We start from the raw sequence: 47,739 nt of genomic DNA, 5'->3' as shown, positions 1-47,739 counted from the left end.
TATCTATGCCTACATCATCTCTTTTCACCATTCCCAATTCTTGGGAGGCAGACAAAACAGGCAAATCTGGATGATTTTTATCAGATACCGATTGAAAAATCTTATCTGACTTCCGCTGTTCCCAAGCAGGGGCATTTTTGAATTCTGGGAAGCGTAATTGTGGGATTCGCTCCTTGTTTTTCTCTTTTTCCACGTTCTTTCCTCTTTTTTTCTTAATTTGACTTTGTTAAAATTTTCATCACATCTGTAAAAAGACACCGGTTGTTTATATAAAATTTTTTAGTTGTCGAATCTTAGCCTTCCAACTAACTCTTGCAACAAAAACGGCTCAGCACTGGTACGCTTGGAATTTTCCAGAGGCGGAGCTAAGCCGTAATCCTAGCTCTATTCTACGTTTATTTCGATTATTTGTCAATTTCATCTCTCTGTCAAATCGTCCGCCAGCTGGTAAATGGCTTGACGCAGGCTATTCCGGTATTTGATTTTTGAGAGAGTTTGAACAGCGTCATCACTAGCCATGACTTTATAATTGCTGCTGGCTTGGGTCACAATATCTTGTATCTGCCCTGTATCATCCAGATCTTGCTGCCCAAAGCGGTGACGGCTAAACAACTGACGCATTTGACTGCTAGTGATAACATCCGTAATTCCCCACTTCAAACGAAAATCAAGCAGCGTCCGGTCGAGACTAATAGTACTCGCCTCCTGAATAATACTCTTGCTATCATCTTCATTCAATTTAGCGGGATAGTGGAACTCACTGCCAGCCGGAGGGAAGTGTCCTTTGATAATCATATCTGCTGCATCCATAATCTGTTGAGCATAGCTCCGATCGTCCAAACCATTGGCAAACTGATTGATTTTTTCCTGTGTTGCTTCTGCCTCTTCGATCCGACCTTCGTGTACCTGATTCAAGAGGGCTTCTACCAATTCTGTCAGATAGTCGTAGTCAACCTTCACATCCTTGATATGCGTCATCCTCAGCTCAATCTGATAGAAAGGAATTTTCTTTGCTTTAGAAAGGTGCGTCTTGAGCTCATTTGTCAAAACAGTTGTCAGCATTACTTCCTGCGTGCTTGTCATGCCCAAAGCTTCAATGAGAGCATCCGGGTTATCATAGTCGAAACCTTCTACTACATCACTATCTGGATTATAATCATATTGCTTCAATTTAGCAATGCCAGCATTATAATTCTGAAGCAACTCCAACATTTTTTCCTTTTTCTTTTCAGAAGGTGGAAGTTGGGTGAAAGATTCCGTCATCTCTGACAGAGTTTGAACGATTTGCTTCACTTTGTTAAACAGTTCTCTAAACTCTGGCGCAGTAATGCCATCTTCCTTATTTTGCTCGTGGAGTTCTTTGTCTGATAATTTGGCAGAATCCTTGTTGGCGTAGATAGCCAATGCCTTATTCATCAGCTTTTCATTCTGAGCAGGCCAGCGATAATTCACCACGCGCCCCCATGGTTTTTCCTGCATGTCTGAGACACGATTCGTTCGTGAATATGCCTGTATTAGCCCAGCGCCTTTCAATGTGCGATCGACATATAGTGTATTGAGCTCTGGAGCATCAAATCCCGTCAGAAGCTGATCAATCACGATAACAAGATCTAGAAACTGTCCATCTGCGGCCGTTTTATTCAATCGTGAAGTGACATCTTCTGTGTAGCCTGAGACGTTGTCTAAACCAAATTTAGTGTCAAAAGTAGCATTATAAACCTGCATAGCTTCATGTAGCCCTTTATTGGTAGCTACCATGCTATCATTGTTAGAAGCATTAAGGCTGAATGTGACTGCCACTTTCAAAGTTTGACTCTCTTTTCCAGCTTCAATCAACTTTTGATTAACCCGCTGAAACTCTCTAAAATACATCATCGCCATTGGCGTGCTGGCCTTGTTGCCACCGACATGAGTAGTCAAGAGAGCATTGTATTTCCCGTCATTGGAGCGATTACGCCAGTTAGCAAAAATATCCTTTACAACTTCTTTCACATGGTCTTCATTTTCGTCATAAAAGCTGGGTTCCACGGCATCATCCATATCTTCTTGCGAAAGATTGGCGATTTTTTCCTGAATCTGCTCCTCGGACCACTTTGGATAGCGTTCCCGATAGAAGGCTGGTAGGTAATTTTCCTTCATTTCTTCTTCGCTAATGGTGGTCTCAAAGTCGACTTTAAATCCTAATACATTGCGATCCGCAATCGCCTCACGGATGGTGTAGGCATGCAGTAGTCTGCCAAAAACATCCTCTGTCCGCACTTCTTTTCCCATATCGTCAAACATCGGTGTCCCCGTGTAGCCAACCCAGGCTGCTCGCTTAAAGGCCTTTTGAATATCTGAGAAAGAGCTGCCACCGGTTGACCGGTGTGCTTCATCTACTATAAAAACTATATTTTTCTCAGGTGATTTAAAGGACTTACGATTGATGAGTGTGTTCAGTTTTTGAATCGATGTGATAACGATACCATTCTCTTTTGATTTTAACTTTCGGCTTAAATCAGTTGTATTTTTTGTATCAAAGATTTTACCATCGTCTTTTTCACCCGCTCCATCTGGATCATAGGCTTGATAATTTTCGGTTGTCTGATTGGTAAGAGCAATCCGGTCTACGACAAAGACAACCTTATCAATCTTGGGCATACGGCTAGCTAGCCACGCTGTTTTAAAGCTGGTAATGGTCTTCCCAGATCCCGTCGTATGCCAGATATAGCCCACTTTATTGGTACCCATTTCAAAATCAACTTTTTTTAGTCCTTCGATGACTTCTTGAGTAGCATAGACCTGATAGGGGCGCATGACTTTTAGCATCTGTTTGTTTTTGGTTCCATCCAAAATCATATAATTGGTCGCCATCTGGTGCGCCATCGGTATAGAGAGCATGGAGTCTGCAAACTCTTTCCAATTCCGAACAATACTATTGTCACTTTTACGCTGCCAGTTAAAAGCAAAATCCTTGTTAAACTTATCTGCAGTTGTGTTCGCCATGTACTTGACATTATTTGGTGTAATGGCAACTAAAATTTGTACAGTTGAAAAAATATCGCGATATTGATTTTCTTCAATATACTGGTGCATTTGGTTGAGTGCTTCATTGACATCATGAGTATCCTTTTTTTCTTCGATCTGGATAATTGGCAAGCCGTTGATCAGAAGCGTTGTATCAAAACGACGATCCTGCTTTCCAGCAATAACTGCAGGCCGCTCAATCTGACTGACTATCTGATAAATGGTGTCACCTGCCCCAATCTGTCTTTGGTCAAAGACAGTCAAAAATATATGCTGTCCGTCATCTGAGTCAATCCCAATCTCTGAAATGCCATTCAGCCCATACAAAAACTGACCTGCCATATATGGCGTGTGGAGATCTGAGATAATCGCTTTTACTTGAGCAAACTCAGTCGGGCTAAGTGGACGTTGCAATCTTTGATAATTGTGCTGCTCCAGTATCTTCTTGAAATTCTCCCAGAGCGCTTCCGTCGTTTTAATGGACGGTTCATAAGTCCATAATTTGGTTTTCGTCACATAATCTGCTAGACGATCATGAACTGTCGAATCACTTGTATCTTGAACGATCGTACCTGTCGACAAATATTCAATAAGTTCTTTCTCAAATTGCGCTTCTTTCATGGCTGCTTGCCTCCTTCAGTTGAAATAGCAATCGTTTCGTTTTGAGTTCTATTAGGTGTTTTTGAAGTGCTTCTAAATGAAGTTGTTTTAAATAGAGTTTTCCTATTAAAGATTGACGCTCAATAGTCGGTAATGCTGGCAATCGTAACTCTCTTACTTGTTTTACTGTGTATTTTAATGTTGAAGAACCTTGTAAACTCAACTGAAATTGATGTTTAATGTTCAAATCTTCATTTAAAAGATAGACGATATAACTTGGTATGACAGGAGTATCTACAACTAATCTAAGATAGTTCTGAGTAATTAGAAAACCTGCGTGATTCTTCCCGACAATTGTCGCTTTCCCGGATATTAAACTAAACACAATATCTCCTTCTGCAACTGTCAAAACAGGATCAAAGGTCCGAATGCTCTTTGTTTCACTCTGATTCATTTCTATTTGGGATAAATCACTTTCCAGCTCATTTTGTCCGTAGAAAAAATAGAGGGGAGCAGCCTTATCTACAGTTTCTTTAATTCTAAATTGAGGAGATCCACTTTCAAATGTGATGAATTCTGTCACTCTTACCATAAAATCGTGCCTTTCTGAAATTACTATATCCATCGTTACAAAATTATTCTACCACTAATCAAAAATTTGTCAAGTGTTTTTTGTAATTTTAAAAAACTACAAAATAAACAAATTGAAATAGGGCATATCTACTCCGAGATTAGCCATTAGCGATATAAGGATTTGAGAAATGAAAAAGCCCAACTCAATCAAAATAAAAAGTTAGGCTTTTTCTTGGTACTATTGTATTGTAAAATAAGATGATTAGTTAAAATACTTGCCCTTTATATACAGACCTATCACCAAAATATTTTCTAATAGAAATATCAAATATGATTAATTTAACATATTTGTTTGGAAATAACAATGCAATAATTGGTAAGATAAAATAGCTAGCAAGAACAAATAGAGTAAATTTTGGAGTTAACATTAGATAACCTTTCAAAAATTATAATAAAGCATTCTTTACATCAGATTACTTACATATATAATAATCTTCCTCAAGCGAAAATCAAGCAATTATACCCAATTGTTATTAAAATGTTATCTGAATGAAAACCAACATAGTTATTTTCTGAAATCAAACGAAAATCCTGTTTTCATTTTCTCCCCAGAAATCCTAAAAAGAGATCTACTGTGCTGGCTTCTTGATGATTAAAGAAAAGGCTGGTTTGGGTATCCATACTTGCAATCTTTGCCATATCTTCTGCACTGAGTTCAAAGTCAAAAACATCAATATTTTCCTTCATTCGCTCAAAACGTGAAGACTTAGTCAAGCAAACAATTCCCCGTTGAACTTGCTAGCGAACCATGACTTGTGCAGTGGATTTACCATGTTTATCAGCAATACTTTTGAGAATTGGATTGTTGAAAATGTCACCACGACCTTCTGCAAAAGTAGCCCAAGATTCAATTTGCACCTTATTTTTTATCATATTTTCTTGTGCGAATATCTGTTGATTCAGTGGGTGAGTTTCCACTTGATTGACTTGTGGTGTAATCTCATTGAAAGCTACAATGTCGCTGAGACGATCTGGATAGAAATTAGACACACCAATCGCTCGAAGTTTTCCTTCTTTGTAAAGTTTTTCCAAAGCACGGTAGGCACCATAATAGTCACCAAAAGGTTGGTGGAGCAACATAAGATCCAGATAATCTAACTCCATTCTGTCAAGAGATTCTAAAACCGAGGCATAAGCCTTGTCGTATCCATAGTTGGATAGCCAGACTTTACTAGTGATGAAAAACTCTTTGCGGTCAATCCCAGACTCTCGAATCGCCTCACCTACTTCCTGTTCATTGGCATAGGCTTGAGCAGTATCAAAATGACGATAACCTGCCTTGATAGCATTTAGTACAGCTCTTTTGGTATCTTTGGGAGCAATTTGGTACACTCCAAAACCTAAAATTGGAATTTCTACACCGTTGTTTAAGGTTATATTTTGCATGTAATTTCCTCTTTTCACAATTTTTATTATAAGTATAACGCTCTTTTCAGAAAAAGTACAATAGCAAAATTGCAGAGTGGTATGCAAAAAATGAATAGCAAATTATCGTCCGATTCATAATTTATAACAACAAAAAGAGGAGATTAGGATAGATGACCATGATTGTGTCAGCAGCCCTAGGCGTCTGTCCTACTCCTTCTCAATTTCTTTGATTTCGCTGGTTTTGTCTATCTACAAGGCGCTCTTGAACTAAGAAGACAACCTCATCATTGGTTGGCAAGTCCGAGTGCTGGGCATCCGCACCTGTGACTGTGGTTTCAGTATAGTGCGCCGCTTGTCCTTGATAAATATATTTCCCTGCACTCACGCTCGTATCTGGTACCAATTCGTCTGAATCATAAGTAATGGTTCCTGTAACAGAATACATAGCTAAAGTGGTCGGAATATTTTCACGATTTTTAATAAAATCAGCTAACATCTCAGTTTTATTGTTGATATTGGTTTCAGTAAAGTTATAAGGCGTCCCGATTGTCATCAACTTCTTCAATTCCACATCATAGCTGCCGAGGTAATTTTCAATAAAAGCTGTGTAAATTAAACCACCGTTTGAGTGACCCAAGCCCTTAAAATTATTGAAATTGTATTTTCCTTGGAGATTTTCAAAGGCAGCGTCAACCATTTTGGCCTGTTTTTTGATGTTACTATAGCCATCTTTATTATTTTCAAAACCAATTACAATGATTGGCTCGTTATCATTCGCTGCGATAGATCCGCTATATGTAATTCGTCCGTCATTCCAGACCTTAACTTTGAGCAAGCTATGCTTCACGCCACGACGTCTTTGATTGAGCTTTTGAACCAAGCCGTCAAAGCGGTTCTCCGTAGCAGAACTACCTGGTATCATAATGATTGGCGACATCCGAGCATTATAAAATTTAGCAATTTGATCAATGTTTTTTCTCGTCCAACTATAAGAGGGAACTGCTAGTCCTATCAAAAAAATTAGAACAATTAGTAACACTATTTTTACCTTTTTAGTCATGTTCGCCTCCTTTCTAATCCATTTGTCTGAGTTTCTCATGAATCCGGTCATTAAATCTCACAAAAGGGATATAAATGAGAATATCGATAATAAAAATGAAAATTCCTACTGCTAATGCTCGCAAACTTCCGCCTGTCCCAATAAAAGCATAAAGTACACTTGGCGCTCCGCTAGGAACTGGATAGACAGCCGGAGGCATTATTCTAAAGTATAGAAAAATACTAGCTACAAAGACATTCAGCATTGGTACGAGGATAAAAGGGATTAAAAATAGAAAGTTGAAAAATATAGGAATCCCAACCATAAAGGCTACACCATGGTTAAAAAGGGAAGGGAAAATACTTTTCAAACTCACATCTCGGTCTTTGTCGCTCCGAGATTTCCAGAGAATAGCTACGAGAAGAGCTAAAACTCCGCCCAGTCCTGAAAACGTTCCATAAGCATCATACAGATTGGTCGTTGAAAAGAGATAAGGTACCCCTGTTGTAGTATGATGTTTCAAAGCATAATTGAGATTATCCAAGACAAAGGAGTCATTGATAAATGGCAGGTTATTAAATGGATTACTATTTCCAATCCAAGCACTAAAAGTCCGTAAGGCGGTATTCATTTCAATGACAAAGATATTGTTTCTATTGACAATTAAGCCTGACAAAAAATTTGCAATTGTTGAAAAAACATTGTGTCGATTGCCCAGATTAATGAGAAAACTAACCAAGACAGCCAGAGCAAACGAGCAAAAGATAGGGCGCAACGTTTTAGGGTAATAAATAAAATGCTCATCTACAATGTGGTCATCATTCGGACTTGAAAATCGAAAAATTTGTCCCACCACATAACCAATCAATATCGCAACAATTAGATTGATATTGACAGGAAGATTGATTTTCGTCAAAGCGCCGTCATTTAAAACCACCGAAAATAATTCGCGCGAATTAACTAATAAGCTAAAAATAAAGGCTGTAATCCCAGCTGTCCCCGTACTACGACCATAATAACCAGCTGTGTATTTTGCACTAAAATAAGTCGCTAATGGTCCTGCCAATCCCCCTATCAGATAGGTGAAATTTGTCGTAACTAAGCTAATAGTTGAAAAATGAGGAAACCAAGAGCGAACGCTGAATAGGTTGTTAATATAACCATTTACTGAAAAAACCGACTCTGACAAAACCATTGTTGTCGTTGTTAGCAAGAAAAAAGGAAAGAGCGATACCAATGTTTCTTGTGTAATTTTAATGAAACTCATTTGCCGAAAGGCAATCATTTTTTTTATTAAGTATTGATCTATACGACTTTTTCTGGTTAATTTATTGAACATCATAGCTTGATTGTAGCATAGTTGAGACGACAATTCAATTAGACTAAGTAAAAATAACATGCTAAATATTTTGATGAATAACCATAGCAAATATTCAATAGTTTGTAAGTTAAATCTAAAAAAGCTCAGATGAAAATCCAAGCCTTAAAATATTTAAACTTACCCTAATTTTCTTGTAAGATATTTCTGTGATTGTGCGGAAAGAGCACTGATAATCGTTCCCACAGCCCCAGCACCTGTGAACAATAATAGCAAACCAAGATTTGTCCAATAAGAAATATGTACTTCATTGCCATTTAAGATATAATTTGTCAGATAAGTAAAAGCGGTAAAAACATCTGCTCTTTCTGCTTTTGCAAGCTGAATTGCATAGTCAAATTGGTGCGCAACCAACATCATGATAAGCATAAAAACAACACTAATCGCGATACCAACTTTAGACAACTTTTTACCTAACAATTCGTACCCTTTTACTGTACAAACTCCCATGACAATTCCTGAGACAACAGCTACATAACCAAGTTGAGCAATCACTAAGGTAACAATTCCCCCTATCAAGCTTCCCAGAAATGCCCCTACTGTACCTGCTAAGATACTTTCTTTTTGATGATCATAAGCTTGATTGGCGATAGACAAATCCGAACTTAATTCCTGAAAGGCTTCTGGTGAAAGAAGCAACAAATTTCCTCCTACCTGATAAACATCCACTTGCCCTGCTTTTCCGGTCTGCTCGCAAACATTCGTCAGATTTCTTTCTTTCAAGAACGCGATAATGTCTTGTAATCCCTGACGAATATGTTCACGTGTTTTTCCTTTAGTCATACCAGTTTTAATATAAAAAGTTGCTTTATATAAATTAACCTGATAAGTTTTCAAAGCCTTAGAAGATTTCGTCAATTCTTTGAATTCTTCCAAAGATGGTAATGCTTCACCATTTTTTACCGAACAACAAATACAGTATTGATTTTTTTGATTCGTTTGTTCAATATAGAAAGTATAACCATCTTTTTGACCAAAAATAACAGATGAAGTCTCATCAAATTGCAACCCTAACTCATCCGCAAGCGCCTGCAAATCAAGTTTATTCATAACCGTGCTCCTTTATATATTCTTTATTTATTATAGCATACATTTGAATAAATAGACAAGAGGAGATTTTTTGTAAAAATATTAAAAGAGGTTAGGACAAAAATTCCCAACCTAAAAAGTACACTATGTAATAAATCAACGACGCAGCGACTGATTGCTCAAAGTACTGCCTTGAGGTGGCAGATAGAGCTTTCCAAGCGGGTTCACTTTTCAAGCTCGGAAGAGCCACTTTTGGCGAAAACTTCGTTTTCCTTATCTGCCATCTCAATAGTTGCTCAGACTATTGAGCAACCTTACGAAGGTAGGATTACGAACTAAATTTTCGTTTCATTAGTTCTGTTCCACCCTCTTCACTCTCTTCTCATTTTTCTACTCGAACGCCTCGGCAATCAACCTGAAGCTCAAAAACTTGTCCTTTAAATTGTTGATCTTCTATTTTCTCTTTTATCATATTCGACTGGTCTTTTGGTGCTAGAACCATCACAGTAGGTCCTGCTCCTGATAGATAAGTCGCATACGCACCGTTTTTCTTTGCTAGCATCTTGATTTTTGGAAATTCCTTAATCAAACCTTGGCGAAAATGCTCATGAAAACGGTCGGACTCAATAGCACGTCCCGCTGTTACCATATCGCCCTTCATTAAAGCGGCAATAGCCACATTCGCTACAGAGCTTGCAGTGACAGCTTCACGATAAGATAAACCTTTTGGAAGAACGCCACGGCTGTCTTTAGTACGCAATTCATAATTTGGAACATAGGCAATAAAGCTTACTTCTGGAAATTCCGTCACTACAGTTGAAACTTTCTCGTTTAAATAACTAGAAATCGTCAAATTACCATAAATAGCAGGTGCTACATTATCTGGATGTCCTTCAATTTTCGTCGCAAGATTCAATTTTTCAGCATTTGACAACTGCAAATTTGCCAATTGATTTGCAAGTTCAATTCCTGCAACAATAACGGAACTAGAAGAACCCAGACCACGCGCTAAAGGAATATCACTTGTCATTTTTAAATGATGAGGTTGAATAGCTGGAGCAATTCTGCGCGCCACTTTAATCAATAAATTGCGTTCATTTGAAGGAATACACCGCTCCAAATCATGCTCAATCAGCCAACGGTCGCTTTCTCCCAAAACTTCAATGGTTAGATATTTACTGACAGCTACACCAACCGAGTCAAATCCCGGACCAATATTCGCGCTCGTTGCAGGTACAATAATTTTCATTTTATTCTCCTAATACTTTGAAGGTGTTCAATAATTTAAAATCAGAAGTTGCCTGCAATTTTCGAGTGACATTTTCTAGCTGCGTTTTGTTGACAGCATGGGTAATAATCACAACACGCGCAGTATTTCCGTCTGTTCCTTGTTGCAGAATTTGCTTAAAGGAGACATTTTCAGCATTAAAAATTTCTGCTAAGCGTAAAACTTGTCCTTTCGCATCAGGTGCTAATATCGAAAAGTAATACGGGCTCTTACGATCTTCTGGTTTAGCCAGAACTAATTCACGCTGAAACTCATTAAAGGCTTTTCCAACAGTTCCTTCGTTAATCCGTCGAACAATCCGAATAATATCTGCGACAACACTTGTTGCAGTGGGTTTTTGTCCCGCACCTGGACCGTAATACATCGACTCACCAATACCGATAGAGTCTACAAAGATTGCATTCATCACGCCATTCACACTAGCAAGAGGATGAGTTTTTGGTAAAAAGGTCGGTGTGACTTCTGCAGCGAGACCTGATTCCGTTTCTTCAATGGAACCAACTAATTTGACAACATAGCCTAATTGCTGCGCAACTGCTACATCTTCTGGTGTAATATTGCGAATGCCTTGGTGGGCGACATCTTCAAATTTAACCGTCATTCCAAAGGCGAATTGACTCAAAATAACCATTTTATATGCAGCATCAATCCCATCCACATCATTGGTTGGGTCACTTTCTGCAAATCCAAGTCGTTGTGCTTCAGCAAGTGCCGCCTCATAAGACCAGCCCTCTTCTACCATTTTGGTCATCATGAAGTTGGATGTCCCATTGACCACACCAAGAATACGTGTAATTTTATCAGAAGCTAGGGAATTAACAAGCGTGCGTAAAATCGGAATTCCTCCCGCTACTGCCGCTTCATAGTAAAGAGCCACCTTGTGTTTTGCAGCAATCTCAAGCAACTCAGCGCCATGAACTGCCAGCAAGTCTTTATTTGCAGTGACAACATGTTTACCTGCTTCTAACGCTTGAGTGATGAAAGTTTTTGCAGGTTCAATACGCCCCATCAATTCAACGACAATCGTTACTTCATTATCATTTACAATTTCATCAATCGTCGTGACAAAATTAAAATGATTTCCTGCTGCTAACAAGCGTTCTTTTTCAGCATCACCTTTTACCAATACTTTCGCAATTTCAATTTCTGAATGAGCTGCTTGCACAATCTTTTCACTATTTTCTTTCAATAAAAATGGAACACCACTAGCAACTGTCCCAAAACCAAGTAAAGCAATTTTAATAGACATGACTACTCCTTGAGATTTTATGCTTTTTATTATAGCAAATAAACTTGTTTTTTTCTAGTAAGCAAACTTCAGGATTTTTATAAAAATAATAGAAATCTATTTTAAAAAATTGTGAACGGTTAGTCAGAAATATGGTAAAATATACATAGTGATTTAAAAGTAAAAGGAGTTCCACATAATGGGAAAACATTCTGGTAATCGTTCTGTACGAAATCGTATTCGTAAGAGGAGACAACGGCGTGCTATTATAAGCTTCATCTTATTGGTTGTTCTAGTGATTGCAGGAACATTTATGTGGAAACGCTCTGGAACAAATCTGGCTAATAACCATACAAGAACTGCCACTTCACAAGTGAGCAAATCTTCTACTTCTCAAGCAACTACTAAAGAAACATCTGGATCTAGTGAAAAAGTAAGCAAAGTGAAATGGATAAGGCAAGATCAGCCTGTTAAATTCCCTATTTTGATGTACCATGCGATTCACAATATGGATCCTTCTGAAGCAGCAAATGCTGGTTTGATTGTCTCGCCTGAAACGTTTGAAAGTCATTTGAAAGCTCTAAAAGACGCTGGCTATTATACTCTCACGCCAAAGGAAGCCTATAAAGTTTTGACTGAAAATGTCCTTCCGAAAAATAAAAAAGTCGTTTGGTTGACCTTTGATGATAGTTTGAGAGATTTTTACACCAATGCTTTCCCACTTCTTCAAAAATACCAAATGCGGGCAACCAATAATGTCATTACTGGTTTTGTCGAAAATGGACGCGAGGATATGCTGACGCTTGAGCAAATCAAGGAAATGAAGCAAAAGGGAATGTCTTTTGAAGATCATACCGTTAATCATCCAGATTTATCCCTTGCAAATGCTGAAACACAAACGACAGAATTGCAAGTTTCTAAGCAATATCTAGACAGCAACCTGTCACAAAACACAACGACGGTTGCTTATCCTTCTGGACGTTATAGTGAAACAACGACACAGATTGCTGAAAGCCTCGGCTATAAAATGGGGTTAACAACCAACAATGGACTAGCTTCTCTTAATGACGGACTTCTAACCCTCAACCGTGTCCGTGTCAATCCAACCACAACTGCCCAAGACTTATTAAATGAAATTGCGACAAATTAAAGAATAGGACTTAGCTCAAAAATGAGCAAGTCCTATTCTTTTTTCTTTTGTGCTAATTTTTCACGTTCCAAGCGAAGCTTTCGGTTCGGATTGAGTTTGTTAAAAAGTTTTTCAAGCTTTTTTTCATTCCAAACGTCAGCTGCAGAAACGAAATTGCCATTTTCATCGCGAAAGGATATTGGTTTATCACCCATGATATCACTCCTTTTTAGTCTACAAATTCAAATTCAAACTTGCCGATGCGAACTAAGTCACCATCCTTAGCACCACGCGCCCGCAATGCTTCGTCTACCCCCATACCACGTAGTTGCCGTGCAAATTTCATGACAGCTTCCTCACGGTCAAAGTTCGTCATGGTAAAGAGTTTTTCCAACTTATCACCAGATAAAACCCAGGCAGCGTCATCATCGCGTGAAATTTCAAAGGCTGGAGCATCTTCATCAAAGCCATAATAGGCTTCCTCTTCCATTTCAGACTCATCATAAAGCAGAAATTCAGGTGTTTTATCAAGCAATTCTGCAGTTGCATCCAAAAGCGTTGACAAGCCTTGTTTCGTCAAACTTGAAATTGGAAAAATCTGTGGCAGTTCATCAAATTCATCATAATTTGCTACTAATTTTTCTTTAAAGACTTTTAGATTCTCTGCACTTTCAGGCATATCCATTTTATTAGCGACAATAATCTGTGGACGCTCCATTAAGCGAAGATTGTAGGATTCCAATTCCTTATTGATAGCAAGATAATCTTCGTAAGGATCACGTCCTTCACTAGCTGACATATCAATGACATGCAAGATGACACGAGTTCGCTCAATATGGCGAAGGAATTGTGTTCCAAGTCCTACACCTTGGCTGGCTCCTTCAATCAAGCCAGGCAGGTCTGCCACAGCAAAGGATTCACCGGACTGCGTCCGAACCATTCCAAGATTAGGTACAATAGTTGTGAAATGATAAGCGCCAATTTTCGGCTTAGCAGAAGTAATCACACTCAAAAGAGTTGATTTCCCAACAGACGGAAATCCGACTAAACCGACATCTGCTAAAATTTTCAATTCCAACTGGAGTTCACGTTCTTGACCTGGTTCACCATTTTCAGAAATTTCTGGTGCTGGATTTTTAGGCGTCGCAAAGCGAATATTGCCACGACCGCCACGACCACCGTGAGCTACGACGAACTTTTGCCCATTTTCAATCAAATCTGTTAGGACTTTTCCAGTTTCAGCATCACGAACCGTTGTCCCTTGCGGTACGTGAACAATCAAATCTTCTGCTCCACGACCGTGCATTCCCTTGGTCATTCCCTTTTCACCAGACTGAGCCTTAAAATGACGATTGTAACGAAAATCCATCAAAGTGCGAAGCCCTTCATCTACGACAAAAACAACATTGCCACCACGACCACCGTCACCGCCCCAAGGTCCACCATTTGGGACATACTTTTCACGGCGGAAAGCTACCATGCCATCACCGCCATTGCCAGCCTTGACTTTTATCTTAGCTGTATCCAAAAACATACTCATATTTTTCTCTTTTCTCGTTTTTCACTCTAAAAAAACGCTCTTTCAAGCGTTTGAGGATTAGAAATTGCTCAAAGCACCAAGTGCACTTGCAAAGATTGCTCCAACCGTTACCAATAACATGATAACAACTACAATCAAAGTCAATTTTTCAAATCCTGTTTTTTTCCGTTGTCCATTATCACCAAAAGCCACGATATTACCTCTATGTATTTAATTTACTCTTCTAATTGTAACATGAAGAAGATAGTTTTTCAAATGATAGCTGAAATAAAAAGATTACAACTGAAAATCCCCACAAAGTAAAAATCCAACAGGCTTCCTGCTGGATTTCAATGTCAATCAGCGTAACCGTTTGGATGTGTCGAATGCCATTTCCAAGCTGTCTCGATAATCATCTCAATATTGTCAAATTTCGGTTGCCAACCCAAGACCTGACGTGCCTTGTCAGACGATGCAACAAGTGTATCCGGATCCCCTGGACGACGACCTGCGATTTCAAGTGGAATGGGGTGTCCTGTCACCTTTCGTGCTGCTTCAACGATTGCCAGATTAGAAAACCCATTCGACGAGCCTAGATTAAAAGCTGAAGACTCATTGCCCTTTCGGAGGTAATCAACTGCCAAACTATGAGCATCTGCTAAATCGAACGGATGTACATAATCTCGAACATTTGTACCGTCTGGTGTATTGTAATCATCTCCGAAAATAGCAATCTTTTCTCGTTTTCCTTGAGCAACTTGAAGAACAATTGGTAAAAGATGTGTTTCCGGTCCGTGGTCCTCACCAATAGAACCGTCTGGTTTGGCACCAGCTACATTAAAGTAACGCAAAGCCACAAACTTGATACCATAAGCCTGATCTGCCCACTTCATAATCGTTTCCATCATCAGTTTGCTTTCACCATAAGGATTGATTGGTTTTTGCGGTGTCGTTTCCAAAATAGGGATTTCTTCAGGGATACCATATGTTGCAGCAGTTGATGAAAAGACAATTTTCTTAACACCAACTTCATTCATGACTTCCAGAAGCGCAATCATACCAGCCGTATTGTTATCAAAATATTTAAGCGGATCTGTCATAGACTCTGCTACCAGCGAGAAAGCTGCAAAATGAATCACTGCATCAATATCAGGATGTTTTGAAAAGACACTTCTCATGAAATCCTTATCTGCCAAATCCCCTTTATAAAAAACAGCAGCTGGGTGAACCGCAGCTCGGTGCCCTGTGACCAAACTATCTACAACGACGACTTCTTCCTGTCCTGCTTCAACCAATCGATCAACCATGTGGGAGCCGATATAACCAGCTCCTCCTAATACTAAAATTGCCATAACCATTCCTTCCTATTTTTTATATTATATCATAAAAAGGGCGCTATTTCTTAAGACCAACTGATTCAACGAAACGCATAAAGGCGATTTGACCTTCTTTTGTGTACTTGTAAACACCTGCATCTTCCAAGACACGTTTGAAAATCTGACCAACCGAAGTACGCACGATTGTCTGGACTGATTCTGCTGTTATATCTGAATGGCTATCTTTTAACTGCTCAGCCCACGCTTGATGATAAGGAACCACTTCTTTTCTTTGTCCCAAAAGAAATTCTTCAACTTCTTTTAGCTCATTTTTCAAACGAGGTGGGAGAATTGCCAAGCCCATGACCTCAATCAAGCCGATATTTTCTTTCTTGATATGCTGAACATCTTTATGAGGATGGTAAATGCCATCTGGATGCTCTTTTGACGTTTGATTGTCCCGAAGAACCAAATCTAACTCAAACTTACCATTTTTTTGACGTGCTATTGGAGTAATCGTATGATGTAGTTCACCATTTGACTCAGCTACAATCTGAACAGTCGGATCGGAATAACTGCGCCATTTCTGTAAAATTCTATCCGCCAAATCTACCAATGCGGATTTATCAGTTGATTGCAATCTTAAAACCGACATAGGCCAGTTGACAATACCAGCTTCTACATTTTCAAAACCTGCAAAGGTGAAAGTGTTGTCCAGCTCTGCCTTTTCCATAGGAAAAGTATGTCGTCCACCTTGATAATGGTCATGAGTGATAATGGAGCCTCCTACGATAGGAAGGTCAGCATTGGAGCCCGCAAAATAACCCGGAAAAGTCCCTACAATATCCAAAAGACGCGCAAAAGTAGCACGACTGATAGCCATAGGAGTATGTTTGCTATCTAAAAAGATACAATGCTCATTAAAATAAGCATAAGGAGAATACTGAAAGCCCCATTCTCGTCCGGCTAAATCAAAGCGGATAATTCGATGATTCGCTCGCGCTGGATGATCTAGTCGCCCTTGATACCCCTCATTTTCAAAACAAAGCTGGCAGGCTGGATAGTGTCTCGTCTTGGCTTTCTTAGCTGCTGCAATTTCCTTGGGATCTTTTTCTGGTTTAGAAAGGTTGATCGTAATCTCCAAATCACCATATTCAGTCGGTGTTTGATAGGCAATATTCTTAGCAATGGCTTTGACCTTGATATAATCATTGCGCTTACTAAGCTCATAAAAATCAGCAATAGCTCGTTCAGGATCTTGTTCATAGGTTTGCCAAAATTGCTGATTGAGCTGACTAGGTGCTGGCGTGACTAAATTCATCAACTCTGCCCCAAGAATATCCTGTTCTGCAAGAGTTGAGCCGATTTTTCCAACTGCTAAAGCAACTTCTAGTAAATCATCTTTGAGATCAATTAAGCTGGTTGCTGCTGTCTCTTGCTTTGCAGCTTCTTCTCCAACCAGACTCATGACGCGATTTGCTAGATAAATCCGGTCTATTTCTGTAAAAGAGCTATTTGCTATGACCTCCGTTACAAAGGCATTCAGTAAATTTCGTGCCATTGATTTTCCTTTCTTTTATAGAAAGGGCTGAAATCCTCGTCAGCCCTTATTACTATTATGTAAAACGCTCGTTTAATCCAATACGCGACTGCCACCAGCGATTTCAGCAATATAGAAGCTCGGTGCATAACCTACGACTTCTTCATATTTTTGACCAACATTTTTTTGAAAAGCTTCCACCGCGTCTTTGCGAACCAAAGCAATGGCACAACCGCCAAATCCTGCTCCTGTCATACGAGCGCCCAGTACTCCTTCTTGCTCCCATGCAGTATGAGCCAAGGTATCCAATTCTAATCCTGTGACTTCATAATCATGTTCAAGTGAGACATGAGATGCATTCATTAAGCGACCGAATTTTTCCAGATTGCCAGCTTGCAAAGCAGCTTGAGCTTGAAGTGTTCGTTGATTTTCCAATACAGCGTGACGAGCACGTTTGAGTCGATTTTCATCTTGAATTAAGTAGCTGTATTCATCAAAATCCCACTCATTTAATTCACCCAAGGTTGCAATAGAGAGTTTTTGCTTTAATTCCTCTACTGCCTTTTCACACTCTGCACGGCGTTCATTGTATTTGGAGTCTGCTAGTTCACGACGCTTGTTTGTATTCATGATGACAACCACATTGTCTTTGAGATCAAGCGGTACCAAGTCGTATTCGAGCGTGTTCGTGTCTAAGTAAATTGCCCGTTGATCCGCTCCCATACCAATGGCAAACTGATCCATGATACCAGAATTAACACCGATAAATTCATTCTCTGTTTGTTTACCAATTTTTACTAAATCTAAACGCTCTAATTTTAAATCAAATAGTCTCTCTGCAATTATTCCTGTTAGTAGCTCTAAAGAAGCCGATGAAGAGAGACCTGAACCATTTGGGATATTTCCAAAAACATAGACATCCATCCCTTTATCAATGACATGTCCTGCTTTTTGCAAGAAATGAAGCACCCCTTTTGGATAATTCGTCCAATTATGCCCTTTTTCAAAATGAAGATCTTCTAGCGGCACCTCAATAATCCCTTTGTCTTCAAAATTTGCTGAGTAAAAACGAAGTAAATTATCGTCACGCTTGCGCGCCGCTCCGTAAGTTCCGAGCGAAATAGCCGCAGGAAAAACGTGACCACCATTGTAGTCTGTATGCTCACCAATCAGGTTAATGCGTCCCGGTGAAAAGAATGTATGATCTGCTTCTGTTCCAAAAACTGTTGCAAAATCTGAACGTAATTGTTGAATAGAAAGAGTCGTTGACATAAAAAGTCTCCTTTTTATTTGGTATTGTAACCGTTTTATTATCTTTATTATAAAACATCATTAGTAAAGTTTCAAGTATTTTAGTAAAATTTTACCAAAATTTTATCAATCAAGTTGTAAAAAATAATACTCGTCAATCTTTCATACTAAACTTTAGAAAATTTACTAAATATTTTTGTATTTTACTAATTTTTAAGATATAATAGACATATTCTTTAAAGAAATTAGGAAACAATCATGGCAACGATTAAAGATATTGCAAAAAGTGCTGGTGTCTCTCCGGCAACTGTATCACGCGTTTTAAATCATGACCAATCCATGTCTGTGAGTGATGAGACACGCCAAAAGATATTTGACATTGCAGAAGAATTAGAATATAAAAAAACAAAAAGAGGAAGCAAGCGAAATTCCCAAAACCGCAGAATTGCGATTGTAGAATGGTACATAGAAGAGGAGGAACTAGACGACCTCTACTACTATGCCATTCGTCTTGGGGTAGAGAAAAAAGCTCAAGAATTGGCCTATGATGTTATGCGCTTTTTCAATAATGAAGAATTAAATCATCTCGATCAAGTTGACGGCATCATCGCGATTGGAAAATTTAGCACTCAAAAAATTAAAGAACTAGAACTCTATACAAAACACCTTGTTTTTATTGATAGCAATACACTTGCCTATGGACATAGCTGTGTGATGGCTGACTTTGAAAATTCTGTTATAGCTGTTCTTAATCACTTTTTAGAAAAGCAACACCAACAAATTGGACTGCTGATTGGGCAAGAACAGACTTCTGACAAAACCACTATCCTATCTGATCCACGCTTAGTAACCTTTAAAAATTTTCTAACTGAAAAACAACTCTATCAAGAAAAATATGTCAAAATAGGAAACTTTTCATCTGAATCAGGTTATTCTATGATGAAAGAATTGATTGAAAATTTAGGCAAACAACTTCCGACTGCATTTTTCATAGCAAGTGATGCTTTAGCTGTGGGTGCACTTCGAGCACTGCAAGAAGCAGATATTCCTGTGCCAGATCGTGTTAATGTAATTGCTTTTAACGATACGTCTATTGCCAAGTACGTCTATCCGCCACTCAGCACGGTTACTGTCTTTACAGAGGAAATGGGCAGACAAGGCTTTCAACTGCTGCACGAGGAATTTCAACATCCTGGCTCGACCATTCCACGTATGGTAACACTTGCCACCAAACTAACCCTAAGAAAGAGCAGTTTATAGACATGAAAACATACGAAATTTTATTCGACATTTTAAGTCGAGAATCTGACTATATCAGCGGTGAAAAATTAGCACAGGAGTTAGGAATTTCACGCACTTCTATCTGGAAAGCTATTCAGCGTTTGGAAAAAGAAGGCGTTCACATTGAATCCGTTAAAAATAAAGGCTATAAGCTCCTTTCAGGTGATTTATTGATTGCTGAGAAAATAGAAGAAGCTGCTCCCATCCACGTTTCCTTCAATCCAAACTGCCAATCCACTCAGTTAGATGCCAAAGCTGGTATTGAAGCTGGTAAGCCTGCCAATACGCTCTATCTTGCTTCCTATCAATCAGCTGGTCGTGGACGCTTTGGCAGAAATTATTTTGCTCCAGATCAAGGCGGGATTTATATGTCCCTTCATCTGAAACCCAATCTCCCTTTTCAACAAATTCCCGCCTATACTATCCTGACTGCTGGAGCCATTTATAAGGCTATTAAAGACCTCACTTTAATGGAAATGGACATTAAATGGGTCAATGACATTTACTACAAGGGCAAGAAAATAGCCGGCATTTTGACCGAAGCTATTACTTCTGTCGAGACGGGCTTAGTCACTGATGTGATTATTGGAGTGGGCATCAATTTCGCAATCTCTGATTTTCCGAAAGAGTTAAAAAATAGGGCTGCCTCTCTCTTCCACGAAAAGCAACCTATCACACGCAATGAACTCATTGCTGAAATTTGGAAAGATTTTTATGAATGTGATCCAGACGAGCTGATTTACCTTTACAAACAACACTCCCTTGTCTTAGGTCGGACGGTCACTTTTTGCCAAAATGACAAAGACTACAAAGGAGTTGCCAAGGAAATATCAGATACCGGGCAGCTATTGATCCAATTAGATACCGGACAAGAAATGTGGCTAAACAGCGGTGAAGTTTCTTTAACAAGTTGGTAAATAAAAGAAGGAGATAAATTGAATAAACATCAACTTGTCTCCTTCTTTTTTCGGCACAAAATCAATGACCTTTGTGCTTTTCTTTGCGTTTTTGCTGTTTTAATTGGAATTTTCTATTTTGCATATATTCTTTTTGAGCTTTCAATCTGGAACGTTTAGCTTGTTTATCTAACTCTTGTTGCAGTTTTAGTGCATCTTGTGATTTCGTTGAGCGTTTTTCACGCTTCATTTCTTTTTTTGCTAATCGCTGCAAACGTTTAGGATTTGCACAATGTCTTTTTTTCTTTAGTGCAACAGCCGGGCTAAATTGTAGTTGTGAAAACTTCTGATTAACAAATTCCAAAACCTCGTTCATTTGGGGATCAACTCCAAATGTCACCCGACAAACGGACAAACCTTGAGCATTTTCTTGCTCAAATAGGCCATAATAAAAGCCATTTTCAAAGTATATGGTCAATTCTAATGAAACATGTTCCATACAGCATCCTCCTTAAATACATTACAAAGAAGGGACAACCAAGGAGGAGGGTTACTGATAGTCGTGACCTACTTCAATTGTCATTAGAAAAACAAATCTAGCCTGTCACGAATATGTTCGGACTACCAACCGAAACTGTGTTTTTATCTTTGCACTTTTATTTTACAGCAAGCAGAGCATTTTTTCAAATTGAAAAGACAAGAAAAGGTTGAGGATTTTTGCCCCAACCTTTCTTTTTATTTTTTACGTTTGATATGTTTATCAATTTCGTCCACTATTTTACCCATGACATAGCTCACCTGTAAATTGCGAATCACTAGAAGCGCCCAGAAAACGGCAAATAAATAGTGTCCTGACATCATTGCTTCGTTAAAAAAATACGTTTCAATTGCTGTGAAAAAAGCTGTTGTAAGAAATTGTTGTCTTGTCATGATTCTATTATAGCACGAAACAGCAGAAAAATCTAAATTCAGTCCTCCTGAACGGTAATTTTTTCCGCTAAGAAATCAAATCCTTCTGGAATGACCGTATTCTCTTTTTCTTCAGCTTGTGGTGCATTTTCTCCACGCGCTTTAGCCGAAAATTCAGCCCGAATCTCTGTCCAATCTGTCATAGAAACCGCCAAGATGTCTGGTGAAAATCCAGCAGCATTGCTTAAGAGATTGCCAAACATGGTGTTGAGATTTTCCCGTTTCATGGTCTGTTCTGCATTAAAGCTTGACTCAAATGCAAGAATAGCGTGGTTTTCGTTAGCTGCGACGGGTTGTGAGCCGACTAAAAGCGCCTTATCTGCTCCGGCTAAACTTTCAATAATTTCTCCCCAAGCATTCTGCAACTTGGTTAAATTACTGCGAGCCAGGCTAGGATTTTCAACTGCTTCTTGCAGAATGGCATTCACTTTATGGCGGTCTACTCGATAACCCTTACTTGTTTTGGCTGAGCGTGTTGCCTGTACTGGCTTACTAGGTGCGGAACTTGACTGCAAACTTGCCAATTGATTTTTAAGCTGGCTGATTTCTTCTTTGAGCGTTTCTATCTCGCCTGCTATATTGGAGGGTAATTCTGCTTTATCTTGCCCTTCTGCCAGTCGAATGGTCATCATTTCTGTATAAATCTTGGGTTGCAAGCTGTTCTTGATTTCCGCAAGGCTCTTCGTTGCAATCTCAATCAACTCAAACAATCTTTCCTGCGGAGTCTTGAGGTTTTCTAAAAGGCTTTCACTCGTATGCGTATTTTCTCCACCCATTTTAACGATGAGCAAATCTCTGAAATATTGCAGCAGGTCTGTGACAAAGCGAGCCATATTTTTGCCGCTGTCGAATATGACATCAAGATTTTTTAATGCCACTGACGTATCATGCGCTAATACAGCTGCTACATACGCGTCTAATGCTCCTAAACTGATAGAACCCGTGATTTCTTCAGAAATAGCCGTTGTCAGCTGATTGTCTTGAGTCAAGCTGAGGGCTTGGTCCAAGATAGATAGAGCGTCTCGCATACCGCCTTCTGCTCGTCTTGCGATAATCTGCACCGCTTCATTTTCAAAGTCAATATTTTCTTGCTGCAAAATCCACTCAATGTGCTCTACAATATCTTTGGTTTTAATCGACTTGAACTCAAAGCGCTGAACACGCGAAAGAATGGTTGCTGGTATTTTATGCAGCTCTGTCGTTGCTAAAATAAAGACAACATTCTCTGTCGGCTCTTCCAAAGTCTTAAGAAGCGCATTAAAAGCGCCCGTTGAGAGCATGTGAACCTCATCAATGATATAAACCTTATGCTTCGCTAGACTGGGAGCGTAAGTTGATTTGTCACGAATATCTCGGATTTCATCCACACCATTGTTGGAAGCCGCGTCAATCTCAATGACATCTTCTAAGCTTCCTTCGGTAATGGCTTGGCAAATATAACAATCATTGCAAGGCTCTCCATCCTTTTGGTTGGGGCAATTCATTGCCTTAGCAAAAATCTTAGCTACGCTGGTCTTTCCTGTCCCTCTGGGACCTGAAAAGAGATAGGCATGACTGATTTTATCCTGTTCAACTGCCTGCCGCAAGGTTGTCGCCACAACCTCCTGCCCAACTAGCTGACCGAAGGTTTGGCTTCTGTATTTTCGATATAAAGCTTGATACATTAGGCTTTGTCTCCAAACATTTCAAAATTCCAACTTGTTTTCTCTAGTAAGAGAGCCACAAAATTTTCCAGATATTCTCGGTCAATCTCATCATAATCTGCCACCAGATGAGAATCCAAATCCAACACCCCTACTAGGCTGTCGTTTTTGACCATTGGTACTACAATCTCGCTGCGAGCTCTGCTATCACAGGAAATGTAATTGCCATGTTGGGTCACATCTTCTACAATCATCGTCTGCCGTTTGGCTGCTGCTTCACCGCAGACCCCTTTTCCTAAAGCAATGTGCACGCAGGAAACGCCCCCTTGAAAAGGACCTAACACCAACTCGTTTCCGTCATAAAGATAAAAGCCAGTAAAGACAGAATGAGGCAAGGCTTGGTTTAGCAGAGCAGAGCTGTTAGAGAGATTCGCCAACGCATTGCTTTCGCCCTCAAGTAATGCTTCAAGCTGCGCTAAAAGTAATTGATAATTTGAAATTTTTTCTGATTGATTCATACTTTCTATTATATCAAAAAAACAGCCTCGTGACTGTTTTTTCGCAAGTGGGCAAGTCATTCCTCAAAAATGGTAGATTTGTCAGTTTATAAAGGGGCGTCCGAGGGTCGGGCGAAGTGAATTAGTTTTAATTGAGACAATCCGACCCTCGGATGGAGTGAATCTCTTTTGGTTGAAGTAATCTGACCCTCGGACGGAGTGAATCTCTTTTGGTTGAAGCAATCCGACCCTCGGACAGGATAAATTAGTTTTGGTTTGTTCTATCCGCTCGGCGGACAGAATGAATTCCTTTTGGTTTGTCTTGTCCGCTCGGCGGACGGTGTGAATCTCTTTTAGTTTATCTTATCCGCCCGGCGGACGAAGTGAAATCATTTTGGTTTGTCTTATCCGCCCGGCGGACGGTGTGAATCTCTTTTAATTTATCTTGTCCGCCAGGCGGACAAGATAAAATCTCCCTCTATAAACATAGAATAACAAAAGAGCTGGAAAGTCAATTTCCAACTCTTGAGGGGTGCATTATTAAGAAACCAATTCTCCTGTGAGTACATTGATAGACTTGACAGTTCCTGTCAAATCAGTATAGCTGACCGTCTTGTTTGCAGGATGATAGGTAAACTTTTCTAAGCTCAAACCATATTTAAAAGCAATTTTAATCATTTTTGCTCGGAAATCTTGCAGAGACAATCCATAGCTTGCTGCGCGTGCCTTTTCAGCTTCTTCTTCAGCATTAACTGTTGGTTTTTCAGTCCCTTCTGAATTTTCCTTTTCATCATCTACCTCTTTACTTGCAGAGTCGTCTTTCTTATCCTCTGGCTCTTCATTTGGTGCATAATTCTTGCCATCATCTGATTGGTTTTGCTTACCATGATTGCTGTCATTACCAAAGCCATCATCAGAGTGAGGACGATCGTTTGGATTTTGCACATAATATTTCACCGTAGCAAGGAAATCTTCCAAGCTATAACCCTCTGGCGCGTTGTAAAGGCCTTCGTCAAACCAAGAGAGAGAAATATTGTGATAGTGATCATGGTGCGGAATAATCAATTGCCCATTCTTGTAATCCACAACATAAGCTGTATGATATGGCATTGCCTCAACCGGCACTTTTTTAGCTGGTGTCACGCGTTCATAGATTAATTGCGCACTTTCTTTTTGAGGTTGCTTTGGATCAGTTTTAGGCTTGTCTTCTTTCTTTTCATTCGGCGCTTTGGTTTTCAGATATTCTTCTGTCGCCTTACGCTCAGATTCTGACAAATCTTTCTTAGGAATATAATGGCTGTGTGTCATGTGTGGCGCAGTGTAGCCATCTCCCTGCTCCTCTGTCACATCATGCGAATCAAAGATATAACCGTCTGATGTCGCATAACGACCTGCAGCTTTAGCTAGCGCAACTTCATCAGCCGTATAAGCAATTTGCGAATTTGCTTTGCCTGCGCGGTCAGGGTGCACTTCGGCGGAGAGTTTCAAGACTTGATCTAGCAAAGCCAATTTATCCGCATTCTTGTCTGCCACTTTTTGGAGCAAATCATTCACTTGAGCCAGTTTATCGCTTGCATTTCCTTTTGTTTCCAATGCTTTTCGGATAGACATCAACACAATTTTCGCTTTCTTTGCAAATTCTGTGTTTTGACTAGCAGAATCATTATCTGAACCAGTTGCTTTCACTATTTCGGATAACAAGGCTTTTGCTTTCGCAAGCAGGCTCTCTTTCTCCTCTATACCTAATAACAGATTTGAGTTGAGGCCGTTTATTTGCTCTTCAAAGTTTGCTTTTTGACGCGCATCTGAAACCTTCTCTAACAAAGCTTCTGCTTTAGCAAGGAAAGTTTTGATTTGCTCATCGCTAATTTCTGGTTCAGCAGGCTCTTCTTTTTTCTGATTTTTATCCTTTTCAGAAGTTTTTCCAGCTTCCTGCTTGCTCTTATCTGGATTTATTTGATTGCCTTTCTGTGCCTGTTCTGGCTGTTTTGCTTCCGAGTAATCATCGCCCGGCGTTATCATCTGCGCAATCTTTCGTTCCAAATCAGACATTTCATTGTAATAGATAAAATGATAATGATTGCCGTGCGGAACAGCCACTCCATTAGAAGTCCGCTTTGTAATCTGTGCTGGGTCAAATACCAGACCGTCTGATTCTACATGCCGTTGACTCAAAGGAGTCGCATACAATTGCCGCAGCAATTTAATGATTTCAGCTTTATTTCTGCGCTTCGGTTCAGTTTGTTTTGGAGCTGGTTGAGAAGGCTGAGTTTGCTGATTTCCTGTATGATTAGACGTTCCCGAATTAGCAGGACGATAGTCCAACGATGGATGGTTCATTCCTCCGTTTGACTGAGGAATTTGACCTGAATTGGACGGATATTGTGGACGACTTTTGCCTGTTTTATTGTCCCAATAGTTTTGAGCAGCTGCTAACTCGCTAGGAGACAAATCGCTCTTTGGAATGTAGTGGAAATGATTGCCATGCGGAACGATAAAAGCATCACCTGTATCCTCAATGACATCAGTTGGATTGAAGACATAGCCATCGTCTGTCGTATAACGACCTTGCGCACGAGCTTCTTTGACAGCTGTTGTTACAGTACTACTTTTCGATCCTTTATGCCCTTTGCCGCTATATTCTGCCCTTTGACGAGCGATTTCTTCTTTTGTCCGAACATTGCTTGTATGATTCGGATCTTTCAGATAAAGATAATACTTGCCATTCACCTTGATAATGTAGCCGTCTTTTACTTCGTTGACAATATCAGACTGCTGCAAAGTGTAGTTTGGATCGCGCATGATTAGCTCTTCACTGATAATGGCATCATAAGGAACTTTTCCATTATAATAGTGATAATGATCACCGTGAGAAGTTACGTAACCTTGGTCTGTAATTTTGACAACAATCTGTTCCGCATTGATTCCTTCTTTTGCACTCACTTCATCAGGCGACAAATTCTCTGCTTGCTTACCCTTGTTTGCTTTAGATTTTCCATTTACATAAGCAACACGGTTATTTTCCTTGCTAGATACTGTCTGATGACGCCCCAGCTCATAGCTACACAAACTTAAGACAACAACTGCAACAGAACCGATAAGATATTTTTTCTTCATGATTCTCCTCATTTTTTCAATTCTTTTGCCAATGTCGCTAGATTGGCTTCTAGATTTTCAAGATAAGTATGATTATTTTGCGGATCAGCTTCCAAAGGGTTTAATTGTTTTAGTTTAACGCCTGTAGACTTGACCAAAGTTTTCGCAACTTTTGATGAAGCATTACTTTCCACAAAAATGGTTTTAACTTTATAAGTTTTGACAAATTCTTCAATTTCTGTCAATTGGCGCGGACTTGGTTCCTGCTCTGGAGAAATCCCGGCAATCCCCAACTGCTTCAATCCAAATCGCTTCGCCAAATAAGAAAAGGCAGTATGCTGCGTCACAAATGTTTTTTGCCTTGCAGCTTTGAAAATCGGTTGATATTTTTTAGTCAATTCTTTTGCCTTACCTGCCAGCTCTTTCGCGTTTTTTTGATAGGTTTCTTTATTTTTACTATCAATCTTCGAAAGTTTATCAGCGATGATTTGCGCTTCTTCTGCCACTTTTTCTGGGTCTAACCACGTATGTGGATCGTAAAGAGTCTTTTCATCCACTCCCTCACCAGCAGCTACATCTTCTAATCCCGGCACACGCTCCAGCTTCATCCCTTCTGAAGCTTCAAGCACCTTCACTTTAGATTTTTTCAAACTCGGATCTAAACTTCCAGCCCAAGATTCTAACGTATGAGAATGATAAACAAAGACATCTGCATCATAGATAGCTGCTACATCGTTGGCTGATGGTTCAAAGGAATGAATACCGCTACTTGATTGAATCATCCGAACATCATTTAAATCGCCTGATACTTCTTTGACCATAGCATAAATCGGATAAAAACTTGTTACAATTTTCATTCCCTTGCTCTGCTTTTTGCTACCTGCACCGCACGCCGTCAAAATCAAAACCAGTCCTGCCACAAAAATAGAAAATAAATATTTCCTTAATTTCATATATCACTCCTTAACTAGTGTTTAACCAGTTTATTAACTGGTTAATATGATACCATGATAGAAATTAGCTGTCAAGAATTTTTTATCTGTTTTTTAACAATAATAAAAAAGCTTTCTAAATAGCATTAGAAAACTTTTACTCTTACCAATCGCTTTTTTCTTTACGAATCTCTTCCAGCATTTCAGCTTCTTCTGCTGTGAACTCATATTTTTCTAGCAAATCTGGACGACGCTCGTAAGTCTTTTTCAAACTCTCATACAGACGCCATTTTCGGATATTTTCATGATGACCACTCATCAAAATATCTGGCACAACCATTCCACGAAAATCATACGGGCGAGTATATTGAGGATATTCTAAAAGCCCTGATGAAAAACTATCATCAGTATGACTGGCTTCCTTACCAAGAACTTCAGGAATCAGCCGTACCGTCGCATCGATCATCGTCATGGCAGCCAATTCTCCACCGGTCAAAACATAGTCTCCAAGCGAGATTTCGTCTGTCACCAAACTTTTAATCCGCTCATCATAACCTTCATAATGTCCACAAATAAAAATCAATTCTTCTTCTTGGGAAAGCTCTTCCGCATAGGCTTGATCAAACATTCGACCAGCGGGATCTAACAAAATAACCCGTGGCTGTTTTTTCTCAATCACATCATAAGCATCAAAAATCGGTTGCGCTCTGAGCAACATTCCTTGACCGCCTCCATAAGGCTCATCATCAACATGTCGTGATTTCTCTGCATTTTCCCGAAAGTTATGATAGTGAATCTCCAGCAACCCTTTTTCACGCGCCTTGCCAACTATTGAATGTTCCAGCGGGGCAAACATCTCCGGAAATAATGTTAAAATATCAATCTTCATCATCCAGTCCTTCCGGAATTTCCACATCTACTCGACTATTTTCAAGATCAATATTCAATACAACAGGCGGAATATAAGGCAACAGTAAATCACGCTTGCCTTTGCGCTTTACCACCCAGACATCATTGGCACCGGGCTGCAAAATTTCTTTAATTGTTCCAATCAAAATACCCCGTTCATAAACATTCAAGCCGATGATTTCATGATAGTAAAATTCGCCCTCATCTAAATCCGATAAGTCTTCTTCAGCCACTTTCAAAGTAAAATCACGATATTTCTCAATGTCATTGATATGGTACATTCCTTTGAATTTGATAATATCAAAATTTTTCATCTTACGATGACTAGCAATTTCCACATTCATGACAAAATTATCTTTCTTATCAAAAAGGCCCAACATACTTCCTTTTTTAAAACGATCCTCTGCAAAATCCGTCACGGACATAACACGCATTTCACCTTGCAAACCTTGCGTATTTACAATTTTTCCAACATTATAATAGTTCATTTTCTCTCCAAATACTAGCATTATCCTATTTATTCTATCATGAATAAAAGGAATTCTCAAGAAAACAAAAATTCACTAAAACTATAAGGTGAGTTTTCCTATACTTTCTATAAACTAGGTCAAGCATACCAGATATAGCTTGGAGCTTCTATCACAAAAAAAGAGTTATCAAAAATAGCTCAATATTTTCCTAAGTCTAAAATTTGATTATATCTACTTTCATCCTCAATATGGTGAGCAATTTCTAGCATCATAACAGGTAGATAAAACAGTAGATCACGCACCATCTTGCTGTTTTCCTCGTCCAAGGCAGCAGTTACCTCATCTACTAGTAAAACATCCTTTTTACGCAGAAGAAATCTTGCCAGTTCAATCCGAACCCTCTGACCACCCGAAATATTGTCACCATTGTTACTGACAACAAAGTCCAACCCTTCTGTTAATTCATTGTCGAGCTTGACTTGTTTTAAAACAAACCACAAATCTTCATCAGAAAAGACTTGTCCCAAAGTCAAATTATATCGAACCGTGTCATTAAAAAGGAATGGATGCTGGCTAATGATACCAACACTAGATACAAAATGAGATGTATATTTATTAGTTGTTGTCACACCAGTAATCTGACCTTCATCAGCCTGCTCCTCACCAATAATTATCCGAAACAAGGTCGATTTCCCACAGCCACTCGGTCCCTTGATTAAAATTTTCTGACCAGTTTGGATGTCCAAGTTCAGATGGGAAAAAAGCTGTCTGTTACCATAGGACTTATTTAGATTTTGGATGTGCAGGGCACGAAGTTCTTGCATATCATCTTTCGCCAGTTGTTTATCATCTTTACTGTCTAATACTCCATAAATCTTGTCCGCAGTCGTTTTTGCCCCTTGGATATCTACTGTATCATACATGATTGTCTGGATAGGACTCACCAACTGACCAGCTGCGATATACATGGCGACAAGATTAGCGACAGATACCCTATGACCATTCATGGCAAAGAAGAAACCTAACACAAGCGGTAAAACCTGACTCAGAAATACCATAAAGCCATTACAAAAGAAGACGATATTATGGGTGAAGCAAAAGTTTTGGATAGCTCATTGATATTTCCAATTCACATTCCATAATTTTTGTCTATTTTCCAGAATCGCTTGATTCATGAGCAGAGTCTGCGCCCCTCGGATACTGTCAGATACCTGATTATGAACCTCCACTCTGCCTTGAGCCATATCGTCACCAGTATGTTTGAGCCTTTTGTTCATTAAATATTGAGGAATAGGGCGTAAGATAGTAAAGAAGACAAAAATACTCCCCAGTAACAGATTTTGCGTAATAATATAAATTGCTGTTAGTAAAGCAACAAATCCCCAGCAAATTATGTTAATGTACTTTTCTAAATAATTATCCCCCAAATACTCCATATCCTATGTGAGCATGGTGATTTTTTCATCTTCACTTATAATCCTTATTTGTCATTAACTTACCAAATAAATCTGCTCTCATATTCATCTGAATCTCACGTCGAAATACGTTATGCGTGTGATTGCAAAAGAGCATCAAGCTATACAAGACAAAGTAGACTGTAAAACCAAAAAGAGCAAATTGCACTATCTTAAAATAGGTTAGTTCTCCTTGGTTTAAGGACAAAGCTCGAGATACTACTAAAGGTTGAGCAAGAGCCAATCCTCCATTTGCCAGTGCCCCGATGACAGTATAAAATTTCGTTTTCTTATCCAGATAGTGAAAAATTTTATTCATAATGTCCTCCTGGAAAAATAGAGAGGCTAGCACTCCTCTCCATATTACCGTTTCTAATCTACTAACTGCAAATATTACAGGTATTGGTTACAGTTTCTGATCTCTTAGGAAGTTCTTTGTTTTTCTTTAAATGCATTATACATCTATTAAAATAATGATTCAAGTAAAACTCAGAAATCCATTTTGTGTCAGGTCTGCTGTATAAAGTTCAGGTTCTGTAAAGAGAAGATAGAATCCATAAACCTCTGTAAAAAGAATAGCACAAGCCAGTCCTATAAAAAACACACCACTGTCTAGGATTAGGAGTCACCAAAGAATCAAGACAATCACTCTCACAGCCATGAGAATGAGAGGAAGAATCAGATAAATCATTTTCAAGCCATCTTTCAAAATACTGATTTATTTCAACGAATTTAAACGAACGGTTCATTCATTTCATCCATCAATTGCTCTACCAGTATCGCTATTGAATCTTGTTGTTCTTTTGTCGAATTTGGTATTGGGAATTTCTTAATTTGAGTTAATCGCATTTTAAGGAAAGTATTTCGTTGCAAAAAATCAAATTCATTAATAGCATAGTAAGAAAGCACCTTAGAATTTAAAACTCCAATTAAAAATCTTGGGTTTACGGTAATTTCATTTATTGCTTCAATACTTTGTTCATGTATAAAATTCTCTTCTACTAATGTCGCTCTGATAATATAGTTTGACTTTACTGGAATTCTTGCAATTAAGATCCTAACTCCTTAAATTTTAATTAAGAAAATAAAATCTATAAATTCTTAAATAGATTAGTAAATAACACAATATAATTATACATCAATTTTATAAAAAATAACCCCCCACAAAAATTATGGGGATGTTTGTAGAGAAGTTCTAAAAGAAAACTTCACTTTTTATATCACTTTTACTATTAACAAAAAGCTATAAAACTCGGATTACAGCCTTAAAAAATTAATAATTAATTATTTAGGAATAGTTCTAACAATTACTAAAATACTAACTAGATAACAATTATACCATCTCTTCCAAGGGAAATTGAATCTTCTTTATTTAGTAAAAAAGTTTCCTCATAACTGTTCATTGAAATTTTGGATATTGAATTATAAAGGTCACAATCATCTGGTAATTCATAATTATAATTTGAGTATTCTTCTAACAGATAGAATATTTCTTTATTAATTCCAATCTGATAACCTTCAAATTCTACTAAAGTATATTCTATTCCATTTAAATTTTTGATTTCTATTTTTTTATTATTAGACGACAATAATTCGATAATATTTTTATAATAGCGTAAAATTGCAACATTAGCGTCTAAAGAGTATTCTAATTCCCCATCATATTCAGGATCAACATCACAAAATTTTAATTCATCATCTTGGAAATATGAACCTGTTATATGTCTCTCAAAGCGAGTTATATAATGGTAATTACCAGAAGACTCCTTAAATGTCAATTGACCAATTGAGTTAACCTGTTTTTTTGCTTTGGTAATAGTACGCTTATCTATACTATTCTTCACACTACCTTTAGCTTCAATTAAATAAGCATTATTTATACTACCATATCCTAAACCAAAGAAATCAGGAAAATATTTAGTGGTGTTTACTACCCTGGAGATAGCAGGATCCTTTAGATGATATAAATAAGGAATTTTATATTCTTTTTCTGCAATTGCATATGCTGATAGTATGCCAATAAAATAGGAGATAGCTGATTTAATAGATGTTTCCGAATTAGAATAATCACCTGTTATATAAAACTTCTGATTACTCTCTGTTAAAGCCATATTAACTAAATGAAAATAAAATCTTTGTCCACTAAAGGATACACCTTTATTCCTAAAACCACCAGCATTTATAAGATATCTTATAAAATCCTTTTTTGAAAGAGGAATTGTTTTTTTTTATATTAACTTTCTTATTAATATAATTATTAACAGTATTATAAAATAATACATCAATCATAAGTTTAAATCCTTAATAAAATTTAGAAAACACCCCCACAAAAAATTGTGGGGGTGTTTGTGGGGAAGTTTCTAAAGAAACATTTCCTATTCTATCGCCTTTACTATTAACTAAAGGCTTTTAAACTCGGCTTTCCCCCTTAAACAATCAATGAACGATTATTTAAGAGTAACTGAAGCTCCAGCTTCTTCCAATTTAGTTTTGATTTCTTCAGCTTCTGCAGTTGCAACACCTTCTTTAACAACAGTTGGTGCTCCGTCAACAAGTTCTTTAGCTTCTTTAAGACCAAGACCTGTGATTTCACGAACAGCTTTGATAACGCCGACTTTCTTGTCGCCTGCTGCAGTCAATTCAACGTCAAATGAATCTTTTGCAGCGGCAGCTTCACCAGCACCAGCAGCAGCTACAGCTACAGGAGCAGCTGCAGTTACACCAAATTCTTCTTCGATAGCTTTTACAAGGTCGTTCAATTCAAGGATTGAAGCTTCTTTAATTTCAGCAATAATATTTTCAATGTTCAATGCCATTGTTATTTCCTCCAAATATGTTTTCGTTATTTATTATTAGTTTGTAGCATAGGCTACGCGCAACTTAAAATTAAGCTGCTTCTTCTTTGTTGTCTGCAACCGCTTTGACTGCAAGAGCAACATTGCGAACTGGTGCTTGAAGCACAGATAGTAGCATAGATAGAAGTCCTTCGCGATTTGGAAGAGTTGCAAGAGCAACGATTTCTTCTTTAGATGCAACAGCACCTTCAATAGCTCCACCTTTAATTTCAAGTGCATCAGCTTCTTTAGTAAAATCATTGATGATTTTTGCTGGTGCTACAACATCTTCATTTGAAAATGCAACAGCAGATGGTCCAACAAATGCATCAGCAAGACCTTCAAGTCCAGCTTTTTCAGATGCACGACGTAAAATTGAGTTTTTAATAACTTTATACTCAACTTCGCTTCCACGAAGATTACGACGAAGAACTGTGTCTTGTTCAACTGTAAGACCACGAGCATCCACAACAACGATACTTGCAGCTGCTTTCATTTTTTCAGCAACTACATCAACTAGTTCCGCTTTTTTAGCAATACTTGCTTCACTCATTTAGTGTTTCACCTCCGTAATTATTTTGCTTGGGAAATTTTTCCAAAAGAAAAACGCGCCCAAACCTAGACACGAAAGTACAATACGTTTCTTTTACATGATCCGTTTTGTCCTCGGTAGGATCTTTATGAGTCGAGCTCCCCTACTGTCTTAGGCAGTTTTTTCAAACCAATGATTATTGTAACATAAGAAAAAAAAGATTGCAAGAGTTTTTAATAATTTTTATAATTAGAACGAAAATCTATTCTTTTTAGTTAGCAGATTTATTAAATTATTGGAAAGATAAAAAAGCAGACCATAAAGATCTGCTCTAACTATCTTATATTTATTATGCTTTTACAATTGGAATCCAAAGTTCCATTTTGTAGTCTTTGCTATCCATATCCCCTTCATAATAATATTCAAAGTCAGGTTTTCCTGAATGAACATAACCATGTTCTGGAAAAAATACTTCCATTGCATATTTCCAACCATTATGAATACATTCCGGAACACTTCCTGTTAACTCTACAATGGCATATTCTGCTTCTTCAACTTTCAAAACATCTAAGCCCATACTTTTTGCTTTATCTACATCTGTAACGATATACCCTGCTATGTAATTAATAGTACTTGGTTGTTCTACATTGTAACAAACACCGACACTTTGACCTTCTCCCAATCTTGCTAATTCATCATGACGATATTCTCCATATAGTTTATTCCAAACACTCGGACATAATGATGAATTGATATTTTGTTCATTCCTACCTGCAACTGTAAATGAATTTTTCTTTTGAATTGTGATGTTCATACTTCTTCCTCCTCTTACACTTAGTGCTAGCTGCACTCGTGAAACTATTTTGAATGGTTTTCCATTTCTTACCTCTGAAGGTGTAAATCCATGAAATTTTTTGAATGCAGTCCCAAATGAATCAGATGATTCATATCCATACTTCATCGCTATATCAATAACTTTAATATTGGTATCTCTCAGTAAAACAGCCGCTTCTGTCAACCTTCGACTTCTAATATACTCTGACAATGTTGTATCTGTTAATATAGAAAAGAGTCTGCTAAACATAGGATAAGAATAAGTGGATAAATGGGTAATTTTATCTTCATCTATTTCGCTATCCAGCACACTTTCAATGTAGTTAATTGTTTCATTAAAAAATTGAATTATCTGCATATTTTACCTCTATTCATTTTTCTATCCTATGTAAAGATACCAAAATCTCTAACTTCTTTACCTTTAGTACAATAATCTTTCAGAGTTTTATCCCTTGATACATTGAAGGCACAAATCCCTAAACTGTACATCCAATTGGGCAATCTCCATCAGGGTATCTGCTAAAGAATTATAGGCTTCCTGCCTGCTGTCCAGATAGGCTTGGCTAAAAAGCATAGCAATTTTTTCCTTCAAGTCTGCTTTTACAGGATCATAATCTTTCAAAAATTGACTCAAGTAAAGACTTCTAACGGCTGCCAAACGAAATGAAAAAAATTGATGGAGTTGTTTTTGTTCCGCATTTAAGCCGTTTGCTCGAATAGTTTTAGCATAGTCCTCAATTATACCAACCTCACCATTTTCATATCGTTGTTTCATGATAATAGAGACACTGTGATAAATCTCCTGACTTGTTGGAAGCTTATTTCTTTGCAAATTTCCCCACATGGAATAAGCTCCTCTTTTATAGTCAATCGCTTCTGCTTTCCACGCTTTACAAAAATCACGAAAATCCATTTTCACACAAGGATAGCCTGCCGGATCATGGAAATAAATCCAATGCTCATCCATGTCATAAACTGAAACAAAATGATCCACACCTCGTAGATGGCTATGATTGAGATTATAAGTCAGATATCCCATATCCAAAGGACCTACAATAACAGATCCATGGTCTAGATATGTCTTGAGTTTTTCTTTTAGTTCTATCACATTGACTGGCTCTGAAGAATCACAGAAAAACTCCTCATAGTCAAATCCAAGAATTTGTAAACAATGACTAATGGACTCATCTGGCATGCCATTATCAAAGAAAACCAAAGGATGTCTGTCGTCTTTTTTCACAAGGGTAGCTCCATTACCCATGACCATGATCGCTTCTAGGTAGTCCGAGCGAAAATCATAGCCCGCAGCCTGTAAGGCCATAGCCGTCGAATGAGAATAACAAATCGGAATATCACCAAAGTATAAATTCATCTTCCTACCTCCTTGCCTATAGTATAAACGATAGGAAAATTTATCCCCCATCAAATTTGTACGGAATTTATAGGTTTGCGCAGAAGAAAGAAATTTCACATGTTTTATTGTAAATCAAAAAAGCTATTAAAAAATGAAACTATTGTCTAAAAACATCAAAGGCTAAGCTTTTACTGCACTAATTTTACAATTTTTTCTAACTATTAACAATCGTAACATAAGAAAAAAATTACAAGACTTTTTGATCATTTTTTATAATTGGAGTGAAAAGCTATCCCTTTTGATTCGTAGATTTATTAAATTGTCGGAAAAAGAGAAAATGGTAAGAACTAATACGAAAAGACGATAGAATGTTTCATTCTACCGTCTAATGTGTTTTTATTCCTTGTTCAGTTCGACACTGGTTTTTTAATCTTCCCAAAATCAACGGTAATCTATTAAAGTCTTTTCTTTTAGAATGACAGGTATGTTAAAAGCTATGATTTCCGCTAGTACAGTAGCAAGCGCATCGTATACGTCAAATACTACACTAGTATTACCCAATGGTAATAACTCATTAATAAAAGACATCAGTACAACCACTATACATATATACATAAGTGTCTTTTTAGAAAATTCAATAGTTGAGACTTTATTTACACTGAATGTTGGACTAAAAGGTTGTTTTAGCATAGCTGTTCCAATCCATGCTCCTCCAAAACTAGGGTGTGACATAAAATATAGGAACAACTGAATTAATTGAATAATATTTTCTTAAAAATATTGTGAGTAGCCAAATTAATAATCCTAAAATCGCCATAATTTCAATGGAACTGATTCTCAATTTTCTTTTCTTCATATGCTCCAACTTCTCATCAACTTTCAATTTATCCATTTCTATTATACTAAATATCCCACTCTTATCTTATCATAACAGAAAATATGACAATCTAGTAATATCAGTCTTTCCATTCAGCTTAGTTTTGTCTTTTCAAACATTTCTTCTTGCAGATTTAAATGCTAAAGTCCTACGTAATAAAAAATTCACTAGTTCATCGTAAATGTTCCCAACATTTTACAAACCTAAAATGCTTCCTTCAATCTTCAAAAAATGAAAGAATAACGGCTTTTTCTTGCTCTGTACAAGCAACCAATGGGAGGCGGAGTGGTCCGACTTCAAACCCTTGAGAATTTAGCACAGCTTTAAGTGGTGCTGGGCTTGTCACAGAAAAGAGAGCTTCTATTTTTGGTAACAGCTGACGTTGAATCTGAGCAGCTTTTTTCAGCTTACCCTCATCTAAAGCAGCAAACATTTCATAAAAGTCATCTCCATTAGTATGAGCCGCAACAGATATAACCCCCTGTGCTCCGATTGCCTTTGCATGAAAAGCTTGTCCGTCTTCCCCAGTATAAATTAGAAAGTCCTGTGGAGCGTTTTCAACCAAATGGGTAAGAGCATCTATGCCTGTACAATCTTTGATTGCAATAATATTTGGCAATTGTGCTAAGCGCAAGGAAGTTTCTACTGTCAAACCAGCAACCGTTCGGCTAGGAACATTATAAACGATGACTGGCAGATTTGAAGCTTCCGCAATCGCTTTATAATGCTGATATAGACCTTCTTGAGTCGGTTTATTGTAATAAGGAGTCACTGCAAGTCCGGCAGCAAAACCACCAAATTTGTCAACTTCACGCGCGAATTCAATTGAATCTCGAGTATCATTCGTACCAATTCCGGCTATCAACGGAACTCGCCCTTTTACAATCTTTTGAACCTCTGCAAATAATTCTAGCTCCTCTTCATGCGTCAGAGTTGGGCTTTCACCTGTCGTTCCTGCGATAATCAGTCCTTCTGTATGATGCGCTAGAAGGTGCTCAATCAGCTTAGGAAGAGCTTCAAAGTTAATGCTACCGTCCTCTTTAAACGGTGTTACAAGTGCTGTTATAATTCTTGCTTTTTTTAAATCTTCTATAGACATAAATCTCGTCCTCCTAGCTTGCAAAATACAACTATACAAATATTATCTCACATTTTACTTCAATTCGAAAATGACCTCTGCTGTTGGATGCACCAAGCCACGTTCATGCAAGGTCTCAGCGATTTGAACAGAATTCCAAGCTGCACCTTTAAGCAGGTTGTCTGAAACCACCCACATATGAATCCCTTTTTCAGCATCCAAATCTTTGCGGATACGACCAACAAATGTTTCTTTTTTGCCGACAGCATTGACAGCTTGAGGGTAGATTTGATGAGCAACATCATCCTCTAATACTGCTCCAGGAAAATTGGCAATAGCTGCCTTGACTTCTGCGATAGGCGCTACTTCTTTTGTCTCGATGTAGACAGACTCTGAGTGCGCTGAAAGAACAGGGATACGAACACAAGTAGCAGAAACCGCAATCGTGTCATCTTCCATAATCTTCTTGGTTTCATTGGTCATCTTCATCTCTTCGTAGGTGTAGTCATTGTCCGTGAAAACATCAATTTGAGGAAGAGCGTTGAAAGCAATCGGATAGTGCTTCTTGTCACCACCAGAAGGCAAAATCTCTGCCTTGATATCACGCGGATTGACACCGTTATTTAAGACCTCTCGCAGTTCACGCTGAGTCTCAAGAATAGCCCCCATACCAGCACCCGAAACGGCCTGATAGGTCGATACGATGATACGCTCTAGGCCCCATTTCTGACGAACAGGTTCCAGCGCCACCATCATCTGGATAGTGGAGCAGTTTGGGCAGGCGATAATTCCATTATGAGCATCAAGTGCATGTGCATTGACCTCTGGTACAACCAAAGGAACATCAGGATTCTGACGGAAATAAGAGGTGTTATCCACCACAACAGCTCCTGCCTTGACAGCGTACGGAGCATACTTGGCAGAAGTTGAACCGCCTGCTGAAAAGAGAGCGATATCTACACCTTCAAAGGCAGTCTTCGTTGTTTCTTCAATTGTGATGTCTTGGTCTTTAAATTTCAAAACTTTCCCCGCTGAACGAGCTGAAGCCAAGTAGCGTACTTTCTCAATCGGAAGAGTTGATTCTTCCAGCATTTTGATCATTTGAGCTCCAACGGCACCTGTAGCACCTACCACAGCAACTGTGTATCCCATAACATACCTCTCTGAATTTTCAAAAAATTTGTGTATTGCTGGTATTATACTACTTTTATAAAGAATTGAAAAGACTTATAAGAAAAAAATCCCCACTAAAAAGTAGGGATTGAGGGCACTTACGTGTGATGAGCAGGTTCACACAACTCATCAAGGTCCGCTCCTGCGTATATGACCTCCCATGCTCAATATGTGGCTTGCGCCACCTATCGACTCATCGCATATCTAGCATTCTACTATAGAGAATCCTAAAAGTCAAACTATTTTTTATGAGAGATTTTCTAGCTTATCCATATTTGAAATTGGTGCCTTAAAAGAGTAAAATAGTTTTTAGGAGGATAAAGTTATGGATACTACGAAACAGCCTGTCCCCATGCCTCAAGATAGGCGAACAATGGCTATCTTGCTAGGAGCTGTGGGTGGTTGCCTAGACGTTTTTTCGCATATACAATTTAGTACACTAATCGCCACTCAGACAGGGAATATTATTTTAATCGTAGCCGACTGGGATGGTCCAACCGTAAAGACGGCTTACCGTATCCTTTCGCTTGTCTTCTTTACCTGTGGCTTTATCCTTGGTATTCTACTTAAGGAACGGGCGCAAAGCTCACATTGGCGTACTTGGGGAGTCTTACCATTGACTCTCACGACTTTCCTCTTTCCTTTTTTTCATTCTCATTATTTTATCTGGGTGATATTGCTTGCAACCTCTACAGGCATGGTCATGCTAACTTATACAGGCTCAAAAATCGAGTCTTATCCCTACATGATTATGATGACTTCAGGAAACTATCGGAGAATGGTCACTGCTTGGTATGAATATATTCGTTTTAAAGATCGTAGACATATTATTAGAAGGCAAGCGGCTAATTACTCTATGATTGTCGCTAGTTTCATCGGCGGTGCTATTTTTACTGGATTTCTCACACGTTTCATTCATCAATACGCTATCTGGACAGTCACTACTATTTTGACGATTATTATCATTCATTATACCAGGTACAACCATATACATCACTTAGAGCAAAAAAATATCTAACATCAATAAACGCCCTGACAGAAGCAATCAGGGCGTTTTGCTATTATTTTCAAGAATGGTTTATCCAAGTAGTGTCACAACAACTGGAACAACGACTACAAATAAGACCGTGCTTAGTGTCACAACATTTGTGGTAAATTCCACATCGCCGTCTCCTTGGCTTGCAAGGATTGGAAGAACTGCAAGGGCTGGTGCAGCAGATTGAACGACGAAGGTTTTGTATTCCATTGCAGGCAATCCGCTTGCTACTAAATTCAAAAGAACAACCATTGTTAATGGCGCTAAAATAAATTTACCGACCAAGGTCACAACAGAGTCCTTATCGAACCGAATAGTGCTCAGACCTGCTTTAGCTAAAATGATACCAATGTAAATAAGAGACAGAGGAGTTACCAAGTTCCCGATATAGATAAGGGTGCTGCTGGCAAAACTAGGCACCTCCCAACCTAAAATAAGAAAGACTAAGGCAACGAGAAAACCAATCAAAGGAGCAGGCAGGAGTTTCTTCCAGTCAAATTTTCCTGCTTTCTTCTCGCCAGACTTGCTATCGGTTGTCATGAGATAGACCCCGATTGTCCATGTCGAAATGGTATTCGCAATATAGTAAACCAAGAAATATGGAAGTGCCTCGTCTCCAAAGAGAGCAACATTCAAAGGAAGCCCTATAAAGATTGTATTGGCATTGACAAAGGTATTAATCATGGTTGCCCGACGACCTGGCCGTACTTTAAAAACCTTAACGGCAACAAAAGCAAAAATGTATCCAATGACAAAAGCTACCAAAACCCAGACAAGAGAACTTGATAATGAAATCAACTTGCTCAAAGTCAGGTACTTCAAGACAGAGACAAAGATTGAAACCGGCAACGCTACATTCATGATGAGGCGGGACAGATTGGGACCGAAGTCTTCTCCGAACCAGCCCCTTACTTGCAAGATATAGCCAAGTACAATGATTGCAATAATCGGGATGATACTTTGAATAGAGGTTAAAAAGATATTCATAAAAACCTTCTATCTAGTATTTTGGATACCATTTCAAATCACGTACTGCTTTAGCCATGTCTTTTTCGTCTGCTTGAGCAAGACCTTGCTTTTGGGCTTTTTTAGCAACAGCTTCTGCTACCTTGATAGACACTTCTGTCACATATTTGAAAGGTGGAAGAACGGGAGCTCCGGGCTGGGTAATGTCCACAATACCGCTCAAGGAGTGAGCCGCAGCGCCAATCATTTCATCTGTCAATAGTTTAGCCTCAGCTCCCATGACCCCAAGTCCCAAGCCAGGATAAATAAGGGCATTGTTTGCTTGGCCGATTTGATAAGTAACACCTTTATACTCTACATCATCTGCTGGGATTCCTGTTGCGACAAATGCTTTCCCGTCTGACCATTTAATCAAATCTTCCGCAGTTGCTTCTGCTAGCTTTGTAGGATTGCTAAGTGGGAAAATAATCGGACAGGCCGTGTTTTCACACATCGCTTCTACGATTTCCTTTGTGAAGGTATTTGGCTGTGTAGAAGTTCCAACTAAAATCGTCGGTTTGACGGTTTTCACAACTTCAAGCAAATCAGTCAGCTTATCTGCATTTGGGTAATCAGAGCGCTTCTTCGCAAACGGTTTTTGCTCAGGAGTTAAGTCATCCATATCATCAAAGAGGAGACCTTGCTTATCCACCATGAAAAAGCGTTTATAGGCTTCCTCTTCAGATAAACCATCTACAACCATTTCTCTATAGACACGTGCTGCAATTCCTGCACCTGCTGTGCCCCCGCCATAGCAGAGATAGACTTGATCCGTTAGTTTTTCTCCGGTGATGTCAAGTGAAGCAAAAATTCCGCCTAAGGTCACAATCCCTGTTCCCTGAATATCATCATTAAATGTTGGGATTCTATCCTTGTATTCGTTTAAAATCGTTGCAGCATTTAAGCGGCCAAAATCTTCCCAGTGCAGATAGAGCTTAGGGAAAAGACGTTCAGCTGTTTGGACAAATTGATCAACAAAATCATAATAACGCTCTCCGCGAACTCTTTCATGCCGATTTCCAAGATAATTTGGATTGTCTAATAATTCCTTGCGATTGGTTCCTGCGTCAATAACCAGAGGTAAAACAGATTTTGGATCAATTCCTGCTGCTGCAGTATAGACCATAAGCTTGCCGACTGAGATATCTACTCCGTTGGTTCCCCAGTCACCAATTCCTAGGATTCCTTCTGCATCCGTCACCACAATCAAGCGAATCTCACGGTCTCCTGCTGCATTTTTCAAAGTTGCTTCAATATTTTCAGGGTGGTTAATATCAAGATAACCAGCATATTGAGGGTCTACAAAAAGATCGCTGTATCCTTCAATCGTATCTGCAATTGTCGGATCGTACACGATAGGATTGAACTCTTTAATATGTTGGCTGAACAGATAGTAAAATAAAGTCCGATTGGTATTAAAAATTTCCATTAAAAACAAACGCTTTTCAAGGTTGCTTGGCTTTTGCTGATAGTGGTGATAGGTTTGAGCAGCCTGCTCTTCCAAAGTTTGGACATACGGAGGCAAAAGTCCTACCAATCCCAATTCTTGACGTTCTTCATTTGTAAAGGCCGTTCCTTTATTCAAAAAAGGGTTATTTAAAATGTCATGTGCTTTCATGAGCTTTCTCCTTGCATTTTAAGAATATAGTCGTTTAGTTTGCTTTTAGTACAAGGCAACGAGCTGCAGGCATAACTGAAGTTAGACAAAGCGAGTTAACACAGTAATAAAAGATAAACTAAATGACTATAATGACAATTGATTTTTAAAATCAACATAGCCAACTATAAAAAATTCGCCTCCTTTTATATTTATTATAGCACAAATTGTGCCATAAATCATACAAAGTTTTATACATAAGGTTAAAAAGATGATGTGAAACTTGTATGATAGGTATATGAACAAAACAACTTTTTTACAGCGTTTTATTGCTAATAAGGTCCGCTTTCATAGAAAAGCAAAGGATTTAAGTCAAGAAGAATTATCTGAAAAAGCTGGTTTAGGCTTGAAATATATCAATCAACTAGAAAACCTAAGCAGCAATCTCAGCATTCAAACTCTGGAAAAAGTCATCTTAGCTTTAGATATGACACCGGAAGAATTTTTTGACTTTAGAAGTTTGGAAGGAAAGAGAGATTCAAACCATCCTTTCTCCCTTAAACGCTTAAATATGAAAATAAAACAACTACCAAAGGAAAAACAAGAAGTATTCGTTGGCATTTTTGAAGACATTCTTGATAACCTTGACCGGTAGTCGCTTCAGTATTTCATTTTAATCTTTTGCTTTGCGTATAGTCAAAAGCGACAGTACGGATAAAATTTACTTATATCAATTTTCTTTTGCCCTTATTTCACCTCTTTGTGTTACACTTGAAGCATGAACATAAAAGATTTTGAGTATTTTTATTCTCTCACGCAGCTCCAGTCTTATACTGCTGTTGCCAATAAATTTGATATTAGTCAGCCGTCTGTTTCTTACGCTGTCAAGCGCTTAGAGGAGGAATTTAATTGTAAGCTCATTGCAGCAGATCCTTCTCATCGTACTTTTTCTTTGACCGAGCAAGGAGAGATTCTCCTAAGCCATCTCAAGCGGATCCTGCCAGAGCTTTCTTCTGCCCATAAAGAAATCAATCGTTCCTTAGCGCATTATTCGACTGTTGGCTTTCCGCCGATGATTATGAATTATTTACTGTCATTTATTCCTGAAAATGATGACAAGGCTGCCCTTTTCCAAAAAATCCGCCCTATTCGCGGAGGCTCTGTCGAACTGCTTCGCCTTTTGGAAAATGGAGATTTAGATGCCAGCTTTGTTGCAACGCTTGGCCCTCTCTCACACAATGGCTTAAACTTGCAGAGGTTGTTTTCAAGTGAAGTATTTGTCGTCATGTCTAAATCCCATCCGTTAGCTGATAAAGAAATTCTCTCTTTTTCAGAATTGATTGATGAATCTTTTATCGTCTTGGACCAGCACTTCATTCACCTGAAAGCTTTTCGTGAGTTAAACCAAAAGCATCATAATAAAGCTGAAATCTTTTTTCAGACGGATGATGTTGATTTGCTGAAGCAAATGTTGAGAAAAAATATCGGCATCAGTCTCTTGGCTGATTTTGCTTTTCCAAATGATGAGGAAAAATTGGTTAAAATTCCTCTGTCTAAGGGGGATAAGATCATATTTTACGTCTATCTTGCCAGCCTAAAATCAACGATTTTAAATGAGGACGTTCTCAACTTCTTTGACTATACCACCAATCTTCTTGATGAAAAATAAAAAAACTGAATCAATTCCCCTTAGGAGAGTTATCCTAGAGGATTGGTTCAGTTTTTTTGTTTATTGATTGATATTTGTCTGATATGTTTTATCTTTTGATTCAAAATGATTTCAATTGTTAATGGATGCGGAGGGAAAAGATAAACGAGAAGACCCAATCGTCTATCGTTCTAACAAGTACTTGCTTCCTTCTTTAATACTGAGTTTGCTCAGTTTATCCTTGTATTTTTCGATAAACTCCAGCACCCAGTCGGGATTGGTCTTGGAGTAGTCCCGAAGTGCCCAACCAATGGCCTTATTGATGAAAAAATCGGTCTGATTAAGATTATTAATCAGGATTTGCTCCAGCAGCTGGACATCCGTTTCTTCTTTTTGAAGCAATTGATGTTCAATGGCAAGGCGCCGCAGCCAAAAATCTTCATCCCTGCTCCACTCCAACACAAATTTCTTTGTCTCAGGATAGTGCAGGCAAATAAAGCCTACTGAGCGGCACAAAAAGTCAATGGTGTCCCACCATGGCTTTGTTTGTGCTAATTTCTTTATCTTTAGCAAATCGCTTGGTTTCAAAGCTTTTTGTTTCAATTGCAAATAATCCAGCACCGCATATTGCATTTCACGATAGGGGTTCTCCCAAGCCTGATTGACAAATTCCCAATCTATCGTAGACTTGTGATTTTTCTTAAAAAATATCTTAGAAACTTGGCGTCTAACAGGTGTTTTAACTCCTAAAAACTCAAATTGGTCTTTCATATATGCTTTCATGTGAATAGCATCTTCAGGATTTGCTACTTCTTTTAATTCTTGGAAAATATCTTCTACTTTCATATTACCATTCACTTTCAACATTCATATCTTTGAATAATTTAATTGGTCTTGCTGGTTTATCTAAACTCTTCTGCAACCAAACTGTGTCATGCCAGCAGTCAAATTTATATCCGATTTTTGGGAAATACGCTACTTGCTGATAACCACATTTTTTATGGAAAGAAATACTGGCATCATTCGGCAGAGCAATACAAGCTAGAAAATGAACAAAACCTTGCTGTTCAAGAATTTCTTCCAATTTGTCATAAAGCTGCCTCCCAATCCCTCTGCCGCGATTCTCATCAGCTACATAGACCGACAGTTCAACAGCCCAGTCATAAGCGCTGCGCCCGTAGTAGGTCGAACCATAGGCATAGCCCAGAATGACTCCCTCTTCTTCGGCCACCAAATAAGGATGCCTTTCCAAGGTCTTCTCAATCCGACCAGAAAATTCCTCCACCGACGGAACATCATACTCAAAAGTAATGGCTGTTTTCTCCACATAGGGTGCGTAAATAGCAATGAGAGCAGCAGCATCGTTTTTATGAGCTAATCTGATGTTCATCCTAACCATTCCTTTCGTTCAACTTTTCTATGTAAAGTATATACACCTACGCACATTTTACCAAATTCAAAAAGAAAAGGCTCTCTCGAACCTTTTTCGTTTTAAAATAGCCCAATAGCTGTACCATCTGGTGCAACATCCATATTGAGGGCTGCCGGGCGTTTTGGCAGACCAGGCATGGTCATAACATCACCGGTTAAGGCGACAATAAAGCCTGCACCTAGTTTTGGAACGACTTCACGAATCGTGATTTCAAAATCTTCTGGCGCTCCCAGAAGCGTTGGATTATCTGAAAAACTGTATTGGGTCTTGGCCATACAAATTGGCAACTTATCCCAGCCATTCTTGACAATTTGAGAAATTTGAGTTTTTGCTTTCTTTTCAAAATTGACTTTTGTTCCGCGATAGATTTCCTTGACAATTTTCTCAATTTTTTCTTCAACTGTCAGATTATTATCGTAAAGTCGAGTGTAGTTAGCAGGTCTAGTTTCAATTGTTTTAACCACAGTTTCGGCAAGAGCTAGACCACCGTCAGCTCCGTCTGCCCAAACACTAGCCAATTCCACAGGAACATCAATCTCTGCGCAAAGTTCCTTGAAAACGGCAATTTCAGCTTGGGTGTCCGTCACAAATTCATTGATAGCCACCACGACCGGAACACCAAATTTACGGATATTTTCCACGTGGCGCTTGAGGTTGGCAAAACCTGCTTTAACCGCTTCAACATTCTCAGTTGTCAGCTCTTCTTTAGCAACACCACCGTTCATTTTCAGTGCTCTAAGAGTTGCAACAATAACCACTACATCTGGAGCAGTCGTCAGATTTGGCGTTTTGATATCTAGGAATTTCTCAGCCCCTAGATCCGCACCAAAACCAGCTTCAGTCACTGTGTAGTCCGCCAAATGCAGAGCTGTTGTTGTCGCCAGAACAGAATTACAGCCATGGGCGATATTTGCAAACGGTCCACCGTGAACAAAGGCAGGGGTTCCATAAATAGTCTGTACTAGATTGGGCTTTATAGCGTCTTTCAAGATGAGAGCAAGAGCCCCTTCTACTTCCAAATCTCGAACATAAACAGGCGTCCGATCATAACGATAACCAATAACGATATTAGCTAGACGTTCTTTCAAGTCTTCAATACTTGTCGCTAAACAGAGAATAGCCATGATTTCAGATGCAACCGTAATATCAAAACCATCTTCCCGCGGAATTCCATTAACCGGACTGCCCAGACCGACGGTCACATGCCGCAAAGCACGGTCATTCAGATCTACCACGCGCTTCCAGATAATGCGACGTTGGTCAATTCCTAGAGCATTTCCTTGATGTAAATGATTATCAATCAAAGCAGAAAGGGCATTGTTGGCAGTGGTAATCGCATGCATATCTCCTGTGAAATGCAAATTGATGTCTTCCATTGGTAGAACCTGTGCATAACCACCTCCAGCGGCTCCGCCTTTGATTCCCATAACTGGTCCAAGAGACGGTTCACGAATCGCAATCATGGTTTTCTTTCCAATTTTGCTGAGAGCATCTGCCAAGCCAATAGTAATAGTTGATTTTCCTTCGCCGGCCGGTGTTGGGTTGATGGCTGTTACCAGAATCAACTTACCAACTGGCTTCTTTTGTAATTCCTGAATCTTATTAAAAGACAATTTAGCCTTGTATTTACCGTAAAGCTCCAAATCGTCATAATCAATTCCAACTTTCTTCACTACATCAGCAATCGGCTGCAAGTCAACACTCTGAGCAATTTCTATATCCGTTTTCATTTGGAATCCTCCAGTTTTGATAGGATTATTATACCAAAAAATAAAGAAAACAAACACTTTCAAAGCTAAAATTCTCAAAAACGTTCGGAAAAGTCTTTTCTATTTACGAATTAACTTTTTTTGTGTAAAATTTAGTTA

General features: G+C 38.6%; 42 protein-coding genes, 3 pseudogenes and 1 other annotated feature (1 of these 46 cut by a window edge). Of the genes and pseudogenes, 7 read left to right on the top strand and 38 right to left on the bottom strand.

The annotated features are described in order from the left end of the window. The 9 genes and pseudogenes from IYQ91_RS04600 to IYQ91_RS04560 all read right to left on the bottom strand — a co-directional run. Positions 1-193, bottom strand: a pseudogene (locus tag IYQ91_RS04600) (restriction endonuclease subunit S); the annotation flags it as partial. A 224-nt stretch (positions 194-417) separates the two neighbouring features. Further along, positions 418-3,627 (bottom strand): type I restriction endonuclease subunit R, encoded by a 3,210-nt coding sequence (locus IYQ91_RS04595; RefSeq protein ID WP_195673208.1) that lies wholly within the window; start codon positions 3,625-3,627, stop codon positions 418-420. Continuing rightward, complete coding sequence (locus tag IYQ91_RS04590) at positions 3,608-4,231, bottom strand: restriction endonuclease subunit M (RefSeq protein ID WP_229311665.1); 624 nt, start codon at positions 4,229-4,231, stop codon at positions 3,608-3,610. Before IYQ91_RS04590 ends, IYQ91_RS04595 begins: the two co-directional genes overlap by 20 nt. Before the next feature lie 545 nt (positions 4,232-4,776). Continuing rightward, positions 4,777-5,625: pseudogene (locus IYQ91_RS04585) on the bottom strand (aldo/keto reductase). Between the two features lie 199 nt (positions 5,626-5,824). Then, positions 5,825-6,667 (bottom strand): alpha/beta hydrolase, encoded by an 843-nt coding sequence (locus tag IYQ91_RS04580; protein ID WP_195673207.1) that lies wholly within the window; start codon positions 6,665-6,667, stop codon positions 5,825-5,827. 13 nt (positions 6,668-6,680) lie between these two features. Continuing rightward, entirely contained in the window at positions 6,681-7,988 is a 1,308-nt protein-coding gene (locus tag IYQ91_RS04575; protein ID WP_195673214.1) for a PTS sugar transporter subunit IIC, read from the bottom strand. Positions 7,989-8,144: 156 nt separating this feature from the next. Continuing rightward, complete coding sequence (locus IYQ91_RS04570; RefSeq protein ID WP_021001753.1) at positions 8,145-9,074, bottom strand: hypothetical protein; 930 nt, start codon at positions 9,072-9,074, stop codon at positions 8,145-8,147. A 361-nt stretch (positions 9,075-9,435) separates the two neighbouring features. Further along, positions 9,436-10,302 carry a homoserine kinase gene (gene thrB, locus IYQ91_RS04565; RefSeq protein WP_195673206.1) on the bottom strand — a complete coding sequence of 289 codons (867 nt, stop codon included), beginning with the start codon at positions 10,300-10,302 and terminating at the stop codon, positions 9,436-9,438. A 1-nt stretch (position 10,303) separates the two neighbouring features. Further along, positions 10,304-11,590, bottom strand: a complete 1,287-nt coding sequence (locus tag IYQ91_RS04560; protein WP_003042394.1) for a homoserine dehydrogenase — start codon at positions 11,588-11,590, stop codon at positions 10,304-10,306. A gap of 178 nt (positions 11,591-11,768) precedes the next feature. On the opposite strand from IYQ91_RS04560, the gene IYQ91_RS04555 reads away from it, so the two are divergent. Beyond that, positions 11,769-12,719 carry a polysaccharide deacetylase family protein gene (locus IYQ91_RS04555; protein ID WP_195673205.1) on the top strand — a complete coding sequence of 317 codons (951 nt, stop codon included), beginning with the start codon at positions 11,769-11,771 and terminating at the stop codon, positions 12,717-12,719. 32 nt (positions 12,720-12,751) lie between these two features. On the opposite strand, the gene IYQ91_RS04550 is transcribed toward IYQ91_RS04555, so the two are convergent. From IYQ91_RS04550 to IYQ91_RS04525, 6 genes are all read right to left on the bottom strand, one after another. Then, on the bottom strand, positions 12,752-12,913 hold the full coding sequence (locus tag IYQ91_RS04550; protein WP_003024275.1) for a hypothetical protein: 162 nt from the start codon (positions 12,911-12,913) through the stop codon (positions 12,752-12,754). A gap of 14 nt (positions 12,914-12,927) precedes the next feature. Next, a complete protein-coding gene (gene obgE, locus IYQ91_RS04545; protein WP_195673204.1) occupies positions 12,928-14,238 on the bottom strand; it encodes a GTPase ObgE in 1,311 nt (436 codons plus the stop codon). Between the two features lie 57 nt (positions 14,239-14,295). After that, positions 14,296-14,430 carry a DUF4044 domain-containing protein gene (locus tag IYQ91_RS04540; RefSeq protein ID WP_003024272.1) on the bottom strand — a complete coding sequence of 45 codons (135 nt, stop codon included), beginning with the start codon at positions 14,428-14,430 and terminating at the stop codon, positions 14,296-14,298. 143 nt (positions 14,431-14,573) lie between these two features. Continuing rightward, positions 14,574-15,569, bottom strand: coding sequence for a UDP-glucose 4-epimerase GalE (gene galE / locus IYQ91_RS04535; protein ID WP_195673203.1), 996 nt, complete (start codon positions 15,567-15,569; stop codon positions 14,574-14,576). A gap of 43 nt (positions 15,570-15,612) precedes the next feature. After that, the gene (galT, locus tag IYQ91_RS04530) at positions 15,613-17,094 is read right to left on the bottom strand and encodes a UDP-glucose--hexose-1-phosphate uridylyltransferase (protein ID WP_195673202.1); all 1,482 of its coding nucleotides are present in this window, start codon (positions 17,092-17,094) and stop codon (positions 15,613-15,615) included. A gap of 72 nt (positions 17,095-17,166) precedes the next feature. Further along, a complete protein-coding gene (locus IYQ91_RS04525) occupies positions 17,167-18,345 on the bottom strand; it encodes a galactokinase (RefSeq protein ID WP_195673201.1) in 1,179 nt (392 codons plus the stop codon). Positions 18,346-18,582: 237 nt separating this feature from the next. On the opposite strand from IYQ91_RS04525, the gene IYQ91_RS04520 reads away from it, so the two are divergent. Then, positions 18,583-19,584 (top strand): LacI family DNA-binding transcriptional regulator, encoded by a 1,002-nt coding sequence (locus IYQ91_RS04520; protein WP_195673200.1) that lies wholly within the window; start codon positions 18,583-18,585, stop codon positions 19,582-19,584. A gap of 2 nt (positions 19,585-19,586) precedes the next feature. Beyond that, a complete protein-coding gene (birA, locus tag IYQ91_RS04515; protein ID WP_195673199.1) occupies positions 19,587-20,522 on the top strand; it encodes a bifunctional biotin--[acetyl-CoA-carboxylase] ligase/biotin operon repressor BirA in 936 nt (311 codons plus the stop codon). Between the two features lie 61 nt (positions 20,523-20,583). Here the strand turns inward: birA and IYQ91_RS04510 are convergent, their stop codons facing one another. The 18 genes and pseudogenes from IYQ91_RS04510 to IYQ91_RS04430 all read right to left on the bottom strand — a co-directional run bounded on the left by IYQ91_RS04510 (position 20,584) and on the right by IYQ91_RS04430 (position 39,132). After that, the gene (locus IYQ91_RS04510; protein WP_195673198.1) at positions 20,584-21,000 is read right to left on the bottom strand and encodes a YjdF family protein; all 417 of its coding nucleotides are present in this window, start codon (positions 20,998-21,000) and stop codon (positions 20,584-20,586) included. Between the two features lie 236 nt (positions 21,001-21,236). Continuing rightward, complete coding sequence (locus tag IYQ91_RS04505) at positions 21,237-21,431, bottom strand: DUF3272 family protein (protein ID WP_003024260.1); 195 nt, start codon at positions 21,429-21,431, stop codon at positions 21,237-21,239. Positions 21,432-21,469: 38 nt separating this feature from the next. Next, positions 21,470-23,134, bottom strand: a complete 1,665-nt coding sequence (gene dnaX, locus IYQ91_RS04500; protein WP_195673197.1) for a DNA polymerase III subunit gamma/tau — start codon at positions 23,132-23,134, stop codon at positions 21,470-21,472. Next, positions 23,134-23,631 (bottom strand): GAF domain-containing protein, encoded by a 498-nt coding sequence (locus IYQ91_RS04495; RefSeq protein WP_049514024.1) that lies wholly within the window; start codon positions 23,629-23,631, stop codon positions 23,134-23,136. The genes dnaX and IYQ91_RS04495 overlap by 1 nt, the downstream gene beginning before the upstream one ends. A 519-nt stretch (positions 23,632-24,150) precedes the next feature. Then, complete coding sequence (locus IYQ91_RS04490; RefSeq protein ID WP_195673196.1) at positions 24,151-26,727, bottom strand: pneumococcal-type histidine triad protein; 2,577 nt, start codon at positions 26,725-26,727, stop codon at positions 24,151-24,153. Between the two features lie 8 nt (positions 26,728-26,735). Further along, the gene (locus IYQ91_RS04485) at positions 26,736-27,659 is read right to left on the bottom strand and encodes a metal ABC transporter solute-binding protein, Zn/Mn family (protein WP_126467054.1); all 924 of its coding nucleotides are present in this window, start codon (positions 27,657-27,659) and stop codon (positions 26,736-26,738) included. A 142-nt stretch (positions 27,660-27,801) separates the two neighbouring features. Then, positions 27,802-28,527 carry a tRNA (guanosine(37)-N1)-methyltransferase TrmD gene (trmD, locus tag IYQ91_RS04480; RefSeq protein ID WP_106384387.1) on the bottom strand — a complete coding sequence of 242 codons (726 nt, stop codon included), beginning with the start codon at positions 28,525-28,527 and terminating at the stop codon, positions 27,802-27,804. Further along, on the bottom strand, positions 28,517-29,035 hold the full coding sequence (rimM, locus tag IYQ91_RS04475; protein WP_106384337.1) for a ribosome maturation factor RimM: 519 nt from the start codon (positions 29,033-29,035) through the stop codon (positions 28,517-28,519). Before rimM ends, trmD begins: the two co-directional genes overlap by 11 nt. Before the next feature lie 179 nt (positions 29,036-29,214). Continuing rightward, a pseudogene (locus tag IYQ91_RS04470) lies at positions 29,215-30,790 on the bottom strand (ATP-binding cassette domain-containing protein). A gap of 159 nt (positions 30,791-30,949) precedes the next feature. Further along, on the bottom strand, positions 30,950-31,075 hold the full coding sequence (locus IYQ91_RS09990; protein WP_221739036.1) for a DUF5966 family protein: 126 nt from the start codon (positions 31,073-31,075) through the stop codon (positions 30,950-30,952). Positions 31,076-31,203: 128 nt separating this feature from the next. Next, entirely contained in the window at positions 31,204-31,521 is a 318-nt protein-coding gene (locus IYQ91_RS10140) for a TaqI-like C-terminal specificity domain-containing protein (RefSeq protein ID WP_416351412.1), read from the bottom strand. Positions 31,522-31,793: 272 nt separating this feature from the next. Further along, positions 31,794-32,582 carry a hypothetical protein gene (locus IYQ91_RS04460; RefSeq protein ID WP_126468069.1) on the bottom strand — a complete coding sequence of 263 codons (789 nt, stop codon included), beginning with the start codon at positions 32,580-32,582 and terminating at the stop codon, positions 31,794-31,796. 336 nt (positions 32,583-32,918) lie between these two features. Beyond that, positions 32,919-33,287 carry a 50S ribosomal protein L7/L12 gene (gene rplL / locus IYQ91_RS04455; RefSeq protein WP_003024225.1) on the bottom strand — a complete coding sequence of 123 codons (369 nt, stop codon included), beginning with the start codon at positions 33,285-33,287 and terminating at the stop codon, positions 32,919-32,921. Positions 33,288-33,357: 70 nt separating this feature from the next. Continuing rightward, on the bottom strand, positions 33,358-33,858 hold the full coding sequence (gene rplJ / locus IYQ91_RS04450; protein WP_003024222.1) for a 50S ribosomal protein L10: 501 nt from the start codon (positions 33,856-33,858) through the stop codon (positions 33,358-33,360). A 38-nt stretch (positions 33,859-33,896) separates the two neighbouring features. Beyond that, positions 33,897-34,031: a sequence feature (ribosomal protein L10 leader region), on the bottom strand. 155 nt (positions 34,032-34,186) lie between these two features. Further along, positions 34,187-35,029: an AraC family transcriptional regulator gene (locus tag IYQ91_RS04445; protein WP_003029379.1), complete on the bottom strand. Its 843-nt coding sequence runs from the start codon at positions 35,027-35,029 to the stop codon at positions 34,187-34,189. 87 nt (positions 35,030-35,116) lie between these two features. Next, entirely contained in the window at positions 35,117-36,043 is a 927-nt protein-coding gene (locus tag IYQ91_RS04440) for a hypothetical protein (RefSeq protein WP_022526131.1), read from the bottom strand. Between the two features lie 1,076 nt (positions 36,044-37,119). Continuing rightward, on the bottom strand, positions 37,120-38,001 hold the full coding sequence (dapA, locus tag IYQ91_RS04435; RefSeq protein ID WP_117644412.1) for a 4-hydroxy-tetrahydrodipicolinate synthase: 882 nt from the start codon (positions 37,999-38,001) through the stop codon (positions 37,120-37,122). 54 nt (positions 38,002-38,055) lie between these two features. Continuing rightward, positions 38,056-39,132 carry an aspartate-semialdehyde dehydrogenase gene (locus IYQ91_RS04430; protein ID WP_195673195.1) on the bottom strand — a complete coding sequence of 359 codons (1,077 nt, stop codon included), beginning with the start codon at positions 39,130-39,132 and terminating at the stop codon, positions 38,056-38,058. 346 nt (positions 39,133-39,478) lie between these two features. On the opposite strand from IYQ91_RS04430, the gene IYQ91_RS04425 reads away from it, so the two are divergent. Further along, positions 39,479-40,171: a YoaK family protein gene (locus tag IYQ91_RS04425; protein WP_018543517.1), complete on the top strand. Its 693-nt coding sequence runs from the start codon at positions 39,479-39,481 to the stop codon at positions 40,169-40,171. A gap of 60 nt (positions 40,172-40,231) precedes the next feature. Here the strand turns inward: IYQ91_RS04425 and IYQ91_RS04420 are convergent, their stop codons facing one another. After that, on the bottom strand, positions 40,232-41,176 hold the full coding sequence (locus tag IYQ91_RS04420; protein ID WP_049508453.1) for an AEC family transporter: 945 nt from the start codon (positions 41,174-41,176) through the stop codon (positions 40,232-40,234). A 13-nt stretch (positions 41,177-41,189) separates the two neighbouring features. Then, complete coding sequence (locus IYQ91_RS04415) at positions 41,190-42,812, bottom strand: malolactic enzyme (protein WP_126467063.1); 1,623 nt, start codon at positions 42,810-42,812, stop codon at positions 41,190-41,192. Positions 42,813-43,089: 277 nt separating this feature from the next. Between IYQ91_RS04415 and IYQ91_RS04410 the strand changes: the two genes are divergently transcribed. Beyond that, on the top strand, positions 43,090-43,446 hold the full coding sequence (locus IYQ91_RS04410) for a helix-turn-helix domain-containing protein (RefSeq protein WP_126467065.1): 357 nt from the start codon (positions 43,090-43,092) through the stop codon (positions 43,444-43,446). A 123-nt stretch (positions 43,447-43,569) separates the two neighbouring features. Next, on the top strand, positions 43,570-44,460 hold the full coding sequence (locus IYQ91_RS04405; protein WP_195673194.1) for a LysR family transcriptional regulator: 891 nt from the start codon (positions 43,570-43,572) through the stop codon (positions 44,458-44,460). A gap of 162 nt (positions 44,461-44,622) precedes the next feature. Here the strand turns inward: IYQ91_RS04405 and IYQ91_RS04400 are convergent, their stop codons facing one another. The 3 genes from IYQ91_RS04400 to IYQ91_RS04390 all read right to left on the bottom strand — a co-directional run bounded on the left by IYQ91_RS04400 (position 44,623) and on the right by IYQ91_RS04390 (position 47,601). Beyond that, complete coding sequence (locus tag IYQ91_RS04400; RefSeq protein ID WP_195673193.1) at positions 44,623-45,285, bottom strand: DNA alkylation repair protein; 663 nt, start codon at positions 45,283-45,285, stop codon at positions 44,623-44,625. Position 45,286: 1 nt separating this feature from the next. Further along, the gene (locus IYQ91_RS04395) at positions 45,287-45,829 is read right to left on the bottom strand and encodes a GNAT family N-acetyltransferase (protein WP_195673192.1); all 543 of its coding nucleotides are present in this window, start codon (positions 45,827-45,829) and stop codon (positions 45,287-45,289) included. A 101-nt stretch (positions 45,830-45,930) separates the two neighbouring features. Next, the gene (locus IYQ91_RS04390; protein ID WP_195673191.1) at positions 45,931-47,601 is read right to left on the bottom strand and encodes a formate--tetrahydrofolate ligase; all 1,671 of its coding nucleotides are present in this window, start codon (positions 47,599-47,601) and stop codon (positions 45,931-45,933) included. A 137-nt stretch (positions 47,602-47,738) separates the two neighbouring features. On the opposite strand from IYQ91_RS04390, the gene IYQ91_RS04385 reads away from it, so the two are divergent. Then, a protein-coding gene (locus IYQ91_RS04385; RefSeq protein ID WP_195673190.1) for a phosphopantothenate--cysteine ligase crosses the window boundary here: on the top strand, position 47,739 shows a 1-nt sliver of it. 692 nt of this gene lie beyond the right edge of the window; a 1-nt sliver of its 693-nt coding sequence is all that appears in the window; its start codon straddles the right edge of the window (only 1 of its three bases is visible, at position 47,739); its stop codon lies off the right edge, out of view.

Origin of the sequence: Streptococcus sp. HF-2466 (genome assembly GCF_015594645.1) — a bacterium.
Classification (GTDB): domain Bacteria; phylum Bacillota; class Bacilli; order Lactobacillales; family Streptococcaceae; genus Streptococcus; species Streptococcus anginosus.
The sequence above is the reverse complement of the archived record's forward strand: the minus strand, read 5'-3'. Positions and strand labels throughout refer to the sequence as shown.

Coding starts and splice junctions, on each gene's coding strand:
- rplL (WP_003024225.1), bottom strand. CDS start 33,287: ATGGCATTGAACATTGAAAATATTATTGCTGAAATTAAAGAAGCTTCA.
- IYQ91_RS04590 (WP_229311665.1), bottom strand. CDS start 4,231: ATGGATATAGTAATTTCAGAAAGGCACGATTTTATGGTAAGAGTGACA.
- IYQ91_RS04415 (WP_126467063.1), bottom strand. CDS start 42,812: ATGAAAGCACATGACATTTTAAATAACCCTTTTTTGAATAAAGGAACG.
- IYQ91_RS04390 (WP_195673191.1), bottom strand. CDS start 47,601: ATGAAAACGGATATAGAAATTGCTCAGAGTGTTGACTTGCAGCCGATT.
- galE (WP_195673203.1), bottom strand. CDS start 15,569: ATGGCAATTTTAGTATTAGGAGGAGCTGGTTATATCGGCTCCCACATG.
- thrB (WP_195673206.1), bottom strand. CDS start 10,302: ATGAAAATTATTGTACCTGCAACGAGCGCGAATATTGGTCCGGGATTT.
- trmD (WP_106384387.1), bottom strand. CDS start 28,527: ATGAAGATTGATATTTTAACATTATTTCCGGAGATGTTTGCCCCGCTG.
- IYQ91_RS04430 (WP_195673195.1), bottom strand. CDS start 39,132: ATGGGATACACAGTTGCTGTGGTAGGTGCTACAGGTGCCGTTGGAGCT.
- IYQ91_RS04485 (WP_126467054.1), bottom strand. CDS start 27,659: ATGAAATTAAGGAAATATTTATTTTCTATTTTTGTGGCAGGACTGGTT.
- IYQ91_RS04495 (WP_049514024.1), bottom strand. CDS start 23,631: ATGAATCAATCAGAAAAAATTTCAAATTATCAATTACTTTTAGCGCAG.
- IYQ91_RS04445 (WP_003029379.1), bottom strand. CDS start 35,029: ATGCAGATAATTCAATTTTTTAATGAAACAATTAACTACATTGAAAGT.
- IYQ91_RS04575 (WP_195673214.1), bottom strand. CDS start 7,988: ATGATGTTCAATAAATTAACCAGAAAAAGTCGTATAGATCAATACTTA.
- IYQ91_RS04505 (WP_003024260.1), bottom strand. CDS start 21,431: ATGACAAGACAACAATTTCTTACAACAGCTTTTTTCACAGCAATTGAA.
- IYQ91_RS04440 (WP_022526131.1), bottom strand. CDS start 36,043: ATGAATTTATACTTTGGTGATATTCCGATTTGTTATTCTCATTCGACG.
- galT (WP_195673202.1), bottom strand. CDS start 17,094: ATGGCACGAAATTTACTGAATGCCTTTGTAACGGAGGTCATAGCAAAT.
- obgE (WP_195673204.1), bottom strand. CDS start 14,238: ATGAGTATGTTTTTGGATACAGCTAAGATAAAAGTCAAGGCTGGCAAT.
- birA (WP_195673199.1), top strand. CDS start 19,587: ATGAAAACATACGAAATTTTATTCGACATTTTAAGTCGAGAATCTGAC.
- IYQ91_RS04490 (WP_195673196.1), bottom strand. CDS start 26,727: ATGAAGAAAAAATATCTTATCGGTTCTGTTGCAGTTGTTGTCTTAAGT.
- IYQ91_RS04560 (WP_003042394.1), bottom strand. CDS start 11,590: ATGTCTATTAAAATTGCTTTACTTGGTTTTGGGACAGTTGCTAGTGGT.
- IYQ91_RS04405 (WP_195673194.1), top strand. CDS start 43,570: ATGAACATAAAAGATTTTGAGTATTTTTATTCTCTCACGCAGCTCCAG.
- IYQ91_RS04425 (WP_018543517.1), top strand. CDS start 39,479: ATGGATACTACGAAACAGCCTGTCCCCATGCCTCAAGATAGGCGAACA.
- IYQ91_RS04520 (WP_195673200.1), top strand. CDS start 18,583: ATGGCAACGATTAAAGATATTGCAAAAAGTGCTGGTGTCTCTCCGGCA.
- IYQ91_RS04525 (WP_195673201.1), bottom strand. CDS start 18,345: ATGTCAACGACTCTTTCTATTCAACAATTACGTTCAGATTTTGCAACA.
- IYQ91_RS04460 (WP_126468069.1), bottom strand. CDS start 32,582: ATGGCTTTAACAGAGAGTAATCAGAAGTTTTATATAACAGGTGATTAT.
- IYQ91_RS04400 (WP_195673193.1), bottom strand. CDS start 45,285: ATGAAAGTAGAAGATATTTTCCAAGAATTAAAAGAAGTAGCAAATCCT.
- IYQ91_RS04570 (WP_021001753.1), bottom strand. CDS start 9,074: ATGAATAAACTTGATTTGCAGGCGCTTGCGGATGAGTTAGGGTTGCAA.
- IYQ91_RS04395 (WP_195673192.1), bottom strand. CDS start 45,829: ATGAACATCAGATTAGCTCATAAAAACGATGCTGCTGCTCTCATTGCT.
- IYQ91_RS04510 (WP_195673198.1), bottom strand. CDS start 21,000: ATGGAACATGTTTCATTAGAATTGACCATATACTTTGAAAATGGCTTT.
- IYQ91_RS04550 (WP_003024275.1), bottom strand. CDS start 12,913: ATGGGTGATAAACCAATATCCTTTCGCGATGAAAATGGCAATTTCGTT.
- rimM (WP_106384337.1), bottom strand. CDS start 29,035: ATGAACTATTATAATGTTGGAAAAATTGTAAATACGCAAGGTTTGCAA.
- IYQ91_RS04580 (WP_195673207.1), bottom strand. CDS start 6,667: ATGACTAAAAAGGTAAAAATAGTGTTACTAATTGTTCTAATTTTTTTG.
- IYQ91_RS04555 (WP_195673205.1), top strand. CDS start 11,769: ATGGGAAAACATTCTGGTAATCGTTCTGTACGAAATCGTATTCGTAAG.
- rplJ (WP_003024222.1), bottom strand. CDS start 33,858: ATGAGTGAAGCAAGTATTGCTAAAAAAGCGGAACTAGTTGATGTAGTT.
- dapA (WP_117644412.1), bottom strand. CDS start 38,001: ATGTCTATAGAAGATTTAAAAAAAGCAAGAATTATAACAGCACTTGTA.
- IYQ91_RS04595 (WP_195673208.1), bottom strand. CDS start 3,627: ATGAAAGAAGCGCAATTTGAGAAAGAACTTATTGAATATTTGTCGACA.
- IYQ91_RS04420 (WP_049508453.1), bottom strand. CDS start 41,176: ATGAATATCTTTTTAACCTCTATTCAAAGTATCATCCCGATTATTGCA.
- dnaX (WP_195673197.1), bottom strand. CDS start 23,134: ATGTATCAAGCTTTATATCGAAAATACAGAAGCCAAACCTTCGGTCAG.
- IYQ91_RS04410 (WP_126467065.1), top strand. CDS start 43,090: ATGAACAAAACAACTTTTTTACAGCGTTTTATTGCTAATAAGGTCCGC.